56 protein-coding genes and 1 tRNA gene (2 of these 57 running past the window's edge) are annotated in these 56,391 nt (G+C 59.2%); 25 read left to right on the top strand and 32 right to left on the bottom strand.

Annotation, left to right across the window (positions count from 1 at the left end):
* The 5 genes from iscU to trmJ all read right to left on the bottom strand — a co-directional run.
* On the bottom strand, positions 1-62 hold the beginning of the coding sequence (iscU, locus tag KVH01_RS14060) for a Fe-S cluster assembly scaffold IscU (RefSeq protein ID WP_043046816.1). Its footprint begins 325 nt before the window's first position; 62 of the gene's 387 nt are visible here — the first part of the coding sequence; its start codon is at positions 60-62; its stop codon lies off the left edge, out of view.
* A gap of 99 nt (positions 63-161) precedes the next feature.
* Positions 162-1,376 (bottom strand): IscS subfamily cysteine desulfurase, encoded by a 1,215-nt coding sequence (locus KVH01_RS14055; RefSeq protein WP_003194019.1) that lies wholly within the window; start codon positions 1,374-1,376, stop codon positions 162-164.
* A gap of 50 nt (positions 1,377-1,426) precedes the next feature.
* Entirely contained in the window at positions 1,427-1,918 is a 492-nt protein-coding gene (gene iscR, locus KVH01_RS14050; RefSeq protein WP_003194020.1) for a Fe-S cluster assembly transcriptional regulator IscR, read from the bottom strand.
* Between the two features lie 303 nt (positions 1,919-2,221).
* Positions 2,222-3,004: a serine O-acetyltransferase gene (gene cysE, locus KVH01_RS14045; protein ID WP_043046815.1), complete on the bottom strand. Its 783-nt coding sequence runs from the start codon at positions 3,002-3,004 to the stop codon at positions 2,222-2,224.
* A gap of 2 nt (positions 3,005-3,006) precedes the next feature.
* Positions 3,007-3,777, bottom strand: a complete 771-nt coding sequence (gene trmJ, locus KVH01_RS14040; RefSeq protein WP_124401842.1) for a tRNA (cytosine(32)/uridine(32)-2'-O)-methyltransferase TrmJ — start codon at positions 3,775-3,777, stop codon at positions 3,007-3,009.
* Between the two features lie 145 nt (positions 3,778-3,922).
* Here trmJ and suhB point away from each other — a divergent pair, with 145 nt between their 5' ends.
* Positions 3,923-4,738 (top strand): type III secretion system regulator SuhB, encoded by an 816-nt coding sequence (gene suhB / locus KVH01_RS14035; RefSeq protein ID WP_005791195.1) that lies wholly within the window; start codon positions 3,923-3,925, stop codon positions 4,736-4,738.
* A gap of 162 nt (positions 4,739-4,900) precedes the next feature.
* Here the strand turns inward: suhB and KVH01_RS14030 are convergent, their stop codons facing one another.
* From KVH01_RS14030 to queA, 6 genes are all read right to left on the bottom strand, one after another.
* Positions 4,901-5,443 carry a glycine zipper 2TM domain-containing protein gene (locus KVH01_RS14030; RefSeq protein WP_003194023.1) on the bottom strand — a complete coding sequence of 181 codons (543 nt, stop codon included), beginning with the start codon at positions 5,441-5,443 and terminating at the stop codon, positions 4,901-4,903.
* A gap of 122 nt (positions 5,444-5,565) precedes the next feature.
* A complete protein-coding gene (gene secF / locus KVH01_RS14025) occupies positions 5,566-6,480 on the bottom strand; it encodes a protein translocase subunit SecF (RefSeq protein WP_217881839.1) in 915 nt (304 codons plus the stop codon).
* Between the two features lie 9 nt (positions 6,481-6,489).
* Entirely contained in the window at positions 6,490-8,358 is a 1,869-nt protein-coding gene (gene secD / locus KVH01_RS14020; RefSeq protein WP_043046811.1) for a protein translocase subunit SecD, read from the bottom strand.
* A gap of 62 nt (positions 8,359-8,420) precedes the next feature.
* Positions 8,421-8,759 carry a preprotein translocase subunit YajC gene (gene yajC, locus KVH01_RS14015; protein ID WP_003175975.1) on the bottom strand — a complete coding sequence of 113 codons (339 nt, stop codon included), beginning with the start codon at positions 8,757-8,759 and terminating at the stop codon, positions 8,421-8,423.
* 43 nt (positions 8,760-8,802) lie between these two features.
* A complete protein-coding gene (gene tgt, locus KVH01_RS14010) occupies positions 8,803-9,918 on the bottom strand; it encodes a tRNA guanosine(34) transglycosylase Tgt (RefSeq protein WP_032803964.1) in 1,116 nt (371 codons plus the stop codon).
* A 5-nt stretch (positions 9,919-9,923) separates the two neighbouring features.
* Complete coding sequence (queA, locus tag KVH01_RS14005; protein WP_217881838.1) at positions 9,924-10,973, bottom strand: tRNA preQ1(34) S-adenosylmethionine ribosyltransferase-isomerase QueA; 1,050 nt, start codon at positions 10,971-10,973, stop codon at positions 9,924-9,926.
* 108 nt (positions 10,974-11,081) lie between these two features.
* On the opposite strand from queA, the gene KVH01_RS14000 reads away from it, so the two are divergent.
* Together KVH01_RS14000 and KVH01_RS13995 are read left to right on the top strand one after the other, a co-directional pair.
* Positions 11,082-11,166 (top strand) — tRNA-Leu (locus KVH01_RS14000).
* A gap of 83 nt (positions 11,167-11,249) precedes the next feature.
* Positions 11,250-11,579, top strand: a complete 330-nt coding sequence (locus KVH01_RS13995; protein WP_217881837.1) for a hypothetical protein — start codon at positions 11,250-11,252, stop codon at positions 11,577-11,579.
* A 7-nt stretch (positions 11,580-11,586) separates the two neighbouring features.
* On the opposite strand, the gene KVH01_RS13990 is transcribed toward KVH01_RS13995, so the two are convergent.
* Positions 11,587-12,222 (bottom strand): LysE family translocator, encoded by a 636-nt coding sequence (locus KVH01_RS13990; RefSeq protein ID WP_124401846.1) that lies wholly within the window; start codon positions 12,220-12,222, stop codon positions 11,587-11,589.
* 155 nt (positions 12,223-12,377) lie between these two features.
* Between KVH01_RS13990 and KVH01_RS13985 the strand changes: the two genes are divergently transcribed.
* A complete protein-coding gene (locus KVH01_RS13985; protein ID WP_043046807.1) occupies positions 12,378-12,749 on the top strand; it encodes a PH domain-containing protein in 372 nt (123 codons plus the stop codon).
* Positions 12,750-12,882: 133 nt separating this feature from the next.
* Here the strand turns inward: KVH01_RS13985 and KVH01_RS13980 are convergent, their stop codons facing one another.
* The gene (locus KVH01_RS13980) at positions 12,883-13,257 is read right to left on the bottom strand and encodes a c-type cytochrome (RefSeq protein ID WP_043046806.1); all 375 of its coding nucleotides are present in this window, start codon (positions 13,255-13,257) and stop codon (positions 12,883-12,885) included.
* A gap of 203 nt (positions 13,258-13,460) precedes the next feature.
* Between KVH01_RS13980 and KVH01_RS13975 the strand changes: the two genes are divergently transcribed.
* The 7 genes from KVH01_RS13975 to KVH01_RS13945 all read left to right on the top strand — a co-directional run bounded on the left by KVH01_RS13975 (position 13,461) and on the right by KVH01_RS13945 (position 22,628).
* Positions 13,461-13,841 carry a response regulator gene (locus KVH01_RS13975; protein WP_046069458.1) on the top strand — a complete coding sequence of 127 codons (381 nt, stop codon included), beginning with the start codon at positions 13,461-13,463 and terminating at the stop codon, positions 13,839-13,841.
* A gap of 195 nt (positions 13,842-14,036) precedes the next feature.
* On the top strand, positions 14,037-14,651 hold the full coding sequence (locus tag KVH01_RS13970) for a biliverdin-producing heme oxygenase (RefSeq protein WP_217881836.1): 615 nt from the start codon (positions 14,037-14,039) through the stop codon (positions 14,649-14,651).
* Positions 14,648-16,876 (top strand): ATP-binding protein, encoded by a 2,229-nt coding sequence (locus KVH01_RS13965; protein WP_217881835.1) that lies wholly within the window; start codon positions 14,648-14,650, stop codon positions 16,874-16,876. Before KVH01_RS13970 ends, KVH01_RS13965 begins: the two co-directional genes overlap by 4 nt.
* Positions 16,877-17,333: 457 nt before the next feature.
* Positions 17,334-19,232: an alkaline phosphatase D family protein gene (locus KVH01_RS13960; RefSeq protein WP_217881834.1), complete on the top strand. Its 1,899-nt coding sequence runs from the start codon at positions 17,334-17,336 to the stop codon at positions 19,230-19,232.
* A 138-nt stretch (positions 19,233-19,370) separates the two neighbouring features.
* On the top strand, positions 19,371-20,378 hold the full coding sequence (locus KVH01_RS13955; protein ID WP_217881833.1) for a sensor domain-containing diguanylate cyclase: 1,008 nt from the start codon (positions 19,371-19,373) through the stop codon (positions 20,376-20,378).
* Between the two features lie 114 nt (positions 20,379-20,492).
* A complete protein-coding gene (locus KVH01_RS13950; protein ID WP_217881832.1) occupies positions 20,493-21,746 on the top strand; it encodes a 2-aminoadipate transaminase in 1,254 nt (417 codons plus the stop codon).
* 165 nt (positions 21,747-21,911) lie between these two features.
* On the top strand, positions 21,912-22,628 hold the full coding sequence (locus tag KVH01_RS13945; protein WP_217881831.1) for a hypothetical protein: 717 nt from the start codon (positions 21,912-21,914) through the stop codon (positions 22,626-22,628).
* Between the two features lie 181 nt (positions 22,629-22,809).
* Here KVH01_RS13945 and ptaA read toward each other — a convergent pair whose 3' ends face one another.
* Entirely contained in the window at positions 22,810-23,901 is a 1,092-nt protein-coding gene (gene ptaA / locus KVH01_RS13940) for a pyoverdine biosynthesis transaminase PtaA (protein WP_217881830.1), read from the bottom strand.
* A gap of 213 nt (positions 23,902-24,114) precedes the next feature.
* On the opposite strand from ptaA, the gene KVH01_RS13935 reads away from it, so the two are divergent.
* Positions 24,115-24,720: a helix-turn-helix transcriptional regulator gene (locus KVH01_RS13935; RefSeq protein WP_217881829.1), complete on the top strand. Its 606-nt coding sequence runs from the start codon at positions 24,115-24,117 to the stop codon at positions 24,718-24,720.
* A complete protein-coding gene (locus tag KVH01_RS13930) occupies positions 24,707-25,576 on the top strand; it encodes a queuosine precursor transporter (RefSeq protein WP_217881828.1) in 870 nt (289 codons plus the stop codon). The genes KVH01_RS13935 and KVH01_RS13930 overlap by 14 nt, the downstream gene beginning before the upstream one ends.
* 115 nt (positions 25,577-25,691) lie before the next feature.
* On the opposite strand, the gene queC is transcribed toward KVH01_RS13930, so the two are convergent.
* From queC to hmpA, 8 genes are all read right to left on the bottom strand, one after another.
* Positions 25,692-26,390 (bottom strand): 7-cyano-7-deazaguanine synthase QueC, encoded by a 699-nt coding sequence (gene queC, locus KVH01_RS13925; RefSeq protein WP_043046797.1) that lies wholly within the window; start codon positions 26,388-26,390, stop codon positions 25,692-25,694.
* 153 nt (positions 26,391-26,543) lie between these two features.
* Positions 26,544-27,431, bottom strand: a complete 888-nt coding sequence (gene cyoE, locus KVH01_RS13920; protein WP_003176002.1) for a heme o synthase — start codon at positions 27,429-27,431, stop codon at positions 26,544-26,546.
* 11 nt (positions 27,432-27,442) lie between these two features.
* A complete protein-coding gene (cyoD, locus tag KVH01_RS13915; protein WP_010206434.1) occupies positions 27,443-27,784 on the bottom strand; it encodes a cytochrome o ubiquinol oxidase subunit IV in 342 nt (113 codons plus the stop codon).
* On the bottom strand, positions 27,784-28,410 hold the full coding sequence (locus KVH01_RS13910) for a cytochrome o ubiquinol oxidase subunit III (RefSeq protein WP_010206435.1): 627 nt from the start codon (positions 28,408-28,410) through the stop codon (positions 27,784-27,786). The genes cyoD and KVH01_RS13910 overlap by 1 nt, the downstream gene beginning before the upstream one ends.
* A 3-nt stretch (positions 28,411-28,413) precedes the next feature.
* Positions 28,414-30,432: a cytochrome o ubiquinol oxidase subunit I gene (cyoB, locus tag KVH01_RS13905; RefSeq protein ID WP_046069471.1), complete on the bottom strand. Its 2,019-nt coding sequence runs from the start codon at positions 30,430-30,432 to the stop codon at positions 28,414-28,416.
* A gap of 3 nt (positions 30,433-30,435) precedes the next feature.
* Positions 30,436-31,377: a ubiquinol oxidase subunit II gene (gene cyoA, locus KVH01_RS13900; protein ID WP_043046795.1), complete on the bottom strand. Its 942-nt coding sequence runs from the start codon at positions 31,375-31,377 to the stop codon at positions 30,436-30,438.
* A 792-nt stretch (positions 31,378-32,169) separates the two neighbouring features.
* Positions 32,170-32,676, bottom strand: coding sequence for a disulfide bond formation protein B (locus KVH01_RS13895; protein WP_043046793.1), 507 nt, complete (start codon positions 32,674-32,676; stop codon positions 32,170-32,172).
* Positions 32,677-32,908: 232 nt separating this feature from the next.
* Complete coding sequence (hmpA, locus tag KVH01_RS13890) at positions 32,909-34,090, bottom strand: NO-inducible flavohemoprotein (protein ID WP_217881827.1); 1,182 nt, start codon at positions 34,088-34,090, stop codon at positions 32,909-32,911.
* Positions 34,091-34,237: 147 nt separating this feature from the next.
* On the opposite strand from hmpA, the gene norR reads away from it, so the two are divergent.
* On the top strand, positions 34,238-35,782 hold the full coding sequence (norR, locus tag KVH01_RS13885; protein WP_217881826.1) for a nitric oxide reductase transcriptional regulator NorR: 1,545 nt from the start codon (positions 34,238-34,240) through the stop codon (positions 35,780-35,782).
* 588 nt (positions 35,783-36,370) lie between these two features.
* Here the strand turns inward: norR and KVH01_RS13880 are convergent.
* Positions 36,371-37,273: a DMT family transporter gene (locus KVH01_RS13880; protein WP_217881825.1), complete on the bottom strand. Its 903-nt coding sequence runs from the start codon at positions 37,271-37,273 to the stop codon at positions 36,371-36,373.
* A 136-nt stretch (positions 37,274-37,409) separates the two neighbouring features.
* Here KVH01_RS13880 and KVH01_RS13875 point away from each other — a divergent pair, with 136 nt between their 5' ends.
* Positions 37,410-38,285, top strand: coding sequence for a helix-turn-helix domain-containing protein (locus KVH01_RS13875; RefSeq protein WP_217881824.1), 876 nt, complete (start codon positions 37,410-37,412; stop codon positions 38,283-38,285).
* Here KVH01_RS13875 and KVH01_RS13870 read toward each other — a convergent pair.
* From KVH01_RS13870 to KVH01_RS13840, 7 genes are all read right to left on the bottom strand, one after another.
* Positions 38,282-40,777, bottom strand: a complete 2,496-nt coding sequence (locus KVH01_RS13870; RefSeq protein WP_217881823.1) for a LuxR C-terminal-related transcriptional regulator — start codon at positions 40,775-40,777, stop codon at positions 38,282-38,284. The two genes, KVH01_RS13875 and KVH01_RS13870, sit on opposite strands and share 4 nt — an antisense overlap.
* Before the next feature lie 174 nt (positions 40,778-40,951).
* Entirely contained in the window at positions 40,952-42,310 is a 1,359-nt protein-coding gene (locus KVH01_RS13865; RefSeq protein WP_057025185.1) for a DUF1329 domain-containing protein, read from the bottom strand.
* Positions 42,311-42,336: 26 nt separating this feature from the next.
* Positions 42,337-44,118 carry a DUF1302 domain-containing protein gene (locus tag KVH01_RS13860; protein WP_217881822.1) on the bottom strand — a complete coding sequence of 594 codons (1,782 nt, stop codon included), beginning with the start codon at positions 44,116-44,118 and terminating at the stop codon, positions 42,337-42,339.
* A gap of 482 nt (positions 44,119-44,600) precedes the next feature.
* Positions 44,601-45,512 carry an SDR family oxidoreductase gene (locus KVH01_RS13855; protein ID WP_043046786.1) on the bottom strand — a complete coding sequence of 304 codons (912 nt, stop codon included), beginning with the start codon at positions 45,510-45,512 and terminating at the stop codon, positions 44,601-44,603.
* A 116-nt stretch (positions 45,513-45,628) separates the two neighbouring features.
* Positions 45,629-46,531 (bottom strand): alpha/beta fold hydrolase, encoded by a 903-nt coding sequence (locus tag KVH01_RS13850; protein ID WP_217881821.1) that lies wholly within the window; start codon positions 46,529-46,531, stop codon positions 45,629-45,631.
* On the bottom strand, positions 46,531-47,313 hold the full coding sequence (locus KVH01_RS13845) for a class II aldolase/adducin family protein (protein WP_217881820.1): 783 nt from the start codon (positions 47,311-47,313) through the stop codon (positions 46,531-46,533). Before KVH01_RS13845 ends, KVH01_RS13850 begins: the two co-directional genes overlap by 1 nt.
* Before the next feature lie 191 nt (positions 47,314-47,504).
* Entirely contained in the window at positions 47,505-47,960 is a 456-nt protein-coding gene (locus KVH01_RS13840; RefSeq protein WP_217881819.1) for a flavodoxin, read from the bottom strand.
* Positions 47,961-48,088: 128 nt separating this feature from the next.
* Here KVH01_RS13840 and KVH01_RS13835 point away from each other — a divergent pair, with 128 nt between their 5' ends.
* Together KVH01_RS13835 and KVH01_RS13830 are read left to right on the top strand one after the other, a co-directional pair.
* Positions 48,089-48,556: a PAS domain S-box protein gene (locus KVH01_RS13835; protein ID WP_046069483.1), complete on the top strand. Its 468-nt coding sequence runs from the start codon at positions 48,089-48,091 to the stop codon at positions 48,554-48,556.
* Between the two features lie 58 nt (positions 48,557-48,614).
* A complete protein-coding gene (locus KVH01_RS13830) occupies positions 48,615-49,220 on the top strand; it encodes a hypothetical protein (RefSeq protein WP_059396513.1) in 606 nt (201 codons plus the stop codon).
* Positions 49,221-49,222: 2 nt separating this feature from the next.
* Here KVH01_RS13830 and KVH01_RS13825 read toward each other — a convergent pair whose 3' ends face one another.
* The gene (locus KVH01_RS13825) at positions 49,223-50,179 is read right to left on the bottom strand and encodes a MerR family transcriptional regulator (protein WP_217881818.1); all 957 of its coding nucleotides are present in this window, start codon (positions 50,177-50,179) and stop codon (positions 49,223-49,225) included.
* A gap of 213 nt (positions 50,180-50,392) precedes the next feature.
* Here KVH01_RS13825 and KVH01_RS13820 point away from each other — a divergent pair, with 213 nt between their 5' ends.
* Genes KVH01_RS13820 through KVH01_RS13795 form a run of 6 tightly spaced genes read left to right on the top strand, consistent with a single transcriptional unit; the run spans position 50,393 to position 53,327 of the window.
* Complete coding sequence (locus tag KVH01_RS13820) at positions 50,393-50,950, top strand: antibiotic biosynthesis monooxygenase (RefSeq protein ID WP_217881817.1); 558 nt, start codon at positions 50,393-50,395, stop codon at positions 50,948-50,950.
* Between the two features lie 56 nt (positions 50,951-51,006).
* Positions 51,007-51,717, top strand: coding sequence for a dihydromonapterin reductase (gene folM, locus KVH01_RS13815; RefSeq protein ID WP_217881816.1), 711 nt, complete (start codon positions 51,007-51,009; stop codon positions 51,715-51,717).
* Between the two features lie 20 nt (positions 51,718-51,737).
* Entirely contained in the window at positions 51,738-52,298 is a 561-nt protein-coding gene (folE, locus tag KVH01_RS13810; RefSeq protein ID WP_217881815.1) for a GTP cyclohydrolase I FolE, read from the top strand.
* A gap of 2 nt (positions 52,299-52,300) precedes the next feature.
* Entirely contained in the window at positions 52,301-52,672 is a 372-nt protein-coding gene (folX, locus tag KVH01_RS13805; protein WP_217881814.1) for a dihydroneopterin triphosphate 2'-epimerase, read from the top strand.
* Positions 52,673-52,696: 24 nt separating this feature from the next.
* Positions 52,697-52,993 (top strand): DUF1244 domain-containing protein, encoded by a 297-nt coding sequence (locus tag KVH01_RS13800; protein WP_014719882.1) that lies wholly within the window; start codon positions 52,697-52,699, stop codon positions 52,991-52,993.
* Positions 52,986-53,327 carry a HopJ type III effector protein gene (locus KVH01_RS13795; RefSeq protein ID WP_124413037.1) on the top strand — a complete coding sequence of 114 codons (342 nt, stop codon included), beginning with the start codon at positions 52,986-52,988 and terminating at the stop codon, positions 53,325-53,327. The genes KVH01_RS13800 and KVH01_RS13795 overlap by 8 nt, the downstream gene beginning before the upstream one ends.
* Before the next feature lie 123 nt (positions 53,328-53,450).
* Here KVH01_RS13795 and trxB read toward each other — a convergent pair whose 3' ends face one another.
* A complete protein-coding gene (trxB, locus tag KVH01_RS13790) occupies positions 53,451-54,413 on the bottom strand; it encodes a thioredoxin-disulfide reductase (protein WP_217881813.1) in 963 nt (320 codons plus the stop codon).
* 295 nt (positions 54,414-54,708) lie between these two features.
* Here trxB and cysZ point away from each other — a divergent pair, with 295 nt between their 5' ends.
* Both cysZ and KVH01_RS13780 read left to right on the top strand, forming a co-directional pair.
* On the top strand, positions 54,709-55,473 hold the full coding sequence (cysZ, locus tag KVH01_RS13785; protein WP_217881812.1) for a sulfate transporter CysZ: 765 nt from the start codon (positions 54,709-54,711) through the stop codon (positions 55,471-55,473).
* A gap of 54 nt (positions 55,474-55,527) precedes the next feature.
* Positions 55,528-56,391, top strand: partial view of a glycosyltransferase family 4 protein gene (locus KVH01_RS13780; protein ID WP_217881811.1) — the 5' portion only. It continues 315 nt past the right edge of the window; only the first 864 of its 1,179 coding nucleotides appear in the window; it begins with the start codon at positions 55,528-55,530; the stop codon falls past the right edge of the window.

Genomic DNA, 56,391 nt, shown 5'->3' with positions numbered 1-56,391 from the left:
TCCATCTTGCCGACGTTGCGCGGGTTTTCGTAGTGGTCGATGACCTTTTCGCTGTAAGCCATGGTACTGAATCCTCACTCATCAGGGCCGCTCTGGAACCCTGTAGAAACGCCTGCGTTTACCGCCACGTTCCTACAGAGCTTGGGTGGCGGCTTCTATAGTTAGTGTGCCGCCCACTCGATCTTGGAAATGTCGACACCGTCTTTGTACATGTCCCACAGCGGCGACAGAACGCGCAGCTTGTTGACGGCTTCGCAGACTTTCTGCGCGGCGTAGTCGACTTGCTCTTCAGTGGTGAAGCGGCCGAACGTAAAGCGGATCGAGCTGTGAGCCAGTTCGTCGTTGCGGCCCAGGGCGCGCAGTACGTACGAAGGCTCAAGGGACGCCGAGGTGCAGGCCGAACCGGACGATACGGCCAGGTCCTTGAGCGCCATGATCAGCGACTCGCCTTCGACGTAGTTGAAGCTCAAATTCAGGTTGTGCGGTACACGGGCGGTCATGCTGCCGTTGATGTACAGCTCTTCAAGGTTCTCGACCTGCTTGTAGAAGCGGTCGCTCAACGCCTTGATGCGTACGTTTTCGGCAGCCATGTCTTCCTTGGCTACGCGAAACGCTTCGCCCATGCCGACGATCTGGTGGGTCGCCAGGGTACCGGAACGCATGCCGCGCTCGTGACCACCGCCGTGCATGGTGGCTTCAATGCGCACGCGCGGTTTGCGGCTCACGTACAGCGCGCCGATGCCTTTAGGGCCATAAGTCTTGTGGGCCGAGAACGACATCAGGTCGACTTTCAGCTTGGACAGGTCGATGTCGACCTTGCCGGTGGACTGGGCAGCATCGACGTGCAGCAACACACCTTTGGAGCGGGTCAGCTCGCCGATGGCCGCGATGTCGTTGATAGTGCCGATTTCATTGTTCACGTGGATCACGGAAACCAGGATGGTGTCTTCACGCATCGCGGCTTCGATCATTGCCGGGGTGACGATACCGTCGGTGGTGGGCTCGAGGTAGGTGACCTCGAAACCTTCACGCTCCAGTTGGCGCATGGTGTCGAGGACAGCCTTGTGCTCAATCTTGGTGGTGATCAGGTGCTTGCCCTTGGTCGCGTAGAAATGCGCCGCGCCCTTGATAGCCAGGTTGTCGGACTCGGTGGCACCGGAGGTCCAGACGATTTCACGCGGGTCGGCATTGACCAGGTCTGCGACCTGGCGACGAGCGTTCTCCACCGCTTCCTCGGCCTTCCAGCCGAATACGTGGGAACGGGAGGCCGGGTTGCCGAAGTTTCCGTCGACCAGCAGGCATTCGCTCATTTTTTGCGCGACACGCGGATCAACCGGGGTGGTCGCTGAGTAATCAAGGTAAATCGGCAATTTCATGGACTTTCTCCTAAATCAGGCTGGCTGGCGTGCCGTTAGCTCTGCGGCTGTCACTCGACGGCGGACGCTTCGATCTTGTCCAGGCGCGGCGCCTTGGTGTTGCAACGGCGCTGGTCCTGACGCTGGGCTACTTCTTGCACCTCACGGCGAGTCACAAGATCAGCCAAGCTGATACCACTCAAAAACTCATGGATCTGCAGGCTCAAGTCACACCACAGGTGGTGCGTCAGGCAGGTGTCGCCGGCGTGGCAATCACCCAGGCCCTGGCACTTGGTGGCGTCGACGGATTCGTTGACCGCGTCGATTACCTGGGCTACCTGGATGCCCTGCATGTCGCGGGACAATTGATAGCCACCACCTGGACCGCGAACGCTGGAAACCAGGTTGCTGCGGCGCAATTTGGCGAACAGCTGTTCGAGGTAAGACAGGGAAATGCCTTGGCGCTCGGAGATATCGGCCAGGGACACCGGCCCAGTTTGCGCGTGCAAAGCCAGGTCAAGCATGGCGGTCACCGCGTATCGGCCTTTTGTAGTCAGTCTCATGGACAAGGTACCAAGGTGTTTCAGAATGGGAGCAAGTATGCGATTCCCGAGTATTTAAGTCAACTATAAGACCTAGTGCTTTAGTCGGGAATACCCGTAAAAAGGGCGCGCGAATCATAGCAGGGTGGGGTAGGTACGAACAGCGGGGATAAGGCCGAGCAAAGAACGCAAGACCAAGGGAGATCAATATGTGGGAGGGGGCTTGCCTCCGACGGCAGCAGGTCAGCCGATAAATCCATGGCTGACACACCGCTATCGGGAGCAAGCCCCCTCCCATAGGGAATCTCTGGTGCCCCTCAGATCTCAGCTTGCCTTGATGGCAGCTTCGTCCTTGATCTCGGCAAAGTCTTCTTCGCGCAACTCAGGCAACTCCTTGGCACAGTAGGGGCTGCCCAGGTCCTTCAGTGCGCCACACATGCCGTCCAACTTGCCATCCACCGCCTGCAGGTGGTCGAGCAATTGACCAATGGCGCGCGCCACCGGGTCGGGCATGTCTTCGCTGACGCCGTAGGCATCGAAGCCGATCTTTTCGGCCATGGCCTTGCGCTTGGCTTCCTGCTCGTCGCCGACTTCCGGCTTGACGATGATGCGGCCCGGAATGCCCACCACGGTGGCGCCAGCAGGTACAGCCTTGGTCACTACGGCATTGGAGCCTACCTTGGCGCCGGCGCCCACGGTAAACGGCCCCAATACCTTGGCGCCCGCCCCTACCACCACGCCATTTTCCAGGGTCGGGTGGCGCTTGCCTTTATTCCAGGTGGTACCACCCAGGGTCACACCCTGGTAAAGCGTCACGTCATCACCAATCTCGGCGGTCTCGCCAATCACGATGCCCATGCCATGGTCGATGAAGAAGCGGCGACCGACCTTGGCGCCAGGGTGAATCTCGATGCCGGTCAGCCAGCGACCGAAGTTCGACACCAATCGCGCCAGCCATTTCCAGCCCATGCCCCACAACACAGCAGACAGGCGATGGATCCAGATCGCGTGCATGCCCGGGTAGCAGGTCAGCACTTCAAAGGCATTGCGCGCCGCCGGGTCTCGGTGGAAAACGCTCTGAATGTCTTCTCGCAAACGCTCGAACATTGTTAATCCTTCCGCTTAAGAAGCTCGCCACGGGCCGCTTTCTGGGTTTCCGTGAGGATGCCACGCAATATATTCATCTCAGCCCGGCTCACCGAGCTGCGACCGTACAAGCGACGCAGGCGCGCCATTAAATGCCTTGGCTTTTCAGGATCGAGGAACTCGATGGCTACCAGGGTTTGCTCCAGGTGCTCATAGAAGCGTTCCAGCTCGTCCATGGTGGCCAACTCGCCACTTTTGGTCGATGCGACTTCATCCTTCTCAACCTTGCTCGGCTGGCCTTGAGCAGCCAGCCAGGCCATGCGCACTTCGTAACTCAAGACCTGCACCGCCGCCCCGAGATTCAGCGAGCTGAACTCAGGGTCTGATGGAATGTGCACGTGGTAATGACATCGCTGCAGCTCTTCATTGGTCAGGCCGGAGTCTTCACGGCCGAACACCAGGGCGATCTCAGCGCCACCGGCAGCTTCTTCCACCACTTTGGTGCCGCATTCGCGCGGATCCAGCAGCGGCCAGGGGATGCGTCGGTCACGGGCGCTGGTGCCGAGCACCAGGTTGCAGCCAACCAAGGCATCTTCCAACGTCGCGACAACCTGAGCGCTTTGCAGGATGTCATTGGCGCCGGACGCACGGGCATCGGCCTCGTGGTGCGGGAATACCCGCGGCTCGACCAGCACCAGGCGCGTCAGCCCCATGTTTTTCATGGCTCGCGCCACCCCGCCGATATTGCCGGGATGACTGGTATTGACCAAGACGACACGAATATTTTGCAGCAAGGGAGGCGCTCTCGGACATGGGAAAGGGGAGCAAATCTTACAGAACAGCCTAAGGTTATGCCATGAAAGCTAACGTCGTCCTTCACCTGAAGAAAGTTTCTGCTAGAATGCTCGGCTTTCTTTAACAACCTTAGGTGACACATCCATGCAGCCCATGCTGAATATCGCGCTGCGCGCCGCCCGCAGCGCCAGTGAATTGATCTTCCGCTCCATCGAGCGCCTGGATACCATCAAGGTCGACGAAAAAGACGCCAAGGATTATGTATCCGAGGTGGACCGCGCCGCCGAACAGAAGATCATCGACGCCCTGCGCAAGGCCTACCCTACCCACGGCATCCTCGGTGAAGAAACCGGCCTGCACAAAGGTAGCGGCGAAGGCGAAGACTACCTGTGGATCATCGACCCACTGGATGGCACCACCAACTTCCTGCGCGGCATTCCACACTTTGCCGTGAGCATCGCCTGCAAATACCGTGGTCGCCTGGAACACGCCGTTGTGCTGGACCCGGTTCGCCAGGAAGAATTCACCGCCAGCCGTGGCCGTGGCGCCCAGTTGAACGGCCGTCGCCTGCGTGTCAGCGGTCGCACCAGCCTGGAAGGCGCACTGCTGGGCACCGGCTTCCCGTTCCGTGATGACCAGATGGACAACTTGGAAAACTACCTGGGCATGTTCCGCGCCCTGGTTGGCCAGACCGCCGGTATCCGCCGCGCCGGTGCAGCCAGCCTGGACCTGGCTTATGTCGCTGCCGGTCGTTTCGATGCATTCTGGGAATCGGGCCTGTCCGAGTGGGACATGGCTGCAGGCGCCCTGCTGATCCAGGAAGCTGGCGGCCTGGTAAGCGATTTCACCGGTGGCCACGACTTCCTTGAGAAAGGCCACGTGGTTGCCGGCAACACCAAATGCTTCAAGGCAGTGCTGACGGCGATCCAGCCGCACCTGCCGGCTTCGCTGAAGCGCTAAGCGAGCGAGCAAAAAAAGCACCCCTAGGGGTGCTTTTTTTATGCCTGGGATTTGTGACAGACCCGTGAATCAGCAGCAATACATATCAAATGCGAGAGAGGGGGCTTGCCCCCTCCCACATTTTGAACTGCACTGGCCCTTGAGTCAGTGCCAGGCCCGGAATTACTGCTGGTTCTGACCCAGGATCAGACGCCCTTCCTTATCCACCGGGATCTGGCTGCCTGGATCACGCTCCATACGCACAGTGCCTTCCTTGCCATCCAGGTTGTAACGCACGTCATAGCCAACAACCTTGTCGCTGATGTCATTGACGGTGTTACAGCGGGTTTGCGTAGTGGTGTAGGTATCGCGGTTCTGCATGCCTTCCTGAACCTTGTTACCGGCGTAGCCACCACCGACTGCACCGGCCACAGTGGCCAGTTTCTTACCGTTACCGCCACCGATCTGGTTACCCAGCAGGCCACCTGCAAGGGCACCCACTACGGTACCGGCGATTTGATGTTGATCCTGCACCGGACGCTGCCGGGTCACGGTGACGTCCTTGCAGACCTCACGAGGGGTTTTAATCTGGGTTTTCACCGGCTGCACCGCCAGCACTTGCGCATACTCAGGGCCGCTTTTTACCAGGCTGTAGGTGGCAACAGCGCCCCCGGCAGTCACACCGACAGCACCCAATACCGCACCAACCAGCAACGACTTGTTCACATGAACCTCCTGACCATCACAAGCGGACCGAAACGTCCGCGCTATACCCAGCCTTGGAGCCAAAAAAAAGGCACGAGTTCAATCTCGTGCCTTCTTTGTAACAGCGTATCAACGAACATCCGTCAAGGACGGTCGTCGACCTCCTTGTCGGTAGCAGCAGGAGGGATCAGGTCTTCGCTATTGAGGTTCAGCCAGATCAGCACCACGTTGGCGATGTAGATCGACGAGTAGGTGCCCGCCAGAACACCGATGAACAGCGCCAGGGAAAAGCCCCACAGGTTGTCGCCACCGAAGATCATCAGCGCAGCAATCGCCAGCAAAGTGGAGATCGAGGTCGCCATGGTCCGCAGCAGGGTCTGGGTGGTGGATATGTTGATGTTCTCGATCAACGTCGCCTTGCGCAGTACCCGGAAGTTCTCGCGAACCCGGTCGAATACCACGATGGTGTCGTTGAGCGAGTAACCAATGATCGCCAGAACGGCCGCCAATACGGTCAGGTCGAAGGTGATCTGGAAATAGGCCAGGATACCCACGGTCACGATCACGTCGTGGATCAGCGACACAATGGCGCCGACACCGAACTTCCACTGAAAACGGAAGGCCAGGTAGATCATGATGCCGACCAGCGCCATCAGCATGCCGAGGCCACCCTGGTCGCGCAGCTCTTCACCGACCTGCGGGCCCACGAACTCAACGCGCTTGACCGATGCCGGGTTGTCGCCGCCGACCTTCTGCAAGGCCTCGGCTACCTGGTGACCCAGTTGCGGGTCTTCGCCAGGCATACGCACCAGCAGGTCGGTGGTCGCACCGAAGCTCTGCACGACGGCTTCGTGATAGCCAGCCTTGACCAGCTCGTCGCGCACCAGGGTAACGTCGGCCGGCTTCTCGTAGGTCAGCTCGATGAGCGTACCGCCGGTGAAGTCCAGGCCGTAGTTCAGGCCCTTATGGAACCAGCTGAACAACGCCAGAACGGTAAGGAGCGCAGTGACGCCGAACGCAATGTTGCGAACGCCCATGAAGTTGATTGTACGTAACATGGCAGCCCCTTAAATCCACAACTTCTTGAAGTCACGCCCGCCAAAGATCAGGTTGACCATTGCGCGGGTCACCATGATGGCCGTGAACATCGAGGTAAAGATACCCAGGGACATGGTCACCGCAAAACCTTTGACGGGGCCTGTGCCCATGGCAAAGAGAATCCCGCCGACCAACAGGGTAGTCAGGTTGGAGTCGAGAATCGCGGTAAATGCCCGGCCGAAGCCTTCGTTGATTGCACGTTGTACGGTCATGCCCGCCGCGATCTCTTCACGGATACGCGAGAAGATCAGCACGTTGGCGTCGACCGCCATACCCATGGTGAGGACGATACCGGCGATACCCGGCAGTGTCAGGGTAGCCCCCAGCAGCGACATCAGAGCCAGCAGCATCACCATGTTGCCCGCCAGGGCGACGGTGGCGATGACGCCGAAGAAGCGATAGATGGCGATGATGAACAGCGACACGAACAACATGCCCCACAGCGCCGCATCGACACCCTTGGTGATGTTGTCGGCACCCAGGCTCGGGCCGATGGTCCGTTCTTCAGCGAAGTACATCGGCGCCGCCAGGCCACCGGCACGCAGCAGCAGCGCCAGCTCGGAGGACTCGCCCTGGCCGTTCAGGCCAGTGATGCGGAATTGAGCACCCAGCGGCGACTGGATGGTCGCCAGGCTGATGATCTTCTTCTCTTCCTTGAAGGTCTGTACCGGCACGTCTTTTTCGACGCCGTTGACCATCTGCTTGGTGTAGGTGGTGACCGGGCGCTGCTCGATGAAGATCACCGCCATGCTGCGACCGACGTTGCTGCGCGTGGCGCGGCTCATCAGTTCGCCACCGTGGCCATCCAGGCGGATGTTCACTTCAGGGGTGCCGTGCTCGCCGAAACCGGCCTTGGCATCGGTCACCTGGTCACCCGTGATGATCAGGCCACGCTCGATAAGTGCTGGAGGACGGTTGCCTTCGCGGAACTCGAACTCTTCGGAGGTCGCACGGGTGGCACCCGGCTCAGCCGCAAGGCGGAATTCCAGGTTGGCGGTCTTACCCAGGATACGCTTGGCTTCAGCGGTGTCCTGCACGCCCGGCAGCTCAACCACGATGCGGTTGGCGCCTTGACGCTGCACGATCGGCTCGGCCACACCCAGCTCGTTGACGCGGTTACGTACCGTGGTCAAGTTCTGCTTGATGGAGTATTCGCGAATTTCGGCAATCTTGGCCGGGCTCATCGCCAGGCGCAGTACCGCCTGGCCATTGAGGTCGGCTGGCACGATGTCGAAATCATTGAAATTCTTGCGGATCAGCGCACGGGCCTGTTCGCGAGAGGCTTCGTCAGCAAAGCCCAACTGGATGGCACCGTTGAGCTGCGGCAGGCTGCGATAACGCAACTTCTCTTTGCGCAGCAGGCTCTTCACGTCGCCTTCGTAGACTTTCAGGCGCGCATCGAGGGCCTTGTCCATGTCGACTTCCAGCAGGAAGTGCACACCACCGGACAAGTCCAGACCCAGCTTCATCGGGTGCGCGCCAATGCTGCGCAGCCATTGTGGCGTGGTCTGTGCCAGGTTCAACGCAACGACGTAGTCGTCACCCATGACCTTGCGCACAACATCTTTGGCCGGCAACTGGTCTTCTTGCTTGGTCAGGCGCAACAAGCCGCCTTTGGAACCAGCCGCCAAGGTTGCCGCTTTAACCTGGATACCCGCGTCGTTGAGCGCTTTGCTCGCACGTTCCAGGTCAGCCTGATTGACCTGCAGCGAAGTGCTGGCGCCAGAGATCTGGATCGCAGGGTCATCAGGATAGAGATTGGGAGCGGAATAAATAAAACCGATCGCCAGCACCGCCAGGATCAGTACGTATTTCCACAGAGGGTATTTGTTCAGCATCACGCCGCCCGCTTATAACGCGGGGCGCCTTGCGCGCCCCGTCGATTGGTAAAGGTTGTTACTCAGATCGCTTTGAGCGTGCCTTTAGGCAGCGTGGCGGCGATGGCGCCCTTCTGGAACTTCATTTCGACGGTGTCGGAGACTTCCAGTACCACGAAAGCATCGGAAACCTTGGTGATCTTGCCGGCGATACCGCCAGTGGTCACGACTTCGTCGCCTTTCTGCAGGCTGCCCAGCAGGTTTTTCTGCTCTTTGGCGCGCTTGGCCTGTGGACGCCAGATCATCAGGTAGAAGATGACCAGGAAGCCGACCAGGAAAATCCACTCGAAACCACCGCCCATAGGGCCGGCAGCAGCAGGCGCAGCGGCGTCAGCCATGGCGTTAGAGATAAAAAAGCTCATTTAGCACTCCAGTTGCAAATAGTGAATCTTAGGGTCGGGAAACTCAGTCCAAGGGCGGCACAGGGAGCCCGCGCTTGGCATAGAAGGCATCGACGAAGGCGGCCAATGTACCCTGTTGAATAGCCTCGCGCAAACCAGCCATCAGGACTTGGTAGTGACGCAAATTGTGGATGGTATTCAACATGCTACCCAGCATTTCCCCGCATTTGTCCAAGTGATGCAGATAAGCACGGGAGAAGTTCTGGCAGGTGTAGCAGTCACAGGTGGGATCGAGCGGCGAATCATCATGGCGATGGAACGCGTTACGGATCTTCAGCACGCCTGTATCGATGAACAGATGCCCATTGCGGGCATTACGGGTTGGCATCACGCAATCGAACATGTCCACACCGCGGCGCACACCCTCTACGAGATCTTCCGGTTTGCCAACGCCCATAAGGTAACGAGGTTTGTCAGCGGGCATCAGGCCCGGCAGGTAATCGAGCACCTTGATCATTTCGTGCTTGGGCTCGCCCACCGACAGACCACCAATGGCCAGACCATCGAAGCCGATCTTGTCGAGGCCTTCCAGCGAGCGCTTGCGCAGGCTTTCATGCATGCCGCCCTGGACGATACCGAACAGCGCCGCGGTGTTGTCGCCATGGGCGTTCTTCGAACGCTGGGCCCAACGCAGGGACAGCTCCATGGAGATGCGCGCTACGTCTTCGTCAGCCGGGTATGGCGTGCACTCGTCGAAAATCATCACGATGTCCGAGCCCAGGTCACGTTGAACCTGCATCGACTCTTCCGGGCCCATGAACACCTTGGCACCGTCCACCGGCGAGGCGAAGGTCACACCCTCCTCCTTGATCTTGCGCATGGCGCCCAGGCTGAACACCTGGAAACCGCCTGAGTCGGTGAGGATAGGGCCTTGCCACTTCATGAAGTCATGCAGGTCGCCATGCTTCTTGATCACTTCCGTGCCCGGGCGCAGCCACAGGTGGAAGGTATTGCCGAGGATGATCTCGGCGCCGGTGGCGACGATGTCACGGGGCAGCATGCCCTTGACGGTGCCGTAGGTACCGACCGGCATGAAGGCCGGGGTCTCTACGGTGCCGCGCGGGAAGGTCAGACGACCGCGACGGGCCTTGCCGTCGGTAGCCAGCAGTTCAAACGACATACGACTCATAAGTTGTCCTCAGGGCCGCGCGGCGCCGGGTTACGGGTGATAAACATCGCATCACCGTAGCTGAAAAAACGGTACTCGTTGGCGATGGCCGCTTGATAAGCGGCCATGGTTTCCGGGTAACCGGCAAATGCCGACACCAGCATCAACAGCGTGGATTCCGGCAAATGGAAATTGGTGACCAGGCAATCGACCACATGGAATGGCCGACCCGGAAAAATAAAGATGTCAGTGTCGCCACTGAACGGCTTGAGTACGCCATCACGCGCCGCACTTTCAAGTGACCGTACGCTGGTGGTGCCCACCGCCACCACTCGCCCACCGCGCGCCTTGCACGCGTTAACCGCGTCCACGACGTCCTGGCTGACTTCCAGCCATTCGCTGTGCATATGGTGGTCTTCGATGTTCTCCACACGCACCGGCTGAAACGTACCGGCCCCCACGTGCAGGGTCACATAAGCGGTCTCGACGTCCTTGGCGGCAATCGCATCCAGCAGCGGCTGGTCGAAATGCAGGCCGGCCGTCGGTGCTGCAACCGCACCGAGACGCTGGGAGTACACCGTCTGATAGCGCTCGCGGTCCGAGTCTTCGTCGGGGCGGTCTATATAAGGAGGCAACGGCATATGACCGACACGTTCCAACAGCGGCAACACTTCCTCGGCGAACTTGAGCTCGAACAAGGCATCGTGGCGCGCCACCATTTCGGCTTCGCCACCGCCATCGATCAACAGGCTCGAGCCCGGTTTCGGCGACTTGCTGGAGCGCACATGGGCCAGCACGCGATGGCTGTCCAGCACCCGCTCCACCAGGATTTCCAGCTTGCCGCCGGAGGCTTTCTGGCCAAACAGCCGCGCCGGAATCACCCGGGTATTGTTGAAAACCATCAAATCGCCTGGGCGCAAATGCTCAAGCAAATCAGTGAATTGACGGTGTGCGAGGGCACCGCTCGGCCCGTCCAGGGTCAGCAGTCGACTGGCGCGACGCTCGGCCAAAGGGTGGCGAGCGATCAGCGAATCAGGGAGCTCAAAAGTAAAGTCAGCAACGCGCATGATGGGGTTCGTCTAGCAGGGCCGGGAAGTCTAGCGGAAATAGTCAAAATTGACCATGAAACGTGATTGACCAACGGTAATCTCATCTCTATACTTCGCCGCCATTGAGCCCTGATGGCGGAATTGGTAGACGCGGCGGATTCAAAATCCGTTTTCGAAAGAAGTGGGAGTTCGATTCTCCCTCGGGGCACCATCTTAAAGAAAGACCTTGAAATTCAAGGTCTTTTTTTTCGCCTGTAAAAAAGTGACCGGCAGGGCAGTGGAGGTAGCGGGACCATGGAATTGACGCTTGAAGCAGTTGCACTGTTTGCCCTGAAACTGGTGCATGAGACCGAGGACGGCAGCCCGCTCCTGCGCGATGACCCGGCGATGGATGGGTATGAACGCGAGGTGTTTGGGCTGCTGGTGCGCCAGGGTGATTTGGCGCGGATTCAGTTAAAGCTTGATCAGTGCCTGACGTTAGCGCTCGACTCTCTGGGCGGCGCCCACACCGTGATGGGGCGCGAGCTGCAGCGGCTTGCGCTGGACGCGCATCAAGCAGCGACCCTGGAAGCACTCAATGCTCCGCTCCAGGCACTCAAGGACTACCTCAAAGCCATCCTGTAACGCGCACCTAGCGCCGCCCCTCCACCGCCATCCGCACCGCCAACCCCATCAACACCGACCCCATCACCCAGCGCTGCACCACCTGCCAGCCTGGCCGGGTGACGAAGAACACGGCGATGGAACCCGCCATGCAGGCAATCACCGCATTGACGCTCACGCTGATAAAAATCTGCAGGGAGCCCAACACCAGGGATTGCATCAGCACACTGGCATGACCATTCGGATCGATGAACTGCGGCAACAGCGACAAATACATCACCGCCACTTTGGGATTGAGCAGGTTGGTGACCAGGCCCATGGTGAACAGCTTGCGCGGGCTGTCCTTGGGTAAATCCCGCACCTGGAATGGCGAACGCCCACCCGGCTTGACCGCCTGCCAGGCCAGGTAAACCAGGTACAACGCGCCGCCGAGCCGCAGCGCGTCGTAGGCAAAGGGCACTGCCATCACCAATGCGGTGATACCCAGTGCCGCGCAAACCATATACACCACAAACCCCAGCGCCACCCCGCCCAGGGAAATCAACCCGGCGGTGCGGCCCTGGCAGATCGAGCGGGAGATCAGGTAGATCATGTTCGGCCCGGGCGTCAGCACCATGCCGAGTGAAATCAGGCCATAGGCAAGCAAGCTGGACATATCGGGCATTGTTTCGCTCCTGGATTTTTATTCTGCCAGCGTGAAATCCTTCGCCACACTGTGATGTTTCGCTCCATGCTAGGGCGTTAGAGGCGTGGGCGTTAGATACAGATCCGCGAACAAAACCTCATACACAGGCGCCCCCACTGCCCCAGGACAGGTACATGATCGACTTCAACAACAAAGGCTTCTTCAAGCTCAAACAAAACAATGAGTACGCCGAACGCGTATCGGCCCTGCTGCTCGACGGTGAGGAAGTGGTCGACGCCTACAAAGCCATGCGTGACGGCGTGGTTTTCACCACCAAGCGCATCATTGCGGTGAACGTGCAGGGGATTACCGGCAGCAAGAAGGACTTCACGTCGTTGCCGTATAAAAATATCGTGGCGTATTCGGTGGAAACGTCCGGGACGTTTGATCTGGATTCGGAATTGGAGATTTACTTTTCCTCACTGGGGAAGGTGAGGTTTGAGTTCACCGGCAAGACCTCGATTGTGGAAATATCGCGGTTGATTTCCAAGCATCTGCTGGGCTGATCAACACAAGGAGGCTTGCCCGCGACAGCGGTGAATCAGTGACTGGATCGGCTACTGATACTCTGCCATCGGGGGCAAGCCCCCTCCCACATTGTGATCGCGCTGTATCAGCTGAATACGCATGCGAGGCCGCTCACTTGGGCTGGAATGTCTCCAGGTAGGCCAGGATGTTTTCAATCTTCTCCTGATCGCTGATCCCCCAGAAAATCATCCGCGTCCCACTCACCACCTTCTTCGGCGCTTCGATATAGGCGGCAAGCTTGTCCCGCGTCCATACCACCCCGGAATTTTTCATCGCATCCGAATATTGATAGTCGGTGGTTGTCCCCGCAGGACGGCCAATGATGCCGTTAAGCTGCGGCCCGAAACCACCGCGGGCGCCTTCGCCGACGCTATGGCAGCCACCGCAGGTCTTGGTGAAGAGTTTGCCGCCCGCCTCCGCGTCGCCGGCGGCGAAGGCAGGGCTGGCGGCAAGGGTCAGGACGAGGGTGAACAGGGCGTACTTCATTGAGGGCTCCACTTCGGCTATTACCGCCGATTATGCCTGTTTAAGCGGGCATCCTCCCAACCGTTCAATCAGGCGCGTCCGATAACCCCACGCCAGTAGCAACCGCGTCAAATGACCACCCATCGTTTAAAAAACATCCAATCGAACCTATATGCACGCCCCCCACTCCACCCTACTGAACCCCTGATGGTGGAGTAAGGATCATGGCTCAGCCATCGATTTTGGTATTGGAAGACGACGAGATCATTCGTTCGTTGATGGTGGATGTGCTGGAGGAATTCGGGGCGCATGTGACGTCGTTCCCTTCGGCGGATGACGGTATGATTTTCCTGGAGCGCGATGATGAGCAGGTGGACCTGATTGTCAGCGATATCCAGATGCCTGGGCTGTTGAACGGCTATGACTTGAGCAGGGTGGTGGCGCATCGTTGGCCCTCTATCCAGGTGCTGTTGACGTCCGGTAATACGTCGCTGGCGTCTGAGTTGGGTGGCAGAGTCAGGTTTTTACCCAAGCCCTGGAGCACTGAGCGTCTGCTGGAGTGTGTGGAGTCGGCGTTGACACAGCAGGGTGCGTCCATGCATTGATAGCGTTGCGACATCGCTCAAACCGAACTTCCGGTCAGGCGAAGGGGTCATTAGCCATGCATGGAGCGACTTCTCGGATCTGACGGTCAGCCTTTTCGCTCTGTGCGCTCAGCTGACGGCCATGAGTTGTGTAGAATCGTTGCCGACTTTTACCCGTCATGGATGGCTGACAAGCCCACAGTTCGAGCTCATTGAATGCATTCACAGGCCCATGACATTGGTGCGCCCCCATTGCTGGAAGCCTTGCGCACAGGCACGGGCTTGCTGCACGTAGCACTGGAAAAGCGCCTGCCGTTTTTCTCTGCGAGCCTGGATGTCGATTGGTACCGACGTTTACTTCAAGCGTATTACGGGTTTTACAGACCAATAGAATCAGCGCTGTACGACAGTGACTTGATCCCTGATGGCTTCGACTGCGTGTTGCGTGCGAAAACCCCGACACTGGTCAGTGACCTCCACGCCCTGGGCCTGGATGACCATGGGATCAACGCCCTGCCCCGCTGCATCCATCTCCCATACTTGGACACCCCGGCGGCCTGCCTGGGCGCACTCTATGTGCTGGAAGGCGCGACCCTCGGCGGCCAGGTGCTGCGCCGGGAAATGTCCCTGCGCCTGGACGTGGGTGCCGACAACGGCGGCGCGTTTCTCAATGTATACGGCGCCCAGACCGGTCGGCGCTGGAAGGATTTTCTCGATTACCTGGGCCGTTTGCCGCTGGATGCACTCGCCAAACAGCACGCGGTGAACGCGGCCCGTTCGACATTCAGCGGCTTTGAGCAATGGCTCGACAGCCAGAAGGTACTGCTATGAAACCCGAAGATTTTGAAGAGTTGCTTGCCAACTGTGCTGACGAGCCCATCCGCTTTCCGGGGGCGATCCAGCCCCACGGCGTGCTGCTGACCTTGTCGGAGCCCGGCCTGGAAATTATTCAGGTGAGTGCCAACGTAGGCACCTTGTTTGGCCACGCGCCTGAGACCCTGTTGAACCAGCCGTTGCACACGCTGATTGGCGACGAGCATGCCCAGGCTGTGCAAACCATGGCTGCCAACAACACGTTTTTCGATGCTCCGCCCCTGCACGTCACCTTCAACGGCGCGCCATTCGAGGGCCTGCTGCATCGCCATCAGGATGTGTTGGTACTGGAGTTCGAACCACGGCTTGAGAACTTCAAGCCACAGGCGCGCAATGGCCGCACCAGTGACCTGGGCAAGATGCTGCAACGCCTGCAATCGGCCAAGACCCTGCAGGCGCTGTATGCCATCAGCGTAAATGAAATCCAGGCCATGACCGGCTACGACCGGGTGCTGATCTATCGCTTCGAAGAAGAAGGCCATGGCCAGGTGATTGCCGAAGCGTCGGCACCGTCCATGGAGTTGTTCAACGGGCTGTTCTTCCCCGCGTCCGACATCCCAGAACAAGCCCGCGAGCTGTACCGCACCAACTGGCTACGCATTATCCCGAATGCGTCCTACGAACCGGTGCCGCTGCTGCCCAAGTTGCGCCCGGATACCGGGCAGCCCCTGGACCTGAGCTTTGCCACTCTGCGCAGTGTCTCGCCGATCCACTGCCAGTACATGCGGAACATGGGTGTGCTGTCGTCCATGAGCATCTCGCTGATGAAGGGCGACAAACTCTGGGGGCTGATCAGCTGCGGCAACCGCGAACCGCTGCTGGTGCCTAACGACCTGCGTATGACCTGCCAGACCATAGGCCAAATACTCTCGTTGCAGATCAGTGCCATGGAAGCCTTGGAGCTGAATCGCCAGCGCGAAGAGAAAATCGAAGCCCTGGCGCTGCTCGATCAGGCCATGAAGGCCGACGACGGCAATGTGTTCGACAGCCTGGCCCACCACGGCAAAAAACTGATGGACCTGACCCTCTCCGGCGGCGTGGCGATCATCGAAGACAAACAATTACACCGCTACGGCAACTGCCCGGAACCGGCGCAGATCCGCGCATTGCACAAATGGTTGCAGGAGAGCGGCGAGCCGGTGTTTTCCAGCCATCACCTGGCCTCGGTGTACCCGCCTGCCGCCGAGTACCAGGCCGTCGCCAGCGGCGTACTCGCCATGAGCCTGCCCAAGCCTGTGGATAACGGTGTGCTGTGGTTCCGCCCCGAGGTGAAAGAGAACATCAACTGGAGTGGCGATCCGAAAAAGCCGTTGAACCTGGAAACTTCCGACGCTGGCCTGCGCCTTCGCCCGCGCACGTCGTTTGAAATCTGGAAGGTGGAAATGGCCGGCATCTCCACCAAGTGGAGCCATGGCGATCTGTTTGCCGCCAACGACCTGCGCCGCTCGGCCCTGGAAAACGACCTGTCGCGCCAGGTGCTGCGCGAACAGCAAGCGGTGCGCGCCCGTGATGAATTGGTCGCGGTGGTTTCCCACGACCTGCGCAACCCGATGACCGTCATCTCGATGCTCTGCGGCATGATGCAAAAAGCTTTCAGTTCCGAGGGCCCACACACCTCACGACGGATTTCCTCGGCCATCGACACCATGCAACAGGCCGCTGGACGCATGAATGTGCTGCTGGAGGATTTGCTCGACACCTCAAAAATCGAGGCCGGGCGCTATGTGGTCAAGCCCATTGCATTGGACGTCAGTCAGATCTTTGAAGAGGCGTGCTCACTCCTGGCGCCACTGGCCACGGAAAAGGGCATCGACCTCTCGTTCAATGCCGAGCCAGGCCTGCAGATCAATGCCGACCCGGAGCGGTTGTTCCAGGTACTGTCGAACCTGATCGGCAACGCAATCAAGTTCACGCCTCGCCAGGGCAACATCGGTATCAGCGCCATGAGCAACGGCGAAGAGATCGTATTCTCGGTGCGTGACTCCGGTGAAGGCATTGCCCCTGAGCAACTGCCCCATGTGTTTGAACGCTACTGGACCCAGACAGAGAACAACCCTACCGGTAGCGGGTTGGGGCTGTATATCACCCAAGGCATTGTCCAGGCCCACGGCGGGCGGATTGAAGCCCAGAGTGAGTTGGGCCGTGGCAGTGAGTTCAGGTTTACGGTGCCTAAGCCCGCCTGAAACACGCCCAAACATTTGATTACCTGAGGCCGGGAACGACGAACCCGGCTTATGCCACTGATTAAGTGCGCACTCAAAGGGAGCATTGATGCGGGAACAATCCTCCAATTGAGCAAAGGGTTTATCATGATTATCGGTCAGCCGTTCCACGCCTATAACATCAACCAATCCACGGAGGTCCAGCAGGACCATCAAGCGTCCCTAAATCCTGCGGATAACCCGTCGACAACTGAAAGCAATCAATCAGAGCACGTGACAACGGGGAAACCTCCTCACTCATCCCTGGATTCCCTCGGACAGGGCCGGCTGCTTTGACCCTACCCACAGCGCCAGGCCTGTAGCACGCCTGGCCGCTCCCAAGCAGTGCAGCGCGCCGGTGCTGCACTCTGTTGACAAAACACCGACATCCCCTGCGCTACCCTTTCACGCCCTAGACCTTGTGTGAGCCACCACCTCAATGCTTCAACCCGACACTCTGCCCACAGTCATTGCAGGACCGCTGCTAAGGCGCCTGGAACCGCAGCGCCTGGTTATCTGGTTGGTGGGCAGTCGTGTCCTGCCGCTGTCCTTGGAACTGCGTTTACCCCACGGCGAGACGTTAGATATCCCTTTAAATAACACGTGCTGCCAAGTCGTGCCCGTCGGGCGCCATGCCTTCATCCACCTGATCGATGTAGCGCTGGATCATGCCCTGCCCCAGGATGTGGTCATCAGCTACGACCTGTTGATAGACGGCGTCGGCATTGCCGACTGGGCACCACACTTGCTGTATGCCGATGCGACGATGCCGAGCTTCGTCCTGCACAGCCGCATCCACCAGTTGGTGCATGGCTCCTGCCGCAAGCCCCATCACCGTGCCGACGAAGGCTTATTGTGCGTTGACCGCCTGCTGGCGGATGCCCGCACACCGCTCGAACGCCCGGCCCTGCTGATGATGAGTGGCGACCAGGTCTACGCCGACGATGTTGCAGGGCCCATGCTACGGGCAATTCATGGGCTGATCGCGCGGCTGGGCCTCTTCGACGAATACCTGGAAGGTGCCGTGGTGACCGACAGCGCCACCCTCTACGGTCATCGCGCCAGTTACTACCACCGGGCGGACCTGCTTCCCGCGCTGGACAGTAACGAGACCTTGCGCGAACGCTTTTTCGGCGGCGTGAAAAAACCGATCTTCACCAGCAGCACCGCGGACAACCACCTGGTGACCTTTGCCGAAGTGATCGCCATGTATCTGCTGGCCTGGTCACCCACGCCGTGGACGCTGATCACGCCACAACCACCGCAACTGAGCCCCGAAGGACAACAGCGTTATGCCCGGGAGCAGGTGCAGATTGACCTGTTCCGCAGCGGTCTGCCTGGAGTCGCTCGAGTGTTCGCCCACCTGTCGACGCTGATGATCTTCGACGATCACGACATTACCGACGACTGGAACCTCAGCGCCCAATGGGAAGAAACCGCCTACGGCCATCCCTTCTCCAAACGCATCATCGGCAATGCGTTGCTGGCCTACCTGTTATGCCAAGGCTGGGGCAACCAACCGCAGGTATTTGGCGAACTGGTGAGCCAAACCCAGGCCCTGGCCAGCCAGGCGCAAAACAACCACCTGGACGCGACAAAGCAGGATGAGCTGCTCGCTACGCTGCTGAAATTCCAACACTGGCACTACGTACTGCCCACCACCCCGGCCCTTGTGGTCCTCGACACCCGCACACGGCGCTGGCGCAGCGAGTTCACCCTCAAGCAACCCTCCGGCCTGCTGGACTGGGAAGCCTTGAGCGAACTGCAACAAGAGCTGCTCGACCACCCGTCGGCCATTATCGTCTCGCCCGCGCCGATTTTTGGCGTAAAGCTGATCGAGACCGTACAAAAAATCTTCAGTTGGTGCGGCTTTCCCCTGCTGGTGGACGCTGAAAACTGGATGGCCCACCGTGGCGCCGCCCAGGTGATCTTGAATATCTTCCGCCACTCGCGTACGCCGGGTAATTACGTGATCCTCTCCGGCGACGTGCATTACTCGTTCGTGTACCAGGTGCTGATCCGCCATCGCAACGGCGGCCCGAGGATCTGGCAAATCACCAGCAGCGGCATCAAGAACGAGTTCCCGCCACGCCTGCTGGAATGGTTCGACCGTCTCAACCGCTGGCTCTACTCCCCGCGCTCGCCACTCAACTGGTTTACCCGTCGTCGTACCATGCAGGTGGTGCCGCACATTCCGGAGCATGCCGAGGCGGGGGAGCGTTTGTGGAATTCGGCGGGCATTGGCCAGGTGTTTTTCAATGAGCAGGGCCAGCCAGAGGCGATTTACCAACACAACGCCAATGGGAACCCCCGGACAAGCATGGTGCCGCCTGAATAATAGCCTATTGACACTATTCTAAAGCAGCACACCTGCCCTATTCAAAGCACGCAGGCGGCGATGTACAGTAGCGCCAGCCACGGAGTATCGGCGACAACAATAACTGGCCTTAAGCCAGCTCTCGCAGGAAGCGCGCTGATGGACGATACATCCGACAACGAACCACTACGCCACGACATATCCGACCTCAACGCCGATCTGTTGCACGCCATCATGGAACTGGTCAGTGATGGGATCTGGGATTGGAACGCCAATACCGGTTTCGTCTACCGCAACCCCGGCTGGTACGAGATGCTTGGCTACTCCCGCCACTCCTTGGAAAACAGCGTATTCACCTGGGAGAACGTGATCCACCCCGAGGATTACCCCCAAGTGATGGCAATGTTTGACGATTACATCAGCCAACGCTCGCCCCATTATCGGGCCGAATACCGCTGCCGAAAAGAAGACGGCACCTACCTCTGGATCGAGGACCGTGGCTACATCATTGCACGTAATCCCGACCACTCAGTGGCCCGCATGGTGGGCGCACACCGCGATATTCATACGCGAAAATGCTCTATTGAACAGTTGCAAAGGCGCAACAAATCCCTTGAGGCACTGGTGGCCGAACGTACCCTGGAGCTGTCGCGGGTCAATCAACAACTGCAATTGCAACTGGACGAAAACCGCTCCCTGGCCGAACGGGATGCGCTGACGCGCATCGCCAACCGTTATCGCCTGGAGAAAGTGCTGCTGGAAGAATGCGATCGCGCCGAGCGCTTCCGCTTGCCCCTGGCGCTGGTGGCGATGGATATCGATGATTTCAAGCCGATCAATGACCGCCACGGCCACAGCATCGGCGACCAGACGCTGATACAGGTGGTCGAAAGCCTGGAAACCTGCATACGCACCAGCGACTTGCTGGCCCGGTGGGGTGGCGATGAGTTTATGGTCGTGCTACCCAAAAGCACCCTGGTGATGGCGAAGGAACTGGCCGAAAGGATTCGCCATCAGGTCAAGCAAGCGCCCACCGGCATCACCGTCACACTAAGCCTGGGCGTGGTAGAACGGCGCATGGGTGAGTCACCGGTCGACCTGATGGCGCGGGCCGATCAAGCGCTATATCGGTCAAAGGCGGCGGGCAAGGACGGGGTTTCGGAATAATGCAGGCAACCGCTCCTTCCGATTTGGAATGACCCGGCGACTTTATTTCGTTTGCGGCAAGACCAGGCGCGCGGCTTAGATAAAACACGCCCGCCCTTGCCGAGTCCCGCATTCATGAGCCACGCCACCATCAGCCAATCCATTTCCATCGTTCACCCCATCAGCCTCAGCCACGGTAAAAACGCCGAGGTCTGGGATACGACGGGCAAGCGCTATATCGATTTTGTCGGCGGTATCGGTGTACTCAATCTGGGCCATTGCCACCCGGCTGTGGTTACGGCGATTCGCGAGCAAGCGACCAAGCTCACTCACTACGCGTTCAACGCCGCGCCGCACTCGCCCTACATTGAGTTTATGGCGCGCCTGAGCGCGTTTATCCCGGTGAGCTATCCGGTCAGCGGCATGCTCACCAACAGCGGTGCGGAAGCAGCTGAAAACGCCTTGAAGATCGTGCGTGGCGCCACCGGGCGTACGGCAGTGATCGCCTTTGACGGCGCCTTCCACGGCCGCACACTGGCGACCCTCAACCTCAATGGCAAGGTGGCGCCCTACAAGCAGAAGGTCGGGGTACTGCCCGGCACTGTGTATCACCTGCCCTACCCCAGTGCCGATAATGGCGTGACCAGTGCCGAAGCGCTGAAGGCCATGGACCGCCTGTTCAGCGTGGAAATCGACGTCAACGATGTGGCCTGTTTCATTATCGAGCCGGTGCAGGGCGAAGGCGGCTTCCTCGCCCTGGATATTCAGTTCGCCCAGGCCCTGCGCCGCTTTTGCGACGAGCACGGCATCCTGCTGATCATCGATGAAATCCAGTCCGGGTTTGGCCGCACCGGCCAGCGTTTCGCCTTCTCGCGCCTGGGCATCGAACCGGATCTGTTGTTGCTCGGCAAGAGCATCGCCGGCGGCGTACCGCTGGGGGCGGTGGTCGGGCGCAAGGCGCTGATGGATAACCTGCCCAAAGGTGGCCTGGGTGGCACGTACTCCGGCAACCCCATCGCCTGTGCGGCGGCATTGGCCACTGTTGAGGCGATGACCGATGAAGATCTGCAGGCGTGGGGATCACAACAGGAAACCGCGATCGTCAGCCGTTATAACACCTGGCGTTCGCAACAACTGTCGCCCTACCTGGGTCGCCTTACCGGCGTCGGCACCATGCGCGGCATTGAGCTGGCCCATGCTGACGGCACGCCCGCGCCCAAGCAATTGACCCAATTGCTGGGCCTGGCGCGGGAGGCAGGCTTGCTGCTGATGCCCAGCGGCAAGGCGCGGCACATCGTGCGCTTGCTGGCACCGTTGACCATTGAGCCGGTAGTGCTGGAGGAGGGCCTGGATATTCTCCAGGCGTGTCTCGCAAGACTGGATGAATAGCACGCATGCCAAGGCAGGGCCCGGATGGTGGTAGTACAGGCATTGATGCGCCGCTATCAGCACTGAAAGTATTCACCGCCCGAACCTGCCTTGACCTGATCCCTCTCCCCGCCGAAAATGCCCGACGTTTTTTGTCTCCCCCGCTTACTACGCAGTGAAATTTTAATGTCCGATTCCTACACCGCAGAATCCGCCAAAGAATCCGTAGCCGCCTTGCAATCCAAAGCCGAATACGAAAACGCCATCAATCTTTCACAACATGTGCCAGCGGCCAAGATCATCAGCGAGATGGTACTGGACGCGTTTCACACCTCCAAGGAAAGCGACCAGATCCGCGAGTTGCGCGTTGCCATCCGCCAGGCCCACGACGCCTTCGACGATGACAAAGCCTATGATCTGATGGGCCAGCTCAAGCAGTTGAAAGACGCCGAAGCCGCCGATAACGCCGCCCTGGAAAACCTGAGCAGCCAGTTCTCCATCAGCCGCATCCTGTCCTGCTTTAAGGACGACCCCGAGTTCCAGGAACTGGTGTACGGCCTGGCCCTCAAGGTACTGAACCAGTCGCACCAGGCCATCAGCAACCCGAGCGCCGGCAAGGGCAAGGCCGCGCGCGCCAAAAAAGACACCGAAGTGTTTGTGATCAGCAAGGATGGCATCAGCGTCACCCTGCCGCTTCGCACCCCGCGTTCCAAGCTCAATGTGGACCGCGAAGCACTGGAATTTCTGGGCTTTACCTTTGTCGGCGAAGGCAGCGAGGCGGAGCTGGAACGCGAAACCTTCGTCGACAACAGCGGCGTGGAGCAGCCGGTCACGCGCAAGAGCATCGTCACCGCGCTGCAACAGCAAAGCGCCTTTGAAGGTTACGCCATCGCCGCCCAATAAGCGGATGTGCGGCAAGGCGTAGCGCCATGCGTTACGTCTGTTGCCGCCTACACCTCCATGTTCTGCAACTGCGCAGAGCGTTTCATCACCTCCACGCTGATACCGTCCTCGGGCATTCAACCTGCACGAGAATGAAGCGTGTCCGGCAGACCCGCCCGGGCTGCGTGTAACACACTGGTGCCTAGGCGCGCGCCACCTGCGCCGCGAAGACCTGGCGAAAGCGTTCCATCTCCTGCTGGTTGCCCACCGTTACCCGTAGCCACTGCGGCCAGTTCTGCCACACCCGCCCGACCAGTACATTCTGGGCTGCCAGCCGCTCGACCACCTGTTCTGCCGGTTGCTTCACGTCAATCATGAAGCAATTGCTCCGGGAGGCCGTGCAGGCAAAACCCCGGTCCTTGAGCCAAGCGATCGTCTCATCGCGCAACCTGGCATTAAGCGCTTTGCGTTGGCCCACCAGTTGGGCGTCTTCCAGACTGGCAATCGCACCCAACAAGCTGGCGCCGGCCGGGACGTTGTCGCCGCCGAACACGGCCAGCCGCTCCAACAGTGCCGGATGACCGATTGCCAGGCCCAGGCGCGCACCAGCCATGCCATAGATTTTCGAGAACGTGCGCAGCACCAGCAGGTCATCGTGGTCGTTGGTCCAGCTCACGCAGCTGGGGGCGTCGCAGAAATCGATGTAGGCCTCGTCTACCACCAGCACACTGCCCTTGGGTTTGTTCACCAGGGCTTGGCGGATAGTTTCAGTCGGGGTCAGGGTGCCGGTCGGGTTGTTGGGGTTGCACAGGTACAGCATGCCGGCTTGTGGGTCGGCCTTGAGCATGGCCTGCACATCATGGGCATGCTGCGTGTCGAGATCCACTTCATGCACAGGCACTTTGTTTGACTCGGCCGCCTGGCGCGGGACTTCGTAGGACGGTGTCGCCATCACCAGGCCTTGGTTTTGACTGGTGAACGCCACCACCGCATAACGCAGGGCCGCCATCGAGCCGGCAAATACCGCGACGTTTTCTTCAGCAATCCCCTGCTGCCGGGCAAACAGCTCGGCCAGTGCGTACATGTGCGGGTAAGGATAGCGTCCGGACGTTGCAATCGCCCGCTGCATCGCCGCGCGGGCGGCGTCTGAAGGGCCGGAAGAGCTTTCGTTGTAGTTGAGCAGCACGCTGTCAGAGGGCGTCGGCGTCGAGCTGGCGAGCGCCCAATCCAGATGCCCCAGCACGGGCAAGGCGGCTCCCAGGGCGAGAAGTGACCGACGATTGACACTGACCATAGTTACTACTCCTTGTAGAGGGCGCGAGGGATCGCACGAGGTCGTACACAAGAGTATGACGAGATAACCGTTGCCTGATTTAGCGTCACGCCGTATCCCTGCACTCAACACTTTATTGTTATGCCGGGCCCATGCAACACTTCCACAGCCGCGAACCTGAAAGAACAGGTTCTGCCGGACATGGACTGACGACTAAATGGAAGTGGTGAGCACTTGATACACAGACGGGAAAAAACCGAGCACTTGAAGAGCAACATCAAGTACTTGATCAAGAGCCGTGGAGAAACCCAGCTTTCGTTAAGCAATGCCGCCGGGCTGACCAGGACGACTATCTACAACATCCTGGGAGGCAAGGTCCTCAACGTACAGCAGTCAACCATTCGCAAGATCTCTGACTTCTTCGGCGTTTCGTATGAGGAAATCGAGACCATCAATTTTGAAGCCAAGGAAATCATCGAAAACAATGTCTCGCCGCTGGGCAATATGAACCCGGCAGCGGTGCCTGTGCTCAAGGAAAGCCTGCTTATGCAGGACCTGGGCAAGCGCGTGGGCGAATTGGCCACGCTTTACCCGCTGACCTACTACTTCGGCACGTCCTGCAACTTGATCGGCGTGCGCCTGGAACACGCGATTCCCGGCATCAATGAAGTGGGCGACTTGTTGATCGTACAGAAAGATTCATCGAGCGACGATAAAGAGAAACTGGTGTACGACCGCGCGACCAAAAAGCTGTTTATCACCCTGGAGCCCTGTGCCCATTCAGACCGTTTATGTGTCATCGGCGATATTCTTGAGGAACGCTTCAATGACCACATATGAAGGGGCCGTTGAAAACAGCAGGTACAAATTGCTGGGCTTTGAAAATGACAAGCGCCTGGCGGTGATCATGGTGCTTGCCACGGGCAAGATCATCAAGATCAAACTGAGTGAAGTGCTCAACAGCGAGATCATGGATGACTTCAATAGAATGGAAGTCAAGAACGTCTACAAGAAGTTCTATGCCCAGGGAGGCACACTCACCGCCTACGATATAAACGATCGCAATGAAAACTCCTGGATGATCTACATCATCTTGAACTTGCTGCTGTTCACGTTTTATATTTTTACCAGCATTGCCGCGACCAAGCCGATCTACCTGGAGTCCATGGGCATCATCGTGACGCCGGGCACGTTCCTGTACCCGCTGACCTTTTTGATCGTGGACCTGCTGAATGAGAATTTCGGCTTGCGCCTGGCACGACGGGCGATTCTGTTTGCGTTTGCCAGCAACGCGATGATCATCATCCTGCTGTATGGCTCGACCTTCCTGCCGGGGCTGCCGGGCTGGAAACTGGATGGGCCGTATACCGACGTAATCCTGCAAGTGTCGTCGGTGCTGGTGGCCTCTTCGGTGTCGTTCCTGGCGTCGGAGAATATAAACTCCTACCTGCTGTGCAAGATCAAGGAGCTGACCAACTCCAAGTACCTGTACCTGCGGATTTTCTTCAGCACATTCTTTGCGGTCATTATCGACAGCTTCCTGTTTTGCTTTATTGCCTTCTACGGCGCCATGGAGACCCGCGACATCCTGGGCATGGTCTATGTGCAGATCGCGATCAAAGTCGGCTTTGCGTTCTTCAATATCCTGCCTGCGTATGGGGCACGCTCGTTGTTCAAGCGCTACCTGGCGACTTGAACCCATTGCCGTGTAGGAGCGAGCCTGCTCGCGAAAAACGTCAACGATAACGCAGCGCTCCTGGTTGGACGCGGCGCTCTCGGGATTTTCGCGAGCAAGCTCGCTCCTACAAGAGTTATTTCAACTGCAATTTGTGCTTCAGGCTCTGCATGACATCCGCCTTGTTCTGCAGATACTCATTCAAGCCCCGTGCACGCAGGTTGCACGCGTCGCAATTACCGCAGCCTGTGCCAATGACGCCGTTGTAGCAGGTCAGCGTCTGCTCGCGCACCAGCTCCAGCTGGTCGTGGTAATCGGCCAGTGCCCAGGTTTCGGCCTTGTTCAGCCACATCAACGGGGTATCGAGGCGCACGTCATATTCCATCCCCAACTTCAGCGCCTGGTTCAACGCCTTGACGAACTCATCCCGGCAATCGGGGTAGCCCGAGAAGTCGGTTTCGCACACCCCGGTAATGACAGCCTCGGCCTTCACCTGGTAGGCGTAGATCGACGCCAGGGTCAGGAACAGGATATTGCGCCCCGGCACAAAAGTGCTTGGCAGGCTTTCGCCAGAGCTGCTCACGGTCGGTACGGGAATGTTGTCACGGGTCAGACTGCTGATGGCCAGCTCATTGAGCAAGGACACATCCATCACTTTGTGGACCGTGGCGCCCAGTTGCTTGGCAAGCTTGCGGGCCACTTCGATTTCCGCCACATGGCGCTGGCCATAATCAAAGGTAATGCAGTGCACTTCGTCATACAGCGGCAGTGCCTGGATCAGGCAGGTCGTCGAGTCCTGCCCGCCGCTGAATACCATAACGGCTTTTTTACTCATTGCTTTGCTTCCTGCATCAGTAGAATTGAGGAGTAGGAGCGAGCTTGCTCGCGAAAAAGGTCAACGATAACGCAGCGTATCTGGTTTAACGCAACGCTCAATAAAAAACCCCGCACATCTTCCGAAGGCGGGGCTTTTTATTGCTTACACCACTCAGTGGGCGTAGGTCAGCAACAGCTCTTTCGGCACTTGGAAATCCAGGGACATCATCACGCTGAGCGCGGTGATGGTGAAGATCGAGAACACGAACAGCTTGCGCGCCCAGACGGTGTCATCCACCGCCTTGTAGCCGGTCCAGGCCATGTACAACCAGTACATGCCCATGGCGGCGGCCACTGCCAGGTAGCTCATGCCGGCGTAGCCACTGAAGGTCAACATCAAGGTCGCCACGAGGAAGGCCAGGATGTAGAGCAGGATGTGTTTCTTGGCCACCTGGATGCCACGCTTGACCGGCAATACCGGAATCGACGCAGCCAGGTAGTCATTGAAGCGGAAAATCGCGATGGCGTAGGAATGCGGCATCTGCCACAGGCTGAACATCACCAGCAGCACCAGCGCGGCCATGTCGAAGCTATTGGTTACAGCCACATAACCAATCACCGGCGGCATCGCACCCGACAGGCTGCCCACCAGCGTACCGTGTACGGACTTACGCTTGAGGTACAGGCTGTAGAGGCCGACATAGATGACAAAACCAATCACGGCAAACAGCGCCGCCAACGGGTTGGCCACCTTGTACAACAGCACCACACCGGCAACACCCAGGACGGTCGCAAAGATCAGTGCCAGTTTCAGGGAGATAAGCCCCTGCACCAGCACGCGATTCTTGGTGCGCTCCATCTTGATATCGATGTCACGGTCGATGCAGTTGTTGAAGACGCAACCGGAAGCAACCACCAGGGACGTACCGATCATTGCAGCCAGGAAGATGGCCAGATCGACATGTCCCTTGGAGGCCAGGAAGAAACCGCCCGCCACAGAAAGCACGTTACCGAAAATGATCCCCGGTTTGGTGATTTGGATAAAGTGCTTAAGCGACATCGGGTCTTACCTCACTTCGCCATCATGAACGTATGGATGCTGAACATGATCCATATCGACAGGCCAACCAGCAGCAGGATTACTAAGCCTGCGAACACGAACGCAATCACGTTATCGCGCTGCTCCTTGGAACGATCCAGGTGCAGGAAGTACACCAGGTGAACCAGCACCTGAATCACCGCGAACGCCAGCACGATCATCAAGGTGATCGACTTCGGCAGGGTCGGGTACATCACCAGACCGAACGGGATGAGCGTCAGGATTACCGACAGGATGAAGCCGATAGCGTAGGACTTAACGCTGCCGTGGCTCGCATCATGGCTGTCATGGTCATGGGAGTGTGCATTAGCCATTACAGAGTCCCCATCAGGTAAACAACGGTGAAGACGCAGATCCAGACCACGTCCAGGAAGTGCCAGAACAGGCTCAGGCAGCTCAGGCGAGTCTTGTTGGTGTTGGTCAGGCCGTGCTTATTGACCTGATACATCATCACCGCCATCCACAGCAGGCCGGCCGTCACGTGCAGACCGTGGGTGCCGACCAGCGTGAAGAACGCCGACAGGAAACCGGAACGGTGCGGGCCGTAGCCTTCGGAGATCAGCAGGTGGAACTCGTTGATCTCCATGCCGATGAAGCCCAGGCCGAACAGGAAGGTCAGTGCCAACCAGCTCAGTACGCCCTTCTTGTTGCCCTTGTAGAAGGCCAACATGGCGAAGCCGTAGGTGATCGAACTGAACAACAGCAAGGCAGTTTCGCCGAGCACGTAAGGCAGTTCGAAGATGTCGTGGCCCGACGGGCCACCCGCTACGTTGTTTACCAGTACCGCGTACACCGCGAAGATCGACGCAAACAAGATGCAGTCGGTCATCAGGTAGAGCCAGAAACCGAAGACGGTCATTGGCCCCGAGTCGTGGTGATGGTCATCGTGCCCATGGTCATCGACATGGGCGTGTCCAGCATTGGTCACTAAGTTCGACATGGTTTAAGCCTGTTCCAACGAGGTTTCTACACGGTTGGCCGGGATCTTCTTCTCGGCTACCAGGCGAGCGTGCTGCTCGGCTTCGATGCGTTCGATCGTTTCGACCGGCACCATGTAGCCTTGATCATCACGGGCAGCGTGAATGATGAAGTAACCGATAGTGCCCACCAGGCTCGCGATTGCCAGCCACCAGATGTGCCAGATCATCGCGAAACCGAACACGGTCAACAGCGCGCCCATCACCACACCAGTGGCGGTGTTGCTTGGCATGTGGATCGGTTCGTAGTGCTTGGGCTTCTGGTACGCAGTACCGTCTTCCTTGGCTTCGGTGAATGCATCAATGGTGTTCGCAGTCGGGATCACGGCGAAGTTGTAGAACGGTGGTGGCGACGAGGTCGACCATTCCAGGGTGTGGCCGTTCCATGGGTCGCCGGATTCGCAAGCGTTCTGCTTACGGTCACGGACGCTCACGTACAGCTGGATCAACTGGCAGGCGATACCCACAGCGATCATCACCGCACCGAACATGGCAACGTACAGGTACGGTACCCACTCAGGGTTGGTAGTAGCGTTCAGACGACGGGTCATGCCCATGAAGCCCAGTGCATAGAGCGGCATGAACGCGACGAAGAAGCCCGAGATCCAGAACCAGAATGCAGCCTTGCCCCAGCCTTCGTGCAGCTTGAAGCCGAACGCTTTCGGGAAGTAGAAGCTGAAACCTGCGATGTAGCCGAATACCGCACCACCGATGATCACGTTGTGGAAGTGCGCGATCACGAACAGGCTGTTGTGCAGGACGAAGTCAGCACCCGGGATGGCCAGCAGTACGCCGGTCATGCCGCCGATAGCGAAGGTCACCATGAAGCCAAGGGTCCACAGGACCTGGCTGGTCATGCGCAGACGACCGTGGTAGATGGTGAACAGCCAGTTGAATAGCTTCACCCCCGTCGGAATGGAAATCAGCATCGTCGCCAGGCCGAAGAAGGCGTTGACGCTGGCCCCCGAACCCATGGTGAAGAAGTGGTGCAGCCATACCATGAAGCCCAGTACGGAGATCGCACCCGATGCGTAGACCATCGAGTGGTGACCGAACAGGCGCTTGCCGGTAAAGGTCGAGATCACTTCGGAGAAGATACCGAACGCTGGCAGGATCAGGATGTACACCTCAGGGTGACCCCATGCCCAGAACAGGTTCACGTACATCATTGGATTGCCACCAAGCTCATTGGTGAAAATGTGGAAATCCAGGTAACGATCAAGCGACAGCAGCGCCATGGTAGCGGCCAGGATCGGGAACGAAGCCACGATCAGTACGTTTGCCCAGGTGCAGGTCCAGGTGAAGATCGGCATGTCCATCAGTTTCATGCCAGGGGCGCGCATTTTCAGGACGGTGGCCAGGAAGTTGACCCCCGTCAATGTCGTCCCTAGTCCTGATAACTGTAGCGCCCAGATGTAGTAGTCCACACCCACGCCCGGACTGTATTGCAAGCCCGACAATGGCGGATACGCAACCCAACCGGTCTTGGCGAATTCGCCGACGCCCAGGGACACGTTGATCAGCACCACGCCGGACACCAGCAGCCAGAAGCTCAGGGAGTTCAGGAACGGGTAGGCAACGTCACGCGCACCGATCTGCAGCGGCAAGGCCAGGTTCATCAAGCCGGTGAAGAAAGGCATCGCCATGAAGATGATCATGATCACACCGTGGGCGGTGAAGATCTGGTCATAGTGTTCAGGCGGCAGGTAGCCAGGCGAACCCTCGGTGGCCATGGCCAACTGGGTACGCATCATGATGGCGTCGGCAAAACCACGCAGCAGCATGACCATGGCAACGATGACGTACATGACGCCGATTTTCTTGTGGTCGACCGAGGTCAGCCACTCGGTCCACAGGTAGGACCATTTCTTGAAATAGGTGATACCCGCAACCAGTGCCAGACCACCCAGCGCGATCATGGCGATAGTCACCATTACGATCGGCTCGTGGAATGGGACCGCGTCCCAACTTAATTTACCAAACATCGTTTACTCCTCTGCCCCAGCAGTTGAATGCGCGCCTGTATCAGAACCTTCAACCGCGGCCACTTCTTTCTTCTCGTGCTTGACCGGCTTGCCTGGCTTCATACCTTCGTACTTGTCGACGATTTTCTGAAACAGGTTCGGCTCATACGTGGAGTACAGGGCGACTGGGTTGTTCTGGCTTGGTTTGGTCAGGGCGTCGTATTCAGCTTGATCAAGCTGTTTAGGTGCGGCCTTGACTTCGGCTACCCAGGCGTTGAAATCGTCCTGGCTCGTCGAGATCGCTTTGAATTTCATGCCGGTGAAGCCAGCGCCGCTGTAGTTCGCGGAGATGCCTTCCATTTCAGCTTTTTCGTTGGCGATCAGGTGCAGGCGGGTCTGCATGCCTGCCATCGCGTAGATCTGGCCGCCCAGGGCTGGGATGAAGAACGAGTTCATCACGGCGTCGGAGGTGATCCGGAAGTTAAGCGGGGTGTTCTCCGGGAAACGGATCTCGTTGACCGTGGCGATACCCAGGTCCGGGTAGATGAACAGCCACTTCCAGTCCAGCGCGACCACTTCGATATTGATCGGCTTGACGTCGGATTCCAGCGGACGGTACGGGTCCAGCTCGTGGGTCGACTTATAGGTGATGTAACCCAGGGCGATGATGATGAGGATCGGTACCAGCCACACCGCAATTTCGATCTTGGTGGAGTGCGACCACTTAGGCGCGTAGGTCGCCTTGGTGTTCGACGCGCGGTATTTCCAGGCGAAGGCGAACGTCATGATGATCACAGGCACCACGACCAACAGCATCAGCAGGGTGGCGGTGATGATCAGGTTTCGTTGATCCAGACCGATCTGTCCTTTTGGGTCCATCAAGGTCCACTTGCAGCCTCCCAGCATTAACATCATGCCAAGCAGCGGCAAAAAGCCTAGTAATCGGGGGTACCTGTTTTTACTCATCTCACGACCTCTAAAGCAGCTTGCGCAATGCAGTTGGGTTTTGATCGCCAACACTTCACCCTGCCAAGGGTTGGCATTTCTCTTCGATTGAATAAGAGCCTGCCCGACACGTCATGACTGTACGTTGCACGGACCAGCAGTGAGTTCTTATTCGATTTCGTGGCTAAAGGCCTTGTTACAGACCAATTCCATTTGGTGCGGATAGTTGAAAGGCTGCCGGAACCTGGGGTCGCACAGAGCCTTCCATCTGCCCCTCGACCGCTCCAATGCTCAAAGATTGAACAGCACCGGACATTCAGTGCGGGCGATTGTAGTTAGCTAGCGATGTATAAACCATGTCTTATAAAGAAATAATTTTTATCGATTCCAGCAACAATGCTTCACCAAACTTGCAAAGATTCGCGATCTTATCGCGTTCGATTCTCAACAAAAACCACAAAAATTGCCGTGTTATTGGGCAGATTGCCACTTCCCTTACAGCCTGTAAGGGCATGGCAAAGCTATCCAAGTCCCCATAAAACAAGGCATTCATAGATCCATTGAGCGCCAGGACCACAGGCGCGGCGCGGCACCGTTCGCACCACGAACTGACAGCACAATTTGTGCGCCGGGTGCAAATTTAAGCGCCGATTTCGCGGGTCAGAAACGTCCTGCGACAGCGTCCGTGTGACAACATGTCGCACACTGCGCGCACCTTAAGTTGCTCCTCGTCACGGCGCTTTCACAAATCCCTACAAACAAAAACGCTCCGGCCTTCATGAGAAGGGCGGAGCGTCTTAATGGAGCGAAGGCTCAGGCTTTGGGATGACGATTGCGATAGATGCACAGTGGCACCAGGATCACCGTCAGCACGAACGCCACCAGCGCCCATTGGGCCAGCGAAAGGCCGAGTATCGGCGGGTAAGGCGTGCTGCAGAAGCCGTCGACCTGGAAGCCCAGGGGGAAAACCTTGGCCAGGGGCAGGTCATCGACGATCGGTTGCAACACATCAACGCCGCAACTGACTTGGGGAAAGAACTGGGTGTACACATGGTGGCCGGCAGCAGCCACACCCCCCAGGGCACTGAGCACGACCAGCCCTTCGAAGACCGTGACCGCCCCCTTGGTGCGCATCGCGGCGCCGATGAACGCGAAGAGGGCGATCAGCAGCAAGGCGTAGCGTTGCAGGATGCACAGCGGGCACGGTGCTTCGCCCAGCACCACTTGCATGTACAGCGCCCCGCCAATCAGCGCCAGGCAAATGATGCCCAGCAACACCAGAAAGCGCCGCTCCCTGCCCAAACGCATATCGTCAATCATCCCCGTTTTCCCTTTGCCTGATTATGGTTGTGCCTGATGGCAACAAGTTTACACACAGGCAGTGGTTTAAACAGAGAGGGGTTAACAGCAGATTAATCAGGAAAAATAGAGGGCCACATGTGGGAGCGGGCTTGCTCGCGAAGGCGGAGCATCAGAGACACATGTATTGACTGACACACCGCTTTCGCGAGCAAGCCCGCTCCCACATTTTGGACAGTGTTGTTAGGGGGGATTATTCCAGCGCCGCAGCCGGGCCGAAGAACTCATAGCGCGCCTGCTTCTCCGGTACGCCCAGCGCCTTCAGGTGCCGCTTGATCGCCGCCATGAACCCCTTGGGCCCCAGGAAGTACGCATCGACATCCCGCTGCTCAGGCAACCAGGCCGCCAACTGCTCCTGGTTCAGCATTCCAACCTTGTCCGCCGCCGGGCTGATGCCGTCATCTTCGGCATAGCAGTAGAAACGCTTGAGCTGCGGATGCTGGGCCGCCAGGCTGTCTACCCAGTCACGGAACGCATGCACCCCGCCATTACGGGCGCAGTGGATAAAATGCACCGGGCGCTGGGTCGCCAGGGCCGCTTCGAGCATCGGCAGGGTTGGGGTGATACCCACCCCGCCGCTGATCAGCACCAGCGGTTTATCACTGGCGGCCAGGGTGAACTCGCCCGACGGTGGAAACAGGTCAATGGTGGCGCCGACGTGCATCTGGTCATGCAGGTAGTTGGACACCCGCCCACCGGCTTCGCGCTTGACGCTGATGCGGTACATGCCGTTATCGGTAAGGGCCGACAGGGAATAGTTGCGACGCACTTCTTCGCCATCGAGCACCAGTTTCAGGCCGATGTACTGGCCAGGTGTGGCGGCCAGGATCGGGCCGTTATCCACCGGGGCGAAGTAGAACGAGGTGATCTCGTCGCTCTCTTCCACGCGCTTGACCAAAAGGAACGGCCGCGCACCGCGCCAGCCGCCGGGCGCCTGGGCTTTTTCATCGTAAATGGCCGCTTCGGCGCCGATCAGGATGTCCGCCAGTTGACCGTAGGCCGCGCCCCAGGCGCTCATTACCTCAGGAGTGGCAATTTCGCTGCCCAGCACTTCGGAAATAGCTCGCAGCAGGCAGGCACCGACGATGGGGTAATGCTCGGGCAGGATCTGCAAGGCCACGTGCTTGTTGATGATCTTGGCCACCAGATCGCCCAATTGGTCCAACTGGTCAATATGGCGCGCATACATCAGCACCCCATTGGCCAGGGCGCGGGGTTGGTCGCCACTGGCCTGGTGAGCCTGGTTGAACAGCGGGCGCACTTCGGGATACTCAGAGAGCATCATGCGGTAAAAATGGGTGATCAGCGCTTCGCCACCACTTTCCAGCAGGGGCACGGTGGATTTGACGATTGCACGGTCTTGGGCACTAAGCATGGGAGACTCCTAGGTCTTTTTACTCATTACCCTTTGGTACTCAGTATTCGTGCCAACTAAAAAAACCTTTATTTTCAATGGATAAAATACAATTTAGTCAAAATGACTTCCTACGCTTTATAGTCATAAGGACTACAAGGAGTCATTATGACTGCACAACCTTTACTCACCACCCTGCTGCCGCTGGTTGCCGACCTGTCGCGGGAATTGCCCGAAGGCGAGCGTTACCGACGCCTGCTGCACGCCATGCGCGCCCTGCTGCCCTGTGACGCCGCCGCGTTGCTGCGCCTGGACGGTGAGTGGCTGGTGCCGCTGGCCGTGGATGGCTTGAGCCCCGACACCCTGGGCCGACGCTTCAAGATCAGCGAACACCCGCGTTTCGAGATACTGCTGAGCAGCCCCAGCCCTACCCGCTTCGACAGTGACAGCCAATTGCCCGACCCCTATGACGGCCTGGTCGCCGGTTTGCACGGGCATCTGGAAGTCCACGACTGCATGGGCTGCCCGCTGTTTATCGACGATCGGCCCTGGGGCCTGCTGACCCTGGACGCCCTCGACACCGAGCGCTTTGAACGGGTCGAACTGGACGCTTTGCAAGCCTTCGCCAGCCTCGCCGCGGCCACGGTCAATGTCGCGCAGCGCATCGAGCGCCTGGCGCTGCGAGCGGAAGACGAACACCAACGCGCCGAGATCTATCGCCAGGCCAGCGGCCAGCAGCACAAAGAAATGATCGGCCAGAGCAAGACGCATAAACGACTGGTTGAGGAAATCAAACTGGTGGGTGGCAGCGACCTGACCGTGCTGATCACCGGCGAAACCGGGGTCGGCAAGGAGCTGGTGGCCCAGGCGATTCACGCGGCGTCATCCCGCGCCGACAAACCGTTGATCAGTCTCAATTGCGCCGCCCTGCCCGAGACCCTGGTGGAAAGCGAGCTGTTCGGCCATGTGCGCGGCGCCTTTACCGGGGCGCTGAACGAGCGCCGGGGCAAATTCGAACTGGCCAATGGCGGCACCTTGTTCCTCGATGAGGTGGGTGAGTTGTCGTTGACCGTGCAGGCCAAGCTGCTGCGTGTACTGCAAAGCGGCCAGTTGCAGCGCCTGGGGTCAGACAAGGAGCACCAGGTGGATGTGCGCCTGATCGCCGCGACCAACCGCGACCTCGCCGAAGAGGTGCGCAACGGGCGTTACCGTGCCGACTTCTATCACCGTTTAAGCGTGTACCCGCTGCAAGTGCCGGCACTACGTGAGCGCGGGCGTGATGTGCTGCTATTGGCAGGTTTTTTCCTCGAACAGAACCGCTCGCGCATGGGCCTGGGCAGCTTGCGCCTGACCGCCGACGCCCAAGCGGCGCTGTTGGCCTATGACTGGCCGGGCAACGTGCGCGAACTGGAACATCTGATCGGTCGCAGCGCATTGAAAGCCCTGGGTAGCTGTCGCGAACGCCCAAAAATTCTCAGCCTGAGCGCACAGGACCTGGACTTGCCCAACGTCACTGCTACGGTGATCGAAGCACCGGTCGAAGCCGTGCCCATGGCCACTGGCGACCTGCGCCAGGCCACCGATCACTACCAGCGCCAGGTCATCAGCGCCTGCCTGGAACGTCATCAGCACAATTGGGCCGGCGCCGCCCGCGAACTGGGCCTGGACCGCGCCAACCTCGGGCGCATGGCCAAGCGCCTGGGCCTCAAATAGACCAGGCGACTCAGTAAAGTGTGGGAGGGGGGCGTGCCCCCGATAGCCATAGGTGTCTACACAGCTTTATATCAGCCGACCCAACCGTAACCACGATGCGAAGCGAGCCGCTCTTGATCTTGCTCTGCTTTTGATCTCTGGCGCCCCGTTAAACCACGCTGGCCGGAATTCGACAGGGATTTGGGGGGTAAACCGGCAGGGATGCCGGTTTAGCCGCCCCGCGCCATGGATGGCGCGTGGCGGCGGCCCCCTAAATCCCTGTCGGATTACGGGCACACCGAGCCTAGGCGAGGTGCCGAGTGGTGGGGCAAGAGCGTTTTGCTCACTTTTGCGCTTTTCAAAAGTGAGCCGCCGTAAGGGCGGAACCAATAGTGGCCGTTACCCAAATAACGGATATGTACTTGATCAAACTCCAACATCCTAGTGGGCTGCCAGGCCGCCATCGGGAGCAAGTCGAATCGTCGCACCGCCCCTCCCCCAGGGGCCTGCGGCGCACCTAAAGTTGTGTAGATACCCATGCCCCGATAGCGGTAAGTCAGTACCAAATAGGCTGACTGACCCACAGCCATCGGGGGCAAGCCCCCCACATTAGATTTGTTTCGCATGAAAAGTCGGAGCTACCGGCTTGGGTTTACGAAACACCAACACATTCCCCAACATCACCAACGCCAGCCCGGCCAAAGCCGGCGCTGTCCACTGGTAGCCCTCGGCAAACGCCGACACATTCAACGCCACCACCGGGAACAATACCGTGCAATACGCGGCTTTTTCCGGGCCCATGCGGCCAACCAGGGTGAGGTAAGCAGTAAAGCCGATCACAGAACCCGGGATCACCAGGTACCACAGGGCGCCGATATACCGCGCACTCCAGTCCATTTGGAATGGAATACCGCGTACCGTGCAATAGGTGGCCAACATCGCGGCGCCATAGGCCATGCCCCAGGCGTTGGTGGTCAACGGCTTGAGCCCGGCCTTCTGTTGCAGGCTCGAGAGCATATTGCCCGCCGAGAAACACAGTGTCCCCAGCAGCGCCAAACCCAGACCCAGCAAAGTCTGCGGGCTGGCGGTATGCCCAGCCAATTCCGGCCAGAACAGAAAGCCCAGGCCCAGCAACCCAAGCGCGCCGCCCATCAACACGTTACGTGCAACCCGCTGGCCGAAAAACACCCGGGCATTCAGAGCGTTCCACAAGGTCGCCGTGGAAAACACCACCGCCACCAGGCCGCTGGGTATCCACTGGCTGGCAGTCAGAAAACACATGAAGTTGACGCAAAACAGGCACAGTCCTTGGGCCAGGCAGATCAGGTGCCCGCGCCTGTTCATCACCTGTAATTTGCCGCTGAGCAGCAACAGCCCGAACAGCACCAGCGCAGCCAAGCCGAAGCGATAAACGATCGACACAGGAATGGCAACTACGCCCAGCTGCCATTTGAGCGCGATCCAGGTGGTGCCCCAGATCAGCACGGTCAGTAAATACAGGAAGAGGTTCATAGCGGACTCCATCGATTGAGCCACAGTGTCGCCCCCAGCCCTTGAAAGGCTCTTGCACATTCTTGCGCTTTTGTCGGGCGGTGGGCTCACAGCGCCAGCCGTGGAGCGTAGGATGCATGGTGTCGGAGAACACACCATGCCAGAGCTGCAATCCCTGCAAGTCTTTCAGTCCCTCAACCGTTCGCCCCACGCGCACCTGGAAGCCTGCGCGGAACTGGGTGATGGCTTGGCTGCGGCCGTGTGGAGCAACCACCATGACGCGCAGGATTACCAGGCGCCCAGCCATCACACCTTGTCGTGCTATATCGGCGGCGGCACCGGCACGTTTCGCCGTGAGCGGCCGGGCACCAAGGGCGGCCCCGACAAGCTGTGCATCCTGCCGGCCGAGCATCAATCGGCCTGGGTGATCAATGGTGAGATTCGCCTGGCCCATGTGTATTTCAGCCCGGAACAATTTGCCCTCGGCTGCATCACCCTGCTCGACCGCGAGCCGCGTGCGCTGCAATTGCGGGAAGGCACCTTCCTTGAAGATGCCCGCCAGGCCCGGCGCTTTCACCAATTGGTCGGCCTCAACTGGCATGAGCCCGGTGAGCGCCTGCTGACCAGCAGCCTGGCCCATGAAATGCTCAGCCATACCCTGCTCAGCCAGGTCGGCGCCCGCGAAGGCTTGCGCCTCAAAGGCGGGCTGGCGGCGCACCAGCGGCGGCTGTTGGTGGAGTATATCGACCACCACGTCGAAGATCCCATCAGCCTCGGCCAACTGGCCGCGATGTGCGCTCTGTCGGAATACCATTTCGCCCGGATGTTCCGGCAAAGCTTCGGTCTGCCGCCCCATCAATACCTGTTGGCACGGCGCCTGGTGCGGGCGCAGACCTTGCTGCGCAGCAGCGCGTTGCCCATAGGCGAGGTCGCTCTGCTGTGCGGTTTTTCCAGCGCCAGCCATTTCAACCAGCGCTTTCGCCAAGCCATGGGCGCCACCCCGAGTGAATACCGCCAGGCCTTCTGCGCCTAAACCATCAAGCCCAGCGTCTTGGCCTTGGCCACCGCCTGGGTGCGTCGCTCCACTCCGAGTTTGCTGTGGATACGCCGTGCATGGGTCTTGACGGTATGCAGGGAAATATACAGGCGCTCGGCGATTTCCAGATTGGAATTGCCGAGGGCGATCAACTCCAGCACTTGCAGCTCGCGCTGGCTCAGCGGGTTTTCCACGGCACCGACAGGCGCTGCCTGTGGCTCCAGGCCCAGCTCACTCAATAGCGCCGGGGCGCGCAAACGCAACTCGCGAATGGCCTGCTGCACCTGGCAACGCCCCGCCAGCGCCAACCCGGCCTGCAACGCCCGACGAGCCAAGGCGGGGTCACCGAGCTGCCAGGTCACTTCTCCCAGCACCAGGTGCAGTTCGGTTTCCAGGCAGAGCATGCCGCGCTGCCGGGAGGTGTCGAGCAAGGCATTGAGCCGCGTAATGGGTTGTTCGGCACAGCCCAGCTTGACCTCGGCCAACACCAGCAAATATTCCAGTCGCGGGATCAGCTCCAAGGTGGCCGGTGGCGCCTGCTTGGCGCAAGGCCCACGAAAATGACGCAACACCCGGCGCACCGCTTGCACCGTCAATTCAGCACGTCCCTGCTGCAACCAGAAGTGCCCGCTGACCAATAGCAGCACCGCACGATACACCGTGTCCGGCACATGGCGCTGCTGCATCAGGCGCTCGGCGTCACGCAGTTGGATAAAAGCTTGGGCGTAGTCGCCCCGATTGGCGGCCAACAGCGCCAGGCCGAGAAAACCATACAGCACGCGCTTATCCTGGCTCTGCTGGCACATGGTCAAGCCCGTTTCAAAACACTCGGCCGCCAAGCTGTCTTGGCCCTGCCGCAAGGCTAAGTGCCCGCGACGCAGCACAATACGCCCCACCAACGGCCCAGCCTTGAGACGTTGGCGAGCCAACATCGCCTGCACCGCCTCCAACAGGCTTTGTGCCCGGTAGGGTGCGCCGCGCTGCTCCAGCAATTGAGCATGATCCAGCTCCAGCAAGGCCTCGAGCACCAGCGAATCATGGGCGCGGGCCAGGCACAGGGCTTCGCGGTTCAAGGCTTGGGCGACATCCAGCTCACCGCGCAACAAGGCTTGCTGGGTCAGGCCCGACAGGCACATCAGGCGCGACGTCCAGGCACTCTCAGGCAAGGCTTGCAACGCTTCGAGGAAATGCTCGCGGGAGCGTCCGGCATCGCCGCTCAAATGCAGCAGCCAGCCCCATTGGGCCTGCCAGCGTGCCAGCAGATAGCGTTGCCCAGCGGCCGTCGGCTGGGGGGCAAATCGGGCCAGTTGGTCGATACACAGCGCCGCCTGCTCGAAGCGTCCGGCAAACAGCAAGGCGGCCGTGACCAACCCCACTAATTGCGCAGACCCCAACATCAACTCATCGCCGTGCTGCTCATGCAGGCGCAACAGGAGCACCGCGTTTTGCTGGCGAAACAAATCCTCGAAACTGAAATGCTGCAACAGGCTTACCGCCAGTTCGTATTCCTCTGCCAGCAGCGCCTGCTCGAAGGCCGCTTGCCAGTCGCTTTGGGCAGTAAACCACTGGCACGCACGTCGATGCCATGAATGCTTGGTCGGCCAGGGGGCGTTGCGCATCAACCGTGCCAGCGGGGGGAAGACTTGCAGCCAGTCACTGGTGCCTTCCCAGGGCTGGGTAAACGCACCGAGCGTCTGCAACTCGTTCAAGTACTGAGCGCCGTCGTCAATGCCGAATAGATGCTCACACAAGCTTTGATTGAAACGTGGCAGATGGGCCAGCACGTGCCAGGCGTCCACCAATGGCGCCGGCAAGGTGTTGAAGAGCTCATGCTGCAGGTAATCGAGCAAGGTTTTGTCGGGATGGCCGTCGCCCAGCAAGGCAATACGTACCCCGGCACACCAACCGGCGCTGAACTGCATAACGCTGTCGACGCTCTGCCCTGGGGCGAGCAGCGTCTGGATCTCCGCAGCGCTGAATGACAACTCACTGCACTCCAGCAATTCATCGTCGAGCAACAGGCGTGGCCAGTTGCACAACGGACGTCGCCGCGCACCCAGCCACCAGGTCAGGTGTGGGCTGCTGGCGGTGAGCAAACGGTCAAGCAAGGCGTCCAGCTCGGGCGCCGGCAGACGACAGAAATCGTCGAGAAAAAGCCAGGTGGGATTTGGCCAGCGGCTGAGGTCGAGCAGTAATGTGGCTTCATCGATAAACCGCAGGCCTAAGTGTTGCGCCAGCCGTGCGCAGAAATCCACGGGGCTTGGCGCAGTTCCGTTGAGCGGCATCCAAACAACCTGACACTCCTTCGGCGCCTGCAACGCACACTCGGCGAGCAGCGCACTCTTGCCACTGCCTCCCGGCGCGCGCAGCAACCTCACCCGCGCCTGCGCCGCGAGCAAGGGGCCAGCCAGGCGCGGGCGCAACAGGTGGTGAGCCGACAGCCTTGGCATGAGTCCAGGACGGTCCAGGCAGCGGGTCATGGCGGTCATTGCTGCATCCTGCTTTTTTATTGTTATGCAACCGTAGACCCGTGGTTGGTGGTTGTTGAAGAAGTATTCAGCGGGGTGATTAGTGACCATGCACAAACCCGACATTCCATTGGGCTGTCAGGCCGCCATCGGGGCAAGCCCCCTCCCACACTTTGATTGCATTTCACAAAGGTACTATCGAACGCCTGCCGACCTCAGTGCGGCCGGGGTGTAGTCAGCGGCCTTGGCGGCGAAGCCGAACACGAAGCTGCTCTTCTCTTCGTTCTTCATGCCCAGTGCGATATAGCGCCCCGCGATGAGGTCGTACAATGTTTCCACGGTGTAGGCCGGCACCTGGTGGTCGTAGTAGAACTGTGCGTGACCTTCGGCCACCCGCCACAGTTGGCCGCGACCGTCGTAGTGATCCACCAGGGCGACCTGCCAGCTGTCTTCATCGATGTACATATGGCGCTTGGCGTAGATGTGCCGCTCGCTGGGCTTGACGGTGCCGACCACTTCCCACACGCGGTGCAGTTCATAGCGGGTCAGGTCCTGGTTGATATGCCCGGCCTTGATGATGTCGTCGTACTTGAGCTTCGGCGAGTCGAGTTTGTAGCTGTTGTAGGGGATGTACATTTCCTTCTTGCCCACCAGCTTCCAGTCATAACGGTCCGGGGCGCCGGAGAACATGTCGAAGTTGTCGGTGGTGCGCAGGCCGTCGGAGGCCGTGCCCGGACCGTCATAGGACACCTGCGGCGCCCGCCGCACACGACGCTGGCCGGCGTTGTAGATCCAGGCCAGGCGCGGTTCCTTCACCTGGTCGAGGGTTTCGTGCACCAGCAGCACATTGCCTGCCAGCCGCGCCGGGGCGGTGACCGATTGCTTGAAGTAACTCAACACGTTGGCCGCCTTGGCCTGGTCGATATCCGCGATGGCCTGGGGCACCGCGACTTCTTCTTCGAAGCGGATCGGCGTGTAGCTGCCGTTGGTCTGCGGCGTGGCCTGGGTGATGATGCGGCGCAGGTTGCCACCGTGATAACGGGTGATGTGGTTCCACAGCACCTCCACACCGTTCTTCGGGATCGGGAACGCGTAATAACGGTTGCCGGTGAAATTTTCCAGGCCGTTGCCATCGTTGATCGCATGCACATTGAGTGCACTGCGCTTGATCGACTCATAGATGTCCGCCGGCAGATTGACCGTGCGATGGCTGGGGTAGACTGGAATCTTGTAGGTCTCGGGGTAGCGCTTGAACATCGCCACCTGGCCGTCGGAGAGTTTGTCCTTGTACTTGTCCACCGTGGCGGGCGTGATCACGAACAGCGGTTTTTCATTGGCAAAGGGGTCGGCGAGAAAGCCCTTGCTGTCTACCGCGCCGGCGTTTTTCGGGATGCCGCCGGTCCAGGCCGGGATCGAGCCATCGGCGTTGCCGGCCTTCTCGGCGCCGACCGGGGTCAGGGTGGTGCCGAGCTTGGCGGCTTCTTCGGGCGACACCGCCGCCATTACGTTAGCGGCCAATACACTCAGGGCCATCACTGCAATCATCTTACGCATAGAGTCTTGTCCTTCTTTAAGCCAGATCAGAAGTTCACGCCGAAGCTGAGGGCGAGGAAGTCGCGGTCGGTCAGGGTGTTGTAGTCACCGCCAAAGAAGTCGGTGTAGCTGAGGCTGGCGGTATAGGTGCTGCGATAGTCCGCATCCACGCCGACGCTGATAGCCTTGGCGCCTTTGTTGAACAGGCCGTTGGGGCCGTAGCCAGCCACATCGTGGGACCAGGACAGATTGGGCTTAAGGTTCACCCCAGCAATCGCGTTGTTGTAGTCGAGGATCGCCCGCGCGCGGTAGCCCCAGGAGGTGGAGGTGACGAAACCGTCAGTGTCGCCCTCGAAACCGTAGGCGCCGTACACCGAGTCGCGGCCGTAACGCAGCTTGCTTTTATCCTCCAGGCCCGCGACATGCACCACCGCCGCCTCGCCAACCAGCGTCAGGCGTTCGGCGCCCAGCACTTGGTCGAAGAACTGGGTCATGGTGCTTTGGATCTGGGTAATTTCCTTGCGGCGGTAACCTTTGTTGTCCGCGCCGAACGCGCTGCGGATCGGCGACGCGGTATTGCCGGCAATCGGATTGACCAGTGCCAGCGTCAGGTCGGTGGTGTTGAGTTGTACCGGTGCATTCGGCCGATAGCTGATCTCGCCAGTCCAGGCCGTGCCGGTAGGCAGGGTGGTAGAAAAACTGGCACCGAACAGGCGGATATCTTCCGGGTAATCCAGGTAGTACTGGCCACGGCCGAGCATGGTGCTCTGGGCCAGGGCCGACCCGAAGCCGGGCGGAGCAGCGGCACCAATGGCACCGATGGTCGCAAGGTTGGTATTGGCGGTAATCGTGCCCACGGTCGGGGTACGGCTGTGGTAATTCATGAAGTACAGGCCGTATTCAGTGTCATCACCCAGCCAGCGCAAGGCCGCGCCAAACTGGCCGGAGTCTCGTGCATCACGGTCGGCGGCACGCTGCACTACCACCCCTTCGCGGGTCACCACAAAGCCTTGGCCACGTGCCGCTGCTATGGGCTGCAGAGGGGCAATCGCCGGGTTACCCACCGTGTAGTTACCGGTGCAGCCGTCCGCCGCCACATCCCCTCCGAAGAATGTGCCGCAGTTGTCCAGCACGGTCTGGTCCCATTCCAGCTGGTAGAAACCCTCCACGGTCAGTTGGTTGGTCAGGCTTTGTGATGCGAACAGCATGTTCACCGGGATCAACCCTTCCTTGATCTCGGCCCCTGGGCGGCGAAACGCCGAGACGTCAACGGGGTTGATGCTGTTGATGGAGTTACCGATGAAGGTGCTTTCGCCCCAACTGACCACCTGCTTGCCGGCGCGCACGGTACCGGGCAGGTCGCCCAGGGAGTAGTTGTGGTAGACGAAGGCGTCGAGGATCTGCGCGCCGCTGGATTTGGCGCCTTCCTTGCGGTTGTGGTCGCTGATCTGCTTGAACTCACGGTCTTCGTCCTTGAGCTCGAAGTCGTACCAGTACTTGCCACGCACGAATACGCCGGTATCGCCGTATTTAAGCTCGAGGTCGTGCAGGCCCTTGAAGATCTTGGAAAAGGTCTCGCCCTTCTTGAAGTTGAGGCGCCCGTCATCCCCGGTAGACGCCTGGCCGGTGCCGCCGTTGACGGTACTGACCAGGCTTTTGTCGGCATCGCGCATACCCCAGCTCGCGCCCACCGAAAGCGAAGAATCGAATTGCCCTTCGATCTCGCCAATATTGAACGAAACCGCCTGCGCCTGTGCGCAGCAACCCAATGCAACCGCAGTGGCCAGCGCCTGTGGCTTGAAGATGGCGCGCATTATTGTCTTTGTCATGCGTCTTCCCCGGTGAGTGACAGAAGGCCCCACCCTACTGCCGCCCTTGAGGAGGGATAAGCGCACCAAGGAGGTATTCGTGTTGTCACTCGAAAGGATGAACAGCCCAGCAGGACGGGGTTTGCACAGCAGGCATGGATTGGACGGATATGGGGCTATCAGGAGGATCGATGGCGGGGGGAAATTATTGTCATTTATGTAACAGTCCTTGTCCTGAACTGCTATTACTCATTTTGTTACAACCGATTATTCTTACCCGGCTTTCAGGGCAAACAGCCCGCTTCCAAGGTTGGGAGAAAAAGCCTATTTACAACAGATTGATCCTTTATTCAGTCTGTTGCCGGTGTTCACTGACGTTGATTTGTCGCTCCTTGATCCAACGTCTTACTTCGGCCGCTGCTTATGCAGCGGCCTTTTTTATGCCTGGAATAAACCGGGGCGTCATCGACGCCCCGTAGGATTCAGTGTTTTTCCAGCAACGATCAGAGGCTGAACTTCTGCAAGTTAGCCATCATCTCCTTCAGTGCCTCGATATTGTCCCTGGGATGTGCCGCCCCTTCAAAATCGCAGATCTGCTGCCAGTGAGCTGCCACATCATCCGGAGAGAAGCCCGCCTCAGGATCAAAGCCCACCCCCAGGCTGCGCTCCCAGCGGGTCTTGCCGATCCAACCACCACCGACTTCAAACAAACCCGCGGTTTCCCCGCAGGCTTCACTGCCCAGGTACACCACCAGCGGGCTGACCAACTCCGGCTTGAGCCGTTCGAACACCTGCGGCGGGATCAGCCCTTCGGTCATGCGCGTGCCGCCCGTGGGTGCAATGGCGTTGACCAGGATATTGTTTTTGCGCCCTTCCAGCGCCAGCGTACGGGTTAAGCCATACAAACCCAACTTAGCCATGCCGTAGTTGGACTGACCGAAATTGCCGTAGATGCCAGAGGTGGAGGCGGTGAAGATCACCCGACCATAACCCTGCTCGCGCAGATGGGGCCAGGCGGCGCGGGTGACTTTGTAGGCACCTTCGACATGCACCCGGTAAACCAGGTCCCAGTCGCTGTCGTCCATCTTGTGGAAAGTCTTGTCGCGCAGAATCCCGGCATTGTTGACCACTACGTCAACACGGCCGAATGCATCCAGGGCGTTCTGTACGATCTTGTCGCCGTCGGTGACGGAATCATGGTTGGCTTCGGCAATGCCCCCCGCCGCCCGAATCTCGGCCACCACGCGGTCGGCCGCCGAGGCATTCGCGCCCTCACCCTGGGTTGAGCCACCCAGGTCATTAACCAGCACTTTGGCCCCGTGTTTGGCAAACAGCAGCGCATGGGCTCGGCCCAGGCCACCGCCGGCACCGGTGACGATCACGACCTTATCCTGAAACTGCACTGATTCACTCATACCGAACTCCGCTGGCGACTATGGGAATAACCAGAGTGTCACGCACAGCGCCTTTGGTCACAATAAAGACGGCCGAGGCTGAATGGTGCTCGATAAGGCAGCAGGATGATGCATTTTCAGGAAAAGACCGCACGCGGCGCCGGCTGGCCGAGACGATCACGGAACGCCTGGTAGTGTTTGAGCACTTGCACCGGCGCCTCGATCTGCGGGTAGTGGCCAATATTGGCCAGCAGTACCGTGTCGGCGTGGGGCACCAGTTGGTGATAGCGTTCGACCATATGGGCGCCGGAAATAGGATCAACCTCGCCATTGATCACCCGCAACGCTACACCGCCCTGCTGCATGGCGGCTACCCAGCGCTCGCGCAGGCGATGGCGCTGTGGAATGTAGGCAATCAGCTTGTGCAGGATGCGTGGGCCATCGTTGCCGTTGATCAGGCTCCAGAAATCGTCCAGGGCGCTTTCACTGGGGCGTGTGCGCGGGCCGAAGATCTGGTTGAAACTGCTGGCCAGTGCATTACGCCCAAATGCCCGGCCAATCATCCAGCCCAGGGGGCTGAGCAATAACTTTTGCACCAACGTCGGCCGATGGGTTTCCGGAAACAGCCCGCCGTTGAGGAACACACAGCTGGCCATCTGAAAACGCCCCTCGTAATGCCGGGCGAGTAATTCCTGGGCGATGCTGTCACCGTAGTCATGGGCCAGGACATGCACCGGTTGCTCCACTCGCAGGTGATCAAGCAGTGCCTGTTGCAAGTCGGCTTGTTCCAGCAGGCAATAGTCGTGATTCAGGGGCTTGGCCGAGTCGCCAAAGCCGAGCATGTCGCAGGCAATCACTAGATGGCGCTGGGCCAACGGCTGCCACAGATAGTGCCAATCCCAACTGGCAGTGGGGAAGCCATGAATCAGCAGCAATGGCTCGCCCTGCCCGGCCACCCAGTAACGCAGGGTATGGCCACGAAAGACGAAGTCCTGGCCGCGTTTGCGCCAGGCTCTGAGTGGTATCTCGGCAAGTGGCATCAGCTTTTATATCCGGGGTCCTGGTGGTCCAGTTTGCGCAGCAGCGCCGGCCAAGCCAGCGCACCGCCCATACCTTGGGCGCTTTTTGTGACAGCTGCCACCATCGCCTTGGCACCGGCGAGAATCTGCGGCCCGATGGCAATCAGATCGGTGGCGCCGTTTTGCGCCAGTACCTGGATCTCGCAGGCACGCTGGAAGGTGAACATCATCAGGAAGGTGTCGGCGATGGTGCCGGCGCAGGTCAGCAGGCCGTGGTTGTGCAGCATCAGGAAATTGTTGTCGCCCAGGTCCGCCTGCAGGCGCGCCTTTTCTTCGTGATTGAGCGCCACGCCTTCATAGGCGTGATAGCCAAGGCTCGACAGCACGAACAGCGATTGCTGGCTGATAGGCAACACCCCCTGCTTTTGTGCAGAGACCGCCACGCCCGCAGCGGTGTGGGTATGCAGCACGCACGTCACGTCATGGCGCACTTCGTGGATGGCGCTGTGGATGGTGTAGCCCGCAGGATTGATTTCGTAGGGGCTGTCCATCTGCTTGTTGCCGGCCTGGTCGACCTTGACCAGGCTCGAGGCGGTAATCTCGTGGAACATCAGCCCATAGGGGTTGATCAGGAAGTCTTCGGTGCCCGGCACCTTGGCGGAAATATGCGTGAAAATCAGGTCGTCCCAGCCATGCATCGCCACCAAGCGATAACAGGCCGCCAGGTCGACGCGGGTCTGCCATTCGGCAGCGCTGACCAGGGCTTTGACATTTTGTGGCGATAAAGCGGGGGCTAGGCTCACGGCAATGACCTCCTTGGCGCACTTCTTATTGTGTCGAAAGTGAGAGCCAGTCTAGTCAGACGCCGAGGCCGAAGGAGTTGCCTTCGCAGCCAGCTTGATGACTGAGCGAGTCAGCCAACAGAATAGTACAAATTTGTGTCAGGCAAACGCCGTCAATGAAGGCAGGTCTTCACTGACGACGCTGACTGCGATCAACCGCGCAGTGCAGTGACCAGCTCGGCCAGCCACGGCTCGGCATCGGTTTCCGGGGTGACGCTTTCGCTGGCGTCCAGGCGCAGCATCGGCAGTACCTCACGTACTCCCAACTCAGCGAACAATTCGCGCATCTGCTCCCCGCCACCACAGAAAGTATCGCCATAACTGGCATCGCCCAACCCAATGACCGCACCGGGCAGGCCGCGCCAGGCAGCGGGCAGTTGATCGCGAATGGTCGAATACAGGGGTTGCAGATTGTCGGGCAACTCACCCATGCCGGTGGTCGAGGTCACCGCCAGGAAGGCCTCAGGGCCAAACGCCTGCACGTCGGCCAAGGTAGCGCGAGGGTTATGCCAGGCTTCAAAACCGGCGTCTTTGAGGATTTCTTTGGCATGGCGAGCGACTTCTTCAGCCGTGCCATAGACCGAGCCGGAAAGGATGGCGACTTTCATCAATCTGATCCTGTAGTTGAGTGAAAGCCTGGGATATTAGCAGCCCGTGCCAATATTTCAGTGCGCACCGTGCAACATTCAAGACTTGCCATAAACTTGCAGGGTCAAAACAAGCCATGGACCGCTCAATGATTAACGCCAAGCTGCTGCAAATGGTCGTCAATGCTTCCAACGACGGCATCGTCGTTGCCGAACGCGAAGGCAGGGACAAACCGCTGATCTACGTCAACCCGGCCTTCGAGCGGATGACCGGCTACACCCTGGACGAGATCCTGTATCAGGACTGCCGCTTCCTCCAGTCAGGCGACCGTGACCAGCCGGCGCTGATGGCCATCCGTGAAGCCCTCGACAGCGGTGGCATGTGCCGGGAGATCCTGCGCAACTACCGCAAAGACGGCAGCCACTTCTGGAATGAGTTATCGCTTTCGACGGTGTACAACGAGGCCGATAAGCAGACGTACTTCGTCGGCGTGCAAAAAGACGTCACCCTTCAAGTCAAGGCGCAGCAACGCGTTGCCCAGCTGGAAGCCCAATTGGCCGAACTCAAAGCCGAGCTCGCGGCTCTCAAGGCGACGAGCGGAATTAACAAACTGTAAAAGATGCAGCCTTTAGAGCGATAATGGCTCTTTAATGCCTTAGCCTTGAGCCAGATCAATGCAGCGCCACACGCTATTGACGCAGGACGAGCTGGATTTTATCCAGGACATGCAGCACAACCCGCAGCTCAACCTGCGGGATGCGTGGTCGAGCCTGACGGTCAATGGCGGAGCGCAGATTCGCGATTTGCTAACCCGGCTTGCCGCTCACGACCAGGTCACCATCCAGGCGCAGTTCGACAACCAGCAACTGACCTTCCCCCTGCATTTGGTGGAAGATGAATTTCATGCCGTGCATTTGCGCCTGGGTGTGCCGAGCATTTTCGAAGACGGCCCGATGATCCGCCCCTGGCGGCTGGCCCTGGAAGCGCCCGTGGCGCTGGAGAACGTCAAGGGCTACGCCAGCGCATTGTGGGTGCACGAAGTGTCATTCAAGGGTGTGCTGGTAGAGGTGCGTGGCCGGACCAACCCACCCAAGACCTTTTCCCTGTGGTTCAGCCCTTCCGGCTACGAGCGTATCGCGCTGCGCGGTACGTTGGAGCGGGAAACCGCTCGAGGCCTGTTTGCCTATCGCCTGAATCAGAGTGATGCCGGTGAAATCGAGCGCCTGCGCCAGTTCATCCTGCACCAGCACCGCCTGGTCCATCCCCAGGTGCATGCCTGAGATCAGGTATCCAGGCGACCGCTGAGAAACTGCTGCAAGCGACGTGGCATCACACGGCCGTCATTGCCCAGGCAACCAATCGACGAGCCCGCGAGGCTCTGTTCGGCCAGGTCAGAGACATCCCCAGCCAGCAGCAGCGGGCAATCGAGCGTCAATGCAAGGCGATTGAGCCGCGATGGTAGTTCTGCGCCGGGTGCGTGATTGGAAAACATCACCAAGGCTTGCGGCCGGGTTCTCTCACAAATCAGCGTCAATTCATCGAGTGGCTGGCCCACTCCCAGAACCTTGACTGCGAGCTTGTCGCTTGACATCAACAGGCCTGCAACCAGCATTTCCAGCTCACGGCACTCTCCCGCGATGGCCGCCAACAGCACCCTGGGTACCGGCGAGGCACAGGCCATCTGCAGGCAACGCGAGGCGTGCGAGCGCAGGAAGTTGTCGAAGAACAGCCACTCGCTGGCCTGGCCAAAGCGCCCCTGATGACGCAACAGTTGCTGCCATAGCGGCATCAGAATGTCTTGAAACACCACTGTCGTTGAGTAGACGCTGAAGATCTGGCCATACAGCTGGCCCAGCTCATGATCATCAAAGGCGCTGATTGCCAACCTCAGCTGCGCCTGCCACTGGCGCCACTCCAGTTCGGTATCGCTGCGTGACGCCGTGGCGGGCTCGCCAGGCAGTGGGTGGCGCGCCAGGATCTTGCCCACTTTGCTCACCGCTACGCCACGCTCGATCCAGTCGAGAATGCGATGAACCGTATCGATATCGGTGCTTGAATACAGCCGGTGCCCACTTTCGGTGCGCACGGGCTGGATCAAGCCATAGCGACGCTCCCAGGCACGCAGTGTCACCGGGTTAACACCGGTAACCCTTGCCACTTCACGAATCGGAAACAGCACCTCGGCGTCAGCGTGACTGTCGGGTGTCTCTTCTCGAACAGGAGCAATGATTTCGGACATCAGCGGTCAAAAAATTCGTGTGAGCTTGGATCTTATTTAACGCCCATTGCAGCCCATGATTCAAGATCTACGGCGATCCATCCGAAGTTTCTGGCGTATCTCGGCAAAACAGGAATAATCCTTGCCTGTTTTTTACGTCGCTGCATCACCCCCGCAGCTTCGTTCGTGCGCCGCTTACCCGGCCCAGCGCACCTGATCACTTGGAGATACACGATGTCTACCTCCCCCGTCACCTTGATGGTTGCGCGCCGCGTCGCCAAAGGTCGCTACGAAGAGTTGATGGCCTGGCTGCGCGAAGGCGAGCAATTGGCCACTGACTTCCCTGGTTACCTGGGTTCCGGCGTGCTGGCCCCGCCAGCCCATGACGATGAATTCCAGATCATCTTCCGCTTCGCCGATGAAAAGACCCTGCACGCCTGGGAGTTTTCCGCCTCACGCAGCGCGTGGCTGAGCCGCGGCAGTGAACTGTTTGCCGACCCATCCGAGCACCGTGTAAGCGGTATCGATGGCTGGTTTGGCGCCGTGGGTGCTCGCCCTCCACGCTGGAAACAGGCCGTGGCGATCTGGCTGGCGTTTTTCCCGGTGTCATTGCTGTTCAACTTCGGCCTGGGGCCGCTGCTCAACGAGTTGGACTTGTTCAGCCGGGTACTGGTCAGCACGGCTGCGCTGACACCGTTGATGGTTTACCTCTTCATCCCGCTGTCGACCCATCTGCTGGCGAACTGGCTACAGCCCTCGCCTCCTCGCAAGGTCACCGAAGCCGCCGCTTGAGTACAGGGGGCGGGAGCGCTGGTATAGTTTCAGCCTGCCAGCGACTTGAGCCTCCCATGATTGCAACCAACGCCCCGATCCTCATCACCGGTGCCGGCCAACGGGTCGGCCTGCATTGCGCCGAGCGCCTGCTGGGCGAGGGCCAATCGGTGATTTTCAGCTACCGCAGCGAACGCCCCGGCGTGCAGGCCCTGCGCGATCGGGGTGCCATCGGTGTGTTCGCCGACTTCTCCAGCGAAGCCGGGATTCTTGCCTTTATTGCCGAACTGCACACCCACACCCAAAGCCTGCGCGCGATCATCCACAACGCGTCGGCATGGGTCGCAGAAACCCCGGGCGACGAAAGCCGCGCCTTTATCGACATGTTCAGCGTGCACATGCTTGCGCCGTACCTGATCAACCTGCATTGTTCACCCTTGCTGCAACGCTCGACACCTGCCGACATCGTGCATATCAGCGATGATGTGGTGCGCAAGGGCAGTCGCCAGCACATTGCCTACTGCGCCACCAAGGCCGGGCTCGACAGCCTAACGTTGTCGTTTGCCGCGCAGTTCGCGCCGTTGATCAAGGTCAATGGCATCGCTCCGGCGATGGTGATGTTCAATGAGGGCGATGACGCGGCCTATCGCGCCAAGGTCCTGGACAAGTCGGCCATGGGCATCGAGCCCGGGCCCGAGGTGATCTACCAGAGCGTGCGCTACCTGCTGGACAACCCCTATGTCACCGGTACCACCCTGACCGTCAACGGCGGGCGGCATATCAAGTAAGCCGTTTGTGAGGATGTTGCATGACTTTATCCCTGCCCTACCACTATCGCGAAATCCTCAAGGGCTTGGGCGAAGACCCGCAGCGCGAGGGCCTGCTCGACACGCCCAAGCGTGCCGCCAAGGCCATGCAGTACCTGTGTCATGGCTACGAGCAGAACCTGGAAGAAATCGTCAACGGCGCGCTGTTCGCCTCCGATAATGACGAAATGGTGATCCTCAAGGACATCGAGTTGTACTCGTTGTGCGAGCATCACCTGCTGCCCTTTATCGGCAAGGCCCACGTAGCCTATATTCCGACCGGCAAGGTACTGGGCCTGTCGAAACTGGCGCGCATCGTGGATATGTTCGCCCGACGCCTGCAGATCCAGGAAAACCTCACGCGCCAGATCGCCGACGCCATCCAGGACGTGACCCAGGCCGCCGGCGTGGCTGTGGTGATCGAAGCCAAACACATGTGCATGATGATGCGCGGCGTGGAAAAACAGAATTCAACCATGAACACCTCGGTGATGCTCGGCGCCTTTCGCGAATCGAACACCACGCGCATGGAGTTCCTGCAACTGATTGGACGGAGCAAGTAGCAATGCCACAACTTCAACCAGGCATGGCGCGTATCCGGGTCAAGGACCTGCAACTACGCACCTTTATCGGCATCAACGAGGACGAAATCCTCAATAAGCAGGATGTGCTGATCAACCTGACCATCCTGTATGCCGCCCAGGAAGCCGTGCGCGACAACGATATCGACCACGCCCTGAACTACCGCACCATCACCAAGGCGATCATCGCCCATGTCGAAGGCAACCGTTTCGCTCTGCTGGAGCGCCTGACCCAAGAGTTGCTGGACCTGGTGATGAGCAACGAGTCGGTGCTGTACGCCGAGGTCGAAGTGGACAAGCCCCATGCGCTGCGTTTTGCCGAATCGGTTTCGATTACCCTGGCGGCCAGCCGCTAACCCCCTGAATCTGCAGTGAGCCCTATGAACGACCAACAACGCCTCGAACTCGAAGCCGCCGCCTTCCGCCGGCTGGTAGCCCACCTGGACAGCCGCAAGGATGTGCAGAACATAGACCTGATGAACCTCGCCGGCTTCTGCCGCAACTGCCTGTCCAAGTGGTACAAGGCCGAGGCCGACGAGCGCCAGATCGAGGTCAGCCTAGATGAAGCCCGTGAAGTGGTGTACGGCATGCCGTATGCCGAGTGGAAAGCCCAATACCAGCAAGAAGCCAACGCCGACCAACAAGCAGCGTTTGCCAAAGGAAAACCCCATGACTGATTTGAATACCCTGCGTGCCAGCCTCGACAGCGGCGAGCACGTATTTGCCGATACCCTGGCCTTTGTCGCGGCCAATTACGACTACCAGCCGCAGGCTTTCACCAATGGCGATGTGGAAAATGCTGCCGGACAAAACGAAGGCTCGTGCAAGACCTTGGGCCTGGCACTGCTGGAAGGCTTGAGCGACCAGCAAGCCTTGCTGGCGTTTGGCGAGCATTACCGCTCGGTGATGGCCACGCCGGACGGCAGTGACCATGGCAATATTCGGGCTTTGATTGCCCATGGTTTGGCTGGGGTAAAATTTGCCGCGCAGCCGCTGGCTCGCAAATCCTGAGTCAAATACATATCCAAATGTGGGAGGGGGCTTGCTCCCGATGGCGGTGGGCCAGCTAACTAATACTTGGCTGAAAACCCGCTATCGGGAGCAAGCCCCCTCCCACATTTTTTTGCGCGTTGTTTAGAACGAAGCGTCCTTCAAACCGTCGAGGTAACGCTCGGCATCCAGGGCCGCCATGCAACCGGCACCGGCCGAGGTAATGGCTTGGCGATAGACGTGGTCAGCCACGTCGCCGGCAGCGAAGATCCCTTCGATGTTGGTCGCGGTAGCATTGCCTTCACGACCGCCCTGCACCACCAGATAGCCGTCTTTGGCTTCCAGCACGCCTTCGAACAGCGAGGTGTTCGGAGTGTGGCCGATAGCGATGAACACGCCATCCACTTTCAGCTCGTCGAAGCTGCCGTCGTTGTTTTTCAGGCGAGCACCGGTCACGCCCATGTTGTCACCCAGGACTTCATCCAGGGTGGCGTTGAGCTTGAGGATGATCTTGCCTTCAGCGACACGGGCGTGCAGCTTGTCGATCAGGATTTTTTCGGCGCGGAAGGTCTCGCGGCGGTGGACCAAGGTCACGGTGCTGGCGATGTTAGCCAGGTACAGTGCCTCTTCCACGGCGGTATTACCGCCGCCAACCACGGCAACCGGCTTGTTGCGGTAGAAGAAACCGTCGCAGGTGGCGCAGGCGGAAACGCCCTTGCCCATGAAGGCTTCTTCCGAGGGCAGGCCCAGGTAACGTGCGCTGGCACCGGTGGCGATGATCAGTGCGTCACAGGTGTACACGCCGCTGTCGCCGGTCAGGCTGTAAGGCTTCTGCGAGAAATCGACTTTATTGATATGGTCAAAGACGATCTCGGTTTCAAAACGCTCCGCGTGCTCTTTCATACGCTCCATGAGCACCGGCCCCGTCAGGCCATGGACGTCGCCCGGCCAGTTGTCGACTTCAGTAGTGGTGGTCAACTGGCCGCCCGCCTGCATGCCGGTGATCAGCAGCGGCTTGAGATTGGCCCGGGCAGCGTAGACAGCAGCGCTGTAACCGGCAGGGCCGGATCCGAGAATAATCACTCGGGAATGACGGGTATCAGACATGACTCACTCCTATCGACCGCTCGAACCACAGAGCGGCTGGAATAAAAAAGGACCGCGAAGCACTTGGGGAAGGCTTTTAACTCGCCAGGTCCTGAAAAATAATGGGTGCAGGGTATCGAGGGGGGCAAGATTAAGGAAATACGCATTAACAATCCAGCTCATAGCGACTCTCTATGTGCTTGATTGAGTTAATCGACACCTTTGTTACCGTGGATGTCGCCTACGTGCCTGCGCTTTCACATCCTGTGCAAAGCCGGTAAGGTCGGCGCGTTCGTCATCCTGCTCGGAGTTGTCCATGCCTGCCCCTGTTCTTTCCGGCCCGCAATACCTGCGTGAAGGCCTCAAGCTGGTGTTGAGCCCCGGCCTGCGCCTGTTTGTATTATTGCCGCTGGGGATCAACCTGGTGTTGTTCGTCGGGTTGATCTATTTTGCCGGCCATCAGTTCAGCCTGTGGGTCGATAGCTTGATACCGACGCTGCCCGGTTGGCTAGCTTTTTTGAATTACCTGTTGTGGCCGCTGTTTGTGGTGCTGGTGGTGCTGATGGTGTTTTTTACCTTCACCATGCTTGCCAATATTATCGCGGCGCCATTCAACGGCTTCCTCGCGGAGAAAGTCGAGGTGGTGGTACGTGGCACCGATGACTTCCCGCCTTTCAGCTGGGGTGAGCTGATCGCCATGGTCCCACGTACCCTGGCCCGGGAAATGCGCAAGCTGGGATACTTCCTGCCACGGGCCATCGGCCTGTTTATCCTGTCGTTCATTCCGGTGGTGAACCTGATCGCGGCGCCGCTATGGTTGCTGTTCGGCGTGTGGATGATGGCTATCCAATACATCGACTACCCGGCAGATAACCACAAGCTGGGCTGGAACGAAATGCTCGCCTGGCTGCGCCAGAAACGCTGGCAGAGCATGAGCTTCGGCGGCATCGTCTACCTGGTGCTGCTGGTGCCGGTGGTCAATCTGCTGATGATGCCGGCTGCGGTCGCCGGGGCGACGTTGTTCTGGGTACGCGAGCAAGGCGCCGAGACGATGGCTCAGCAAGCCGTTGCCAAGTCATAAATCCATCATCCCACTGACACAATGACGACATGGCCCACGGCGACACTGTGGGTCATGACGACAGCCTCGCTTCACATCACCCTGATCACCGAAACCTTCCCGCCGGAAATCAACGGGGTGGCCAATACCCTCGGCCGCCTGTGCGAGGGTTTGCGTGCGCGCGGCCATCAGATCGAACTGGTACGCCCGCGCCAAGGTGCCGACGAGAGCCGCTCGAGTGACAATCAATTGCTGCTGTGTCGCGGCTGGCCATTGCCGGGTTATCCAGGGCTGCAGTGGGGCCAGTCGTCGATGCACAAATTGCTCAGGCGCTGGAGCCGCCAACGTCCGGACGTGCTGTACATCGCCACGGAGGGGCCGCTGGGCTTATCGGCCCTGCGCGCGGCGCGTCGGCTGGGTATCAGCGTCGTCAGCGGTTTTCACACCAACTTCCAGCAGTATTCGAACCAGTATGGCTTGAGCTTGCTCAGTCGCCTGGTCACCCATTACCTGCGCTGGTTTCATAACCGTTCGAGCCTGACCCTGGTACCGAGCGCCAGCCAACGGCTGGAACTGGAACGTCGACATTTCGAGCGCCTGGAGATGTTGTCACGGGGCGTCGACAGCCAATTGTTCCATCCGGCCAAACGCGACAACGCACTGCGCGAAACATGGGCGTTGAACAATGAGCAAATCGCCGTGCTGCACGTGGGAAGGCTTGCACAGGAAAAGAACCTGGGCCTGCTGAAACGCTGCTTCGAGACGCTGCAGGACCGTTACCCAATGCGCCAGATGAAACTGATCATCGTTGGTGATGGGCCGCAACGGGCAATGCTGGAAAAGGAACTGCCCGAAGCGATTTTCTGCGGGGCCTTGCGCGGTGAAGAACTGGCGCGGCACTACGCGTCCGGCGATGTGTTCTTGTTCCCCAGCATGACC

Origin of the sequence: Pseudomonas khavaziana (genome assembly GCF_019145205.1) — a bacterium.
Taxonomy (GTDB): Bacteria; Pseudomonadota; Gammaproteobacteria; order Pseudomonadales; family Pseudomonadaceae; genus Aquipseudomonas; species Aquipseudomonas khavaziana.
Note: the sequence above shows the minus strand (reverse complement) of the source record. Positions and strands in the feature narration are given on the sequence as shown.

Bases quoted from the DNA above. Each gene is read 5' to 3' on its own strand.
- KVH01_RS14055 (WP_003194019.1), bottom strand. From the start codon at position 1,376: ATGAAATTGCCGATTTACCTTGATTACTCAGCGACCACCCCGGTTGAT.
- iscR (WP_003194020.1), bottom strand. From the start codon at position 1,918: ATGAGACTGACTACAAAAGGCCGATACGCGGTGACCGCCATGCTTGAC.
- cysE (WP_043046815.1), bottom strand. From the start codon at position 3,004: ATGTTCGAGCGTTTGCGAGAAGACATTCAGAGCGTTTTCCACCGAGAC.
- suhB (WP_005791195.1), top strand. From the start codon at position 3,923: ATGCAGCCCATGCTGAATATCGCGCTGCGCGCCGCCCGCAGCGCCAGT.
- secF (WP_217881839.1), bottom strand. From the start codon at position 6,480: ATGTTACGTACAATCAACTTCATGGGCGTTCGCAACATTGCGTTCGGC.
- secD (WP_043046811.1), bottom strand. From the start codon at position 8,358: ATGCTGAACAAATACCCTCTGTGGAAATACGTACTGATCCTGGCGGTG.
- yajC (WP_003175975.1), bottom strand. From the start codon at position 8,759: ATGAGCTTTTTTATCTCTAACGCCATGGCTGACGCCGCTGCGCCTGCT.
- tgt (WP_032803964.1), bottom strand. From the start codon at position 9,918: ATGTCGTTTGAACTGCTGGCTACCGACGGCAAGGCCCGTCGCGGTCGT.
- queA (WP_217881838.1), bottom strand. From the start codon at position 10,973: ATGCGCGTTGCTGACTTTACTTTTGAGCTCCCTGATTCGCTGATCGCT.
- KVH01_RS13995 (WP_217881837.1), top strand. From the start codon at position 11,250: ATGGAATTGACGCTTGAAGCAGTTGCACTGTTTGCCCTGAAACTGGTG.
- KVH01_RS13990 (WP_124401846.1), bottom strand. From the start codon at position 12,222: ATGCCCGATATGTCCAGCTTGCTTGCCTATGGCCTGATTTCACTCGGC.
- KVH01_RS13985 (WP_043046807.1), top strand. From the start codon at position 12,378: ATGATCGACTTCAACAACAAAGGCTTCTTCAAGCTCAAACAAAACAAT.
- KVH01_RS13980 (WP_043046806.1), bottom strand. From the start codon at position 13,257: ATGAAGTACGCCCTGTTCACCCTCGTCCTGACCCTTGCCGCCAGCCCT.
- KVH01_RS13975 (WP_046069458.1), top strand. From the start codon at position 13,461: ATGGCTCAGCCATCGATTTTGGTATTGGAAGACGACGAGATCATTCGT.
- KVH01_RS13970 (WP_217881836.1), top strand. From the start codon at position 14,037: ATGCATTCACAGGCCCATGACATTGGTGCGCCCCCATTGCTGGAAGCC.
- KVH01_RS13965 (WP_217881835.1), top strand. From the start codon at position 14,648: ATGAAACCCGAAGATTTTGAAGAGTTGCTTGCCAACTGTGCTGACGAG.
- KVH01_RS13960 (WP_217881834.1), top strand. From the start codon at position 17,334: ATGCTTCAACCCGACACTCTGCCCACAGTCATTGCAGGACCGCTGCTA.
- KVH01_RS13955 (WP_217881833.1), top strand. From the start codon at position 19,371: ATGGACGATACATCCGACAACGAACCACTACGCCACGACATATCCGAC.
- KVH01_RS13950 (WP_217881832.1), top strand. From the start codon at position 20,493: ATGAGCCACGCCACCATCAGCCAATCCATTTCCATCGTTCACCCCATC.
- KVH01_RS13945 (WP_217881831.1), top strand. From the start codon at position 21,912: ATGTCCGATTCCTACACCGCAGAATCCGCCAAAGAATCCGTAGCCGCC.
- ptaA (WP_217881830.1), bottom strand. From the start codon at position 23,901: ATGGTCAGTGTCAATCGTCGGTCACTTCTCGCCCTGGGAGCCGCCTTG.
- KVH01_RS13930 (WP_217881828.1), top strand. From the start codon at position 24,707: ATGACCACATATGAAGGGGCCGTTGAAAACAGCAGGTACAAATTGCTG.
- queC (WP_043046797.1), bottom strand. From the start codon at position 26,390: ATGAGTAAAAAAGCCGTTATGGTATTCAGCGGCGGGCAGGACTCGACG.
- cyoE (WP_003176002.1), bottom strand. From the start codon at position 27,431: ATGTCGCTTAAGCACTTTATCCAAATCACCAAACCGGGGATCATTTTC.
- cyoD (WP_010206434.1), bottom strand. From the start codon at position 27,784: ATGGCTAATGCACACTCCCATGACCATGACAGCCATGATGCGAGCCAC.
- KVH01_RS13910 (WP_010206435.1), bottom strand. From the start codon at position 28,410: ATGTCGAACTTAGTGACCAATGCTGGACACGCCCATGTCGATGACCAT.
- cyoB (WP_046069471.1), bottom strand. From the start codon at position 30,432: ATGTTTGGTAAATTAAGTTGGGACGCGGTCCCATTCCACGAGCCGATC.
- cyoA (WP_043046795.1), bottom strand. From the start codon at position 31,377: ATGAGTAAAAACAGGTACCCCCGATTACTAGGCTTTTTGCCGCTGCTT.
- KVH01_RS13895 (WP_043046793.1), bottom strand. From the start codon at position 32,676: ATGATTGACGATATGCGTTTGGGCAGGGAGCGGCGCTTTCTGGTGTTG.
- hmpA (WP_217881827.1), bottom strand. From the start codon at position 34,090: ATGCTTAGTGCCCAAGACCGTGCAATCGTCAAATCCACCGTGCCCCTG.
- norR (WP_217881826.1), top strand. From the start codon at position 34,238: ATGACTGCACAACCTTTACTCACCACCCTGCTGCCGCTGGTTGCCGAC.
- KVH01_RS13880 (WP_217881825.1), bottom strand. From the start codon at position 37,273: ATGAACCTCTTCCTGTATTTACTGACCGTGCTGATCTGGGGCACCACC.
- KVH01_RS13875 (WP_217881824.1), top strand. From the start codon at position 37,410: ATGCCAGAGCTGCAATCCCTGCAAGTCTTTCAGTCCCTCAACCGTTCG.
- KVH01_RS13870 (WP_217881823.1), bottom strand. From the start codon at position 40,777: ATGACCGCCATGACCCGCTGCCTGGACCGTCCTGGACTCATGCCAAGG.
- KVH01_RS13865 (WP_057025185.1), bottom strand. From the start codon at position 42,310: ATGCGTAAGATGATTGCAGTGATGGCCCTGAGTGTATTGGCCGCTAAC.
- KVH01_RS13860 (WP_217881822.1), bottom strand. From the start codon at position 44,118: ATGACAAAGACAATAATGCGCGCCATCTTCAAGCCACAGGCGCTGGCC.
- KVH01_RS13855 (WP_043046786.1), bottom strand. From the start codon at position 45,512: ATGAGTGAATCAGTGCAGTTTCAGGATAAGGTCGTGATCGTCACCGGT.
- KVH01_RS13850 (WP_217881821.1), bottom strand. From the start codon at position 46,531: ATGCCACTTGCCGAGATACCACTCAGAGCCTGGCGCAAACGCGGCCAG.
- KVH01_RS13840 (WP_217881819.1), bottom strand. From the start codon at position 47,960: ATGAAAGTCGCCATCCTTTCCGGCTCGGTCTATGGCACGGCTGAAGAA.
- KVH01_RS13835 (WP_046069483.1), top strand. From the start codon at position 48,089: ATGATTAACGCCAAGCTGCTGCAAATGGTCGTCAATGCTTCCAACGAC.
- KVH01_RS13830 (WP_059396513.1), top strand. From the start codon at position 48,615: ATGCAGCGCCACACGCTATTGACGCAGGACGAGCTGGATTTTATCCAG.
- KVH01_RS13825 (WP_217881818.1), bottom strand. From the start codon at position 50,179: ATGTCCGAAATCATTGCTCCTGTTCGAGAAGAGACACCCGACAGTCAC.
- KVH01_RS13820 (WP_217881817.1), top strand. From the start codon at position 50,393: ATGTCTACCTCCCCCGTCACCTTGATGGTTGCGCGCCGCGTCGCCAAA.
- folM (WP_217881816.1), top strand. From the start codon at position 51,007: ATGATTGCAACCAACGCCCCGATCCTCATCACCGGTGCCGGCCAACGG.
- folE (WP_217881815.1), top strand. From the start codon at position 51,738: ATGACTTTATCCCTGCCCTACCACTATCGCGAAATCCTCAAGGGCTTG.
- folX (WP_217881814.1), top strand. From the start codon at position 52,301: ATGCCACAACTTCAACCAGGCATGGCGCGTATCCGGGTCAAGGACCTG.
- KVH01_RS13800 (WP_014719882.1), top strand. From the start codon at position 52,697: ATGAACGACCAACAACGCCTCGAACTCGAAGCCGCCGCCTTCCGCCGG.
- KVH01_RS13795 (WP_124413037.1), top strand. From the start codon at position 52,986: ATGACTGATTTGAATACCCTGCGTGCCAGCCTCGACAGCGGCGAGCAC.
- trxB (WP_217881813.1), bottom strand. From the start codon at position 54,413: ATGTCTGATACCCGTCATTCCCGAGTGATTATTCTCGGATCCGGCCCT.
- cysZ (WP_217881812.1), top strand. From the start codon at position 54,709: ATGCCTGCCCCTGTTCTTTCCGGCCCGCAATACCTGCGTGAAGGCCTC.